This window comes from Stenotrophomonas pictorum JCM 9942, assembly GCF_001431585.1.
Classification (GTDB): Bacteria; Pseudomonadota; Gammaproteobacteria; order Xanthomonadales; family Xanthomonadaceae; genus Stenotrophomonas; species Stenotrophomonas pictorum.
Window position 1 is genome coordinate 1 of the sequence record NZ_LLXS01000044.1, and the last position, 55990, is coordinate 55990.

The 55990-nt window shown below is 67.3% G+C and carries 54 protein-coding genes (1 of these 54 cut by a window edge); 16 read left to right on the forward strand and 38 right to left on the reverse strand.

Translation table 11 applies throughout. The annotated features are described in order from the left end of the window. The 4 genes from ARC78_RS12610 to ARC78_RS12625 all read right to left on the reverse strand — a co-directional run. Positions 1-220, reverse strand: a 220-nt coding sequence (locus ARC78_RS12610) for a nucleotidyltransferase family protein (protein WP_158499988.1), incomplete at its 3' end; no start/stop codon positions are given. Next, positions 217-1230 carry an aminoglycoside phosphotransferase family protein gene (locus ARC78_RS12615; protein ID WP_054658603.1) on the reverse strand — a complete coding sequence of 338 codons (1014 nt, stop codon included), beginning with the start codon at positions 1228-1230 and terminating at the stop codon, positions 217-219. The genes ARC78_RS12615 and ARC78_RS12610, both read right to left, overlap by 4 nt. Before the next feature lie 50 nt (positions 1231-1280). Beyond that, positions 1281-1550, reverse strand: coding sequence for a GlsB/YeaQ/YmgE family stress response membrane protein (locus ARC78_RS12620; RefSeq protein WP_054658605.1), 270 nt, complete (start codon positions 1548-1550; stop codon positions 1281-1283). A 72-nt stretch (positions 1551-1622) separates the two neighbouring features. Then, the gene (locus ARC78_RS12625; RefSeq protein WP_054658607.1) at positions 1623-3116 is read right to left on the reverse strand and encodes a M20 family metallopeptidase; all 1494 of its coding nucleotides are present in this window, start codon (positions 3114-3116) and stop codon (positions 1623-1625) included. Positions 3117-3311: 195 nt separating this feature from the next. On the opposite strand from ARC78_RS12625, the gene ARC78_RS12630 reads away from it, so the two are divergent. After that, positions 3312-3644: a ComEA family DNA-binding protein gene (locus tag ARC78_RS12630; protein WP_054658609.1), complete on the forward strand. Its 333-nt coding sequence runs from the start codon at positions 3312-3314 to the stop codon at positions 3642-3644. 444 nt (positions 3645-4088) lie between these two features. Here ARC78_RS12630 and ARC78_RS12635 read toward each other — a convergent pair whose 3' ends face one another. Beyond that, on the reverse strand, positions 4089-5492 hold the full coding sequence (locus ARC78_RS12635; RefSeq protein WP_054658611.1) for a GntP family permease: 1404 nt from the start codon (positions 5490-5492) through the stop codon (positions 4089-4091). A gap of 160 nt (positions 5493-5652) precedes the next feature. Here ARC78_RS12635 and ARC78_RS12640 point away from each other — a divergent pair, with 160 nt between their 5' ends. Both ARC78_RS12640 and ARC78_RS12645 read left to right on the forward strand, forming a co-directional pair. Next, positions 5653-7893, forward strand: coding sequence for a TonB-dependent receptor (locus ARC78_RS12640; RefSeq protein ID WP_057506420.1), 2241 nt, complete (start codon positions 5653-5655; stop codon positions 7891-7893). Positions 7894-8009: 116 nt separating this feature from the next. Continuing rightward, positions 8010-11366, forward strand: a complete 3357-nt coding sequence (locus ARC78_RS12645; RefSeq protein ID WP_057506421.1) for a hybrid sensor histidine kinase/response regulator — start codon at positions 8010-8012, stop codon at positions 11364-11366. Positions 11367-11417: 51 nt separating this feature from the next. On the opposite strand, the gene ARC78_RS12650 is transcribed toward ARC78_RS12645, so the two are convergent. Next, positions 11418-11780, reverse strand: coding sequence for a carboxymuconolactone decarboxylase family protein (locus ARC78_RS12650; protein WP_054660534.1), 363 nt, complete (start codon positions 11778-11780; stop codon positions 11418-11420). A 42-nt stretch (positions 11781-11822) separates the two neighbouring features. Further along, entirely contained in the window at positions 11823-12131 is a 309-nt protein-coding gene (locus ARC78_RS12655) for an ArsR/SmtB family transcription factor (protein ID WP_054660536.1), read from the reverse strand. Between the two features lie 119 nt (positions 12132-12250). Between ARC78_RS12655 and ARC78_RS12660 the strand changes: the two genes are divergently transcribed. From ARC78_RS12660 to ARC78_RS12670, 3 genes are read left to right on the forward strand one after another with little or no spacing between them, the layout of a single operon-like run. Continuing rightward, positions 12251-13141, forward strand: coding sequence for an MBL fold metallo-hydrolase (locus tag ARC78_RS12660; protein WP_096144976.1), 891 nt, complete (start codon positions 12251-12253; stop codon positions 13139-13141). Then, the gene (locus ARC78_RS12665) at positions 13138-13551 is read left to right on the forward strand and encodes a YeeE/YedE family protein (RefSeq protein ID WP_057506423.1); all 414 of its coding nucleotides are present in this window, start codon (positions 13138-13140) and stop codon (positions 13549-13551) included. The genes ARC78_RS12660 and ARC78_RS12665 overlap by 4 nt, the downstream gene beginning before the upstream one ends. Further along, positions 13548-13970, forward strand: coding sequence for a DUF6691 family protein (locus ARC78_RS12670; protein ID WP_054660562.1), 423 nt, complete (start codon positions 13548-13550; stop codon positions 13968-13970). The genes ARC78_RS12665 and ARC78_RS12670 overlap by 4 nt, the downstream gene beginning before the upstream one ends. A gap of 13 nt (positions 13971-13983) precedes the next feature. Here ARC78_RS12670 and ARC78_RS12675 read toward each other — a convergent pair whose 3' ends face one another. Together ARC78_RS12675 and ARC78_RS12680 are read right to left on the reverse strand one after the other, a co-directional pair. Then, complete coding sequence (locus tag ARC78_RS12675; RefSeq protein ID WP_054660564.1) at positions 13984-14649, reverse strand: response regulator transcription factor; 666 nt, start codon at positions 14647-14649, stop codon at positions 13984-13986. A gap of 14 nt (positions 14650-14663) precedes the next feature. After that, positions 14664-15461 (reverse strand): 3-hydroxybutyrate dehydrogenase, encoded by a 798-nt coding sequence (locus ARC78_RS12680; protein WP_057506424.1) that lies wholly within the window; start codon positions 15459-15461, stop codon positions 14664-14666. 113 nt (positions 15462-15574) lie between these two features. On the opposite strand from ARC78_RS12680, the gene ARC78_RS12685 reads away from it, so the two are divergent. Further along, entirely contained in the window at positions 15575-17407 is a 1833-nt protein-coding gene (locus ARC78_RS12685) for a D-(-)-3-hydroxybutyrate oligomer hydrolase (RefSeq protein ID WP_241772741.1), read from the forward strand. 108 nt (positions 17408-17515) lie between these two features. After that, a complete protein-coding gene (locus tag ARC78_RS12690; protein ID WP_054660776.1) occupies positions 17516-18109 on the forward strand; it encodes a HutD/Ves family protein in 594 nt (197 codons plus the stop codon). 152 nt (positions 18110-18261) lie between these two features. Here the strand turns inward: ARC78_RS12690 and ARC78_RS12695 are convergent, their stop codons facing one another. The 20 genes from ARC78_RS12695 to ARC78_RS12790 all read right to left on the reverse strand — a co-directional run bounded on the left by ARC78_RS12695 (position 18262) and on the right by ARC78_RS12790 (position 38329). Beyond that, entirely contained in the window at positions 18262-19872 is a 1611-nt protein-coding gene (locus ARC78_RS12695; protein ID WP_057506425.1) for a sulfite reductase subunit alpha, read from the reverse strand. Then, entirely contained in the window at positions 19869-20843 is a 975-nt protein-coding gene (locus ARC78_RS12700; RefSeq protein WP_096144972.1) for an FAD:protein FMN transferase, read from the reverse strand. Before ARC78_RS12700 ends, ARC78_RS12695 begins: the two co-directional genes overlap by 4 nt. Before the next feature lie 44 nt (positions 20844-20887). Then, positions 20888-21694 carry a DUF4198 domain-containing protein gene (locus ARC78_RS12705; protein WP_054658269.1) on the reverse strand — a complete coding sequence of 269 codons (807 nt, stop codon included), beginning with the start codon at positions 21692-21694 and terminating at the stop codon, positions 20888-20890. Between the two features lie 25 nt (positions 21695-21719). Beyond that, positions 21720-22241, reverse strand: a complete 522-nt coding sequence (locus tag ARC78_RS12710; protein WP_054658271.1) for a DUF2271 domain-containing protein — start codon at positions 22239-22241, stop codon at positions 21720-21722. 42 nt (positions 22242-22283) lie between these two features. Next, positions 22284-22928, reverse strand: a complete 645-nt coding sequence (locus tag ARC78_RS12715; protein WP_425480566.1) for a PepSY-associated TM helix domain-containing protein — start codon at positions 22926-22928, stop codon at positions 22284-22286. Positions 22929-23019: 91 nt separating this feature from the next. Beyond that, the gene (locus ARC78_RS12720) at positions 23020-24099 is read right to left on the reverse strand and encodes an acyltransferase family protein (RefSeq protein ID WP_157722794.1); all 1080 of its coding nucleotides are present in this window, start codon (positions 24097-24099) and stop codon (positions 23020-23022) included. Positions 24100-24223: 124 nt separating this feature from the next. Further along, a complete protein-coding gene (locus ARC78_RS12725) occupies positions 24224-26635 on the reverse strand; it encodes a TonB-dependent receptor domain-containing protein (protein WP_057506427.1) in 2412 nt (803 codons plus the stop codon). A 118-nt stretch (positions 26636-26753) separates the two neighbouring features. After that, entirely contained in the window at positions 26754-27083 is a 330-nt protein-coding gene (locus ARC78_RS12730) for a hypothetical protein (RefSeq protein WP_145974340.1), read from the reverse strand. Positions 27084-27268: 185 nt separating this feature from the next. Beyond that, a complete protein-coding gene (locus ARC78_RS12735; RefSeq protein WP_083468426.1) occupies positions 27269-27991 on the reverse strand; it encodes a tetratricopeptide repeat protein in 723 nt (240 codons plus the stop codon). Next, on the reverse strand, positions 27976-28668 hold the full coding sequence (locus ARC78_RS12740) for a Fe2+-dependent dioxygenase (RefSeq protein WP_054658277.1): 693 nt from the start codon (positions 28666-28668) through the stop codon (positions 27976-27978). Before ARC78_RS12740 ends, ARC78_RS12735 begins: the two co-directional genes overlap by 16 nt. A gap of 51 nt (positions 28669-28719) precedes the next feature. After that, a complete protein-coding gene (locus ARC78_RS12745) occupies positions 28720-30996 on the reverse strand; it encodes a TonB-dependent receptor (RefSeq protein WP_054658278.1) in 2277 nt (758 codons plus the stop codon). 130 nt (positions 30997-31126) lie between these two features. After that, on the reverse strand, positions 31127-31480 hold the full coding sequence (locus ARC78_RS12750; RefSeq protein WP_057506428.1) for a hypothetical protein: 354 nt from the start codon (positions 31478-31480) through the stop codon (positions 31127-31129). Positions 31481-31706: 226 nt separating this feature from the next. Next, on the reverse strand, positions 31707-32039 hold the full coding sequence (locus ARC78_RS12755) for a non-heme iron oxygenase ferredoxin subunit (RefSeq protein ID WP_054658020.1): 333 nt from the start codon (positions 32037-32039) through the stop codon (positions 31707-31709). Continuing rightward, positions 32036-32572: a GNAT family N-acetyltransferase gene (locus ARC78_RS12760; RefSeq protein ID WP_054658018.1), complete on the reverse strand. Its 537-nt coding sequence runs from the start codon at positions 32570-32572 to the stop codon at positions 32036-32038. The genes ARC78_RS12755 and ARC78_RS12760 overlap by 4 nt, the downstream gene beginning before the upstream one ends. A 93-nt stretch (positions 32573-32665) precedes the next feature. Beyond that, positions 32666-33922 carry a cysteine desulfurase gene (locus tag ARC78_RS12765; RefSeq protein WP_054658016.1) on the reverse strand — a complete coding sequence of 419 codons (1257 nt, stop codon included), beginning with the start codon at positions 33920-33922 and terminating at the stop codon, positions 32666-32668. Continuing rightward, positions 33919-35181 (reverse strand): Fe-S cluster assembly protein SufD, encoded by a 1263-nt coding sequence (gene sufD / locus ARC78_RS12770; RefSeq protein WP_054658014.1) that lies wholly within the window; start codon positions 35179-35181, stop codon positions 33919-33921. The genes ARC78_RS12765 and sufD overlap by 4 nt, the downstream gene beginning before the upstream one ends. After that, on the reverse strand, positions 35181-35945 hold the full coding sequence (sufC, locus tag ARC78_RS12775; protein ID WP_054658012.1) for a Fe-S cluster assembly ATPase SufC: 765 nt from the start codon (positions 35943-35945) through the stop codon (positions 35181-35183). The genes sufD and sufC overlap by 1 nt, the downstream gene beginning before the upstream one ends. A 35-nt stretch (positions 35946-35980) precedes the next feature. After that, on the reverse strand, positions 35981-36391 hold the full coding sequence (locus ARC78_RS12780) for a lysozyme inhibitor LprI family protein (protein ID WP_054658010.1): 411 nt from the start codon (positions 36389-36391) through the stop codon (positions 35981-35983). Next, entirely contained in the window at positions 36388-37863 is a 1476-nt protein-coding gene (gene sufB, locus ARC78_RS12785; protein ID WP_054658008.1) for a Fe-S cluster assembly protein SufB, read from the reverse strand. The genes ARC78_RS12780 and sufB overlap by 4 nt, the downstream gene beginning before the upstream one ends. 19 nt (positions 37864-37882) lie before the next feature. Continuing rightward, complete coding sequence (locus ARC78_RS12790) at positions 37883-38329, reverse strand: SUF system Fe-S cluster assembly regulator (protein WP_054658006.1); 447 nt, start codon at positions 38327-38329, stop codon at positions 37883-37885. 178 nt (positions 38330-38507) lie between these two features. Here ARC78_RS12790 and ARC78_RS12795 point away from each other — a divergent pair, with 178 nt between their 5' ends. Further along, positions 38508-38975, forward strand: a complete 468-nt coding sequence (locus tag ARC78_RS12795; protein ID WP_057506462.1) for an SET domain-containing protein — start codon at positions 38508-38510, stop codon at positions 38973-38975. 67 nt (positions 38976-39042) lie between these two features. On the opposite strand, the gene ARC78_RS12800 is transcribed toward ARC78_RS12795, so the two are convergent. The 4 genes from ARC78_RS12800 to fusA all read right to left on the reverse strand — a co-directional run bounded on the left by ARC78_RS12800 (position 39043) and on the right by fusA (position 42910). Next, positions 39043-39630, reverse strand: coding sequence for a YceB family lipoprotein (locus tag ARC78_RS12800; RefSeq protein WP_054658004.1), 588 nt, complete (start codon positions 39628-39630; stop codon positions 39043-39045). A gap of 157 nt (positions 39631-39787) precedes the next feature. After that, positions 39788-40093, reverse strand: a complete 306-nt coding sequence (locus ARC78_RS12805; protein ID WP_054658002.1) for a DUF3861 family protein — start codon at positions 40091-40093, stop codon at positions 39788-39790. 193 nt (positions 40094-40286) lie between these two features. Then, positions 40287-40685 carry an HU family DNA-binding protein gene (locus ARC78_RS12810; RefSeq protein ID WP_054658022.1) on the reverse strand — a complete coding sequence of 133 codons (399 nt, stop codon included), beginning with the start codon at positions 40683-40685 and terminating at the stop codon, positions 40287-40289. A 185-nt stretch (positions 40686-40870) separates the two neighbouring features. Next, complete coding sequence (gene fusA, locus ARC78_RS12815; protein WP_054658000.1) at positions 40871-42910, reverse strand: elongation factor G; 2040 nt, start codon at positions 42908-42910, stop codon at positions 40871-40873. A gap of 198 nt (positions 42911-43108) precedes the next feature. Between fusA and ARC78_RS12820 the strand changes: the two genes are divergently transcribed. The 3 genes from ARC78_RS12820 (at position 43109) to ARC78_RS12830 (ending at position 46124) form a co-directional block, all read left to right on the forward strand. Continuing rightward, a complete protein-coding gene (locus ARC78_RS12820; RefSeq protein ID WP_057506429.1) occupies positions 43109-43543 on the forward strand; it encodes an OsmC family protein in 435 nt (144 codons plus the stop codon). 104 nt (positions 43544-43647) lie between these two features. Beyond that, positions 43648-44346 carry a glycine zipper 2TM domain-containing protein gene (locus tag ARC78_RS12825; protein WP_057506463.1) on the forward strand — a complete coding sequence of 233 codons (699 nt, stop codon included), beginning with the start codon at positions 43648-43650 and terminating at the stop codon, positions 44344-44346. A 92-nt stretch (positions 44347-44438) separates the two neighbouring features. Further along, positions 44439-46124, forward strand: coding sequence for an amidohydrolase (locus ARC78_RS12830; RefSeq protein ID WP_057506430.1), 1686 nt, complete (start codon positions 44439-44441; stop codon positions 46122-46124). A 186-nt stretch (positions 46125-46310) separates the two neighbouring features. On the opposite strand, the gene ARC78_RS12835 is transcribed toward ARC78_RS12830, so the two are convergent. From ARC78_RS12835 to ARC78_RS12845, 3 genes are all read right to left on the reverse strand, one after another. After that, entirely contained in the window at positions 46311-46835 is a 525-nt protein-coding gene (locus ARC78_RS12835; protein WP_054660888.1) for a GNAT family N-acetyltransferase, read from the reverse strand. 234 nt (positions 46836-47069) lie between these two features. After that, on the reverse strand, positions 47070-47945 hold the full coding sequence (locus ARC78_RS12840; RefSeq protein ID WP_057506431.1) for a PhzF family phenazine biosynthesis protein: 876 nt from the start codon (positions 47943-47945) through the stop codon (positions 47070-47072). Between the two features lie 78 nt (positions 47946-48023). Continuing rightward, the gene (locus ARC78_RS12845; protein WP_057506432.1) at positions 48024-48884 is read right to left on the reverse strand and encodes a PhzF family phenazine biosynthesis protein; all 861 of its coding nucleotides are present in this window, start codon (positions 48882-48884) and stop codon (positions 48024-48026) included. Between the two features lie 209 nt (positions 48885-49093). Between ARC78_RS12845 and ARC78_RS12850 the strand changes: the two genes are divergently transcribed. The 4 genes from ARC78_RS12850 (at position 49094) to ARC78_RS12865 (ending at position 55383) form a co-directional block, all read left to right on the forward strand. Then, the gene (locus tag ARC78_RS12850) at positions 49094-51697 is read left to right on the forward strand and encodes a bifunctional aspartate kinase/diaminopimelate decarboxylase (RefSeq protein ID WP_057506433.1); all 2604 of its coding nucleotides are present in this window, start codon (positions 49094-49096) and stop codon (positions 51695-51697) included. A gap of 76 nt (positions 51698-51773) precedes the next feature. Continuing rightward, positions 51774-53126 carry a UDP-N-acetyl-alpha-D-muramoyl-L-alanyl-L-glutamate epimerase gene (murL, locus tag ARC78_RS12855; RefSeq protein WP_057506434.1) on the forward strand — a complete coding sequence of 451 codons (1353 nt, stop codon included), beginning with the start codon at positions 51774-51776 and terminating at the stop codon, positions 53124-53126. Then, on the forward strand, positions 53107-54516 hold the full coding sequence (murD, locus tag ARC78_RS12860) for a UDP-N-acetylmuramoyl-L-alanine--D-glutamate ligase (protein ID WP_054660079.1): 1410 nt from the start codon (positions 53107-53109) through the stop codon (positions 54514-54516). The genes murL and murD overlap by 20 nt, the downstream gene beginning before the upstream one ends. Positions 54517-54585: 69 nt before the next feature. Beyond that, complete coding sequence (locus ARC78_RS12865; RefSeq protein WP_054660077.1) at positions 54586-55383, forward strand: dienelactone hydrolase family protein; 798 nt, start codon at positions 54586-54588, stop codon at positions 55381-55383. Positions 55384-55541: 158 nt separating this feature from the next. Here ARC78_RS12865 and ARC78_RS12870 read toward each other — a convergent pair whose 3' ends face one another. Both ARC78_RS12870 and ARC78_RS12875 read right to left on the reverse strand, forming a co-directional pair. Beyond that, positions 55542-55790 carry a hypothetical protein gene (locus ARC78_RS12870; RefSeq protein ID WP_057506435.1) on the reverse strand — a complete coding sequence of 83 codons (249 nt, stop codon included), beginning with the start codon at positions 55788-55790 and terminating at the stop codon, positions 55542-55544. A gap of 3 nt (positions 55791-55793) precedes the next feature. Beyond that, on the reverse strand, positions 55794-55990 hold the 3' portion of the coding sequence (locus tag ARC78_RS12875; protein ID WP_057506436.1) for a polyprenyl synthetase family protein. 802 nt of this gene lie beyond the right edge of the window; 197 of the gene's 999 nt are visible here — the last part of the coding sequence; its start codon lies off the right edge, out of view — the gene reads right to left on this strand; its stop codon occupies positions 55794-55796.

Here is a 55990-nt window from a genome sequence, read left to right on the forward strand (position 1 = left end):
GCCGCAGATTCCAACGGCTGCCATCGCCGAGTTGCTGTGGAAACTGCGCGGCCAGCCAACTGGTGTTGATCACCACCTCATGGATTCCGAGCGCGGCCAGGCGTTGCAGATGCCATTCGATCAGCCGCTTGCCGGCTACGGCCAGCAGCGGTTTGGGCGTGTGGTCGGTGAGCGGGCGCATGCGCTCGCCCAGCCCTGCCGCAAAAATCAGGGATTTCATGGGATTTCCCGGGCCGCCAATGCAGGTTTGATCAGCGACTCCAGCAGCGCGGCCAGTGGCGCCAGCTGCGGATGACGCGGCAGCACTTCTTCCAGATAGGCGATGAAGCGCGGCACGTCGGCGAGGTACTTGGATTTGCCGTCGCGGTAATGCAGCCGCGCGAAGATGCCCAGGATCTTCAGATGGCGCTGCACGCCCATCCAGTCGGCATCGCGCAGGAACACCGGCAGCGGTGGCACCGGGATGCCGGCGGCCTGCGCGCGCTGGTGGTAGTGCGTCAGCCAGCCGTCCACGCGCTGCAGCGGCCAGCTGAGGAAGGCGTCCTTGAACAGGCTGATCGCGTCATAGGCCACCGGTCCGCGTACCGTGTCCTGGAAATCCAGCACCGCCGGGCCGTCTGCCACCGGCATCAGGTTGCGCGGCATGAAGTCGCGGTGCACCAGCACGCGGGCCTGTGCGTGGGCGTTGTCCATCAGCCGGCGCTGCACCAGCTCCAGCTGTTCGGACTGGTCGCAGTCCAGGGTGATGCCGAGGTGGCGGCCGAGGAACCATTCCTCGAACAGCCCCGCGTCGCGTTGCAGCAGGGCCTCGCCGAACTCGCCCATCCCCGCCGGTGCGGGGATCCGCTGGATCGCCAGCAGCTGGCTGATCGCCGCATCGAAATGCGCATCGGCGTTGTCCGCGTCCAGGACCAGCGCCAGGGTCGGACCGCCGAGGTCTTCCAGCAGCAGGAAACCGTTGTCCACGTCACGCTGCAGCACCTGCGGCACACGCACACCATGGTGTTGGAACAGGTCATGGATGCGCAGCCACGGACGCACATCCTCCTTGTCCGGCGGCGAGTCCATCACGATGCGGCTGGCGCCGGTGCCCTGGCTGCGCCAGTAGCTGCGGAAGCCGGCATCGACGGAGGCGCGATGCACGGTGGCGGTGGCATCGCCCAGCGCATGACGCGCCCAGTCCAGACGTTGCTGCGCGCGGAGATCTTCGGAGGAGATATCAGGGGTCATCAGGCAGAGGGTTGCCTGCCCGGTGGGACAGGCGCAAAAGGAGTCAGGACTCAGCGCTTGCCGCTGACCAGGCGCAACAGCGCAAGGATGGCGACGGCGCCGAGGATGGCGCCGAGGAAACCGGCCGGTTGCCCGGCGGTGTACCAGCCCATCTCGCGACCGAACCAGCCGGCGAACACCGCCCCGGCGATGCCGAGCACGAGGGTCAGCAGGCAGCCCATGCGGTTGTTGCCGGGCATGAAAAAGCGCCCGAGCAGGCCGACAACGAAGCCGATCAGGATGATGTACAGCCAGCTGTCGCTGCCAAACAGTCCGCTCATGTGCCCGCCTGCCATAAAGAAAGACGCAGCCTAGCAAGGCAAGGCTGCGTCCGTCATCAAGCGCTCAGGCGCTCAGCAGCAGCCGTGGCCGCCGTGGCGGGTGCCGCTGTCGGCAGCCACCGGCGAACCGCTGGTCTCGCCACGCAGGCTGGCGGCGTGGTGGTCGAACAGCACCTTGGACACGCAGGAGGTGACGCGCTTGCCCATCGGGATGTGCAGGAACTCGTTCGGACCGTGGGCATTGGAATGCGGGCCCAGCACGCCGGTGATCATGAACTGCGCACCCGGGAACTTTTCGCCCAGCATGCCCATGAACGGGATCGAGCCACCTTCGCCCATGTACATGGCCGGCTTGCCGAAGAACGCCTGGCTGGCATCGTCGATCGACTTCTCCAGCCACGGCGCCATCGCCGGCGCGTTCCAGCCGGTGGAGGCCTTTTCCAGCTCCAGGCTGACGTGGGCACCGTTCGGCGGGTCACGCAGCAGGGCTTCCTTCAGCAGTTCGCCGCAGGCCTTGCCATTGGCGGTGGGCGGCAGGCGCAGCGACAGTTTCACCGAGGTTTCCGGACGCAGCACGTTGCCCGCCGATTCCAGCGGCGGCATGCCACCGATGCCGGTGACCGACAGCGCCGGGCGCCAGGTGCGGTTGAGCACCAGTTCGGTCAGCTCATCGCTCATCGGCTTGAGGCCGTCGACCAGCGGGAACTTGTCGAAGATGGCGGTATCGACCACGTCGGCGGCGCGCTTGGCCTGTTCCAGGCGCTCGGCCGGGATCTCGGTGTGCAGGCCGTCGAGCAGGATGCGGCCGGTGTTCTCGTCCTCGATGCGCGACAGCAGCTGGCGCAGCAGGCGGAAGCTGGACGGCACCACACCGGAGGCATCGCCGGAGTGCACGCCCTCGTTGAGCACCTTGACCGTGAAGTTGCCGCCAGTCAGGCCGCGCAGCGAGGTGGTGCACCACAGCTGGTCGTAGTTGGCGCAGCCCGAATCCAGGCACACCACCAGCGACGGCTGGCCGATACGCTCGGCCAGGTGGTCGACGTAAGCCGGCAGATCGTAGGAACCGGATTCCTCGCAGGCCTCGATCAGGATCACGCAGCGGGCGTGCGGCAGACCCTGTTCCTGCAGCGCGAGAATGGCGGCCAGCGAGCCGAAGATCGCGTAGCCGTCGTCGGCACCGCCGCGGCCGTACAGCTTGTCACCGCGCAGCACCGGCTTCCACGGACCGAGGTCGTCGTCCCAGCCGGTCATTTCCGGCTGCTTGTCCAGGTGACCGTAGAGCAGCACGGTGTCGTCGCCGGTTTCCGGGCCGGTTGCCGGGATTTCCAGGAAGATCAATGGAGTACGGCCTTCCAGGCGGACCACTTCGACCAGCAGACCGGGGATGTTCTGTGCCTTGGCCCAGCGCTCCATCAGGTCCACCGCCTGGTCCATGTAGCCATTGGCGACCCAATTGGCGTCGAACATCGGCGACTTGTTGGGGATGCGGATGTAATCGACCAGTTGCGGGACGATATCGGTGTCCCACTTGTCGCTGAGAAATTGGCCGATCTTGGCGCTGTCCATCTGGAACTCCGGTAGCAATGTCAGGTGCAACCATTCTACGCCGACGGCTTGTAGGGTTTTTCCTACACGCGATCGGGTAGTTCGCTGGCTGTGTCACAGCGGTGTGACGGATACGCTGTGTTCACGTGGCGCGGGACACTGGTCTGGCCGGCGGGGATGCCGGCAACTCCAATCCAAACCACAAGGAATGCAGCGATGAAGCTTTTTACCGTGACGCTCAAGTCATTGGTTCTGGCGTTGTTGTTGACCGCATCGGCGTATGCCACGGACAAGGTCGACATCAATACCGCCTCTGCGGCGGAGCTGGACCGGGTATTGGTGAATGTCGGCCCAGCGAAGGCGCAGGCAATCGTCGATCACCGACAGGCAAACGGACCCTTCAAAAGCGTCGAGGAACTGGCGCTGGTCAAGGGGATCGGATTGAAGACGGTCGAACGGAATCGGGACCAGATCGAAGTGGGGGCCGGAGCTGCCCCCGCCAAGAAGGCTGCCACGACGGCGGCTGCCAGACCGATAGAGCGGCGCTGAGCGGAACGGAATCGCATGAGACCACAGAGGGACAGGTGGTCCAGGGAGCCCGATCGAGCCGGATGCTCACAGGCAGGATGCCGGGGGAAGGCAGGATGCCAACATGGATGTAGAGATCGCCTGGTGATGCACAGTGACGTGCAGCCGGGCGATTTTTTTTGGGGCTTATGCAGGCGGCGGAGCGTGGATCTGCCAGGCGGCCGATAGGGGGCAGCGGTGCCCGGGGATGGGAGCCCCTGCGTCCGGACCGGTGCATCTGGCCAGCATGGGGAGGCGGCGCGCTGGCGCAGCGATTGCCCGGGTGATACCAATGCGCAGGCCGGCACGTGGCCGGCGTGTCTGCACGATTCCCGACGCGCGATGGCAGAGCCGTCCCCATGGCGACGGTCTGTGGCTGACCCGGATGGTGCACGCCCTGGGAGCCAGGGCGAGCTCAGCGCCGGATCAGACCAGCCCGGTGGCGTAGTAGACGCCGATGATCGCAAACACCGCCAGGGTCTTGATGACGGTGATGGCGAAGATGTCCTTGTAGGACTGGCGATGGGTCAGGCCGGTCACCGCCAGCACGGTGATCACCGCGCCATTGTGCGGCAGGGTATCCATGCCGCCGGAGGCCATCGCCGCCACGCGGTGCAGCACCTCCATCGGAATGCCGGCGGCCTGTGCGTTGGCGATGAAGCTGTCGGCCATCGCCGCCAGCGCGATGGACATGCCGCCGGAGGCCGAGCCGGTGATACCGGCCATCGCCGTCACCGACACCGCTTCGTTGACCAGCGGATTGGGGATCGAGCCCAGCGCGTTGGCCACGACCAGAAAGCCGGGCAGGGCGGCAATCACCGCGCCAAAACCATATTCCGAGGCAGTGTTCATCGAGGCCAGCATGGCGCCGCCGATGGCCGACTTGGTGCCCTCGGCAAACGCGCTGACCACCGGCTTCCAGGCGAAGGCGATCACGCTGAGGATGCCCACCAGCAGCGCGCCCTGTACCGCCCAGATGGCGGCCATCTTCGACACTTCCTGGACCACCGGTGCCGGATTGCCGATCACCGCCGGGATGAAGGACTGGCTTTCACCGTAGAAACCGGGAATCCAGCGGGTGAACAGGTAGTTGGAAACGCCGACCAGCAACAGCGGCAGCAGCGCCACCGCCGGATGGGCCAGCGCTTCGCCGCGGAAGGGCTCCGGTTCGTTGAGCAGCGGCGCGCTGCCGGCATAGCCTTCGCCGGCGGCCATTGCGGCGCGGCGGCGCCATTCCAGATAGCCCATGCCCAGCGCCAGGATGATCACCGTCCCAATCACGCCCAGCGTCGGTGCGGCCCAGCTGGTGGTGCCGAAGAAGCTGCTGGGAATGATGTTCTGGATCTGCGGCGTGCCCGGCAGCGCGTCCATGGTAAAGGTGAAGGCGCCCAGCGCGATGGTGCCGGGAATCAGCCGCTTGGGGATATTGCTCTGGCGGAACAGCTCGGCGGCGAACGGGTAGACCGCAAACACCACCACGAACAGCGACACGCCGCCGTAGGTGAGCAGACCGCAGACCAGCACGATGGAGAGCATCGCCCGCTGTGCGCCGACCAGCTTGATGGTCGCACTGACGATGGATTTGGAAAAACCCGAGATCTCGATCAGCTTGCCGAACACCGCGCCGAGCAGGAACACCGGGAAGTACAGCTTCAGGAACCCGACCATCTTGTCCATGAACAGCCCGGTGAACATCGGCTGGACCAGCGACGGATCGGTCAGCAGCACCGCGCCCAGCGCCGCCACCGGCGCGAACAGGATCACGCTGTAGCCACGGTAGGCCACGAACATCAGGAAGCACAGGGCCGCCAATACGATCAGAAACGACATCCACGGCTCCCGGCCAATCACGTTGCCGGCGAGTATCCGCAGCCCGGACCGGGCGGCCCACTGTACGAAGGGACGATACGCGGCCGCCTAACGTCCCGTTAACGTGCGCAGCATGGCGGCATCCGCATGCCGCTACGTCATACCCGGGAGGAGGGAGACAATGAAGCGCAAGTATCTGAGCATGGCCATCGGTGGCATCCTGCTGGCGCCGGCCGCATTCGTGCAGGCACAGGAACAGAAGGCCGTACCAGCCGGCACCCAGGCCACGCAGCTGGACGAGGTGACCGTCACCGCACGCCGCCGCAGCGAGTCCATCCAGGACGTGCCGGTGGCGGTGAGCGCCTTCGGCGAGGAGCAGATCAAGGATCTGCAGGCCTCGACCGTGGAAGGGCTGCAGGGCGCCGTTCCGAACATGAACATCGCCCAGGGCCGTGGTTCGGCCAACAGTGTCAACGTCTTCATCCGCGGCATCGGCCAGCCCGACGCGCTGCAGACCTTCGATCCGGGCGTGGGCATGTACGTCGATGACGTCTACTACTCGCGCATCAACGGTGCACTGTTCTCGCTGTTCGACATCCAGCAGCTGGAAGTGCTGCGCGGCCCGCAGGGCACCCTGTACGGCAAGAACTCCACCGGTGGCGCGATCAAGCTGACCACCAAGAATCCGTTCGACAACGAAGGCGGCGCGGTGGAAGTCACCGCCGGTGACTATGGCCGTCTGGAAGGCCGCTTCTATGTGTCGGGCAAGTTGAGTGACACCGTGGCTGCCAGCATCGCCGGGGCCAAGATCACCAACGACGGCTACGTGAAGGATGCCGTTACCGGCAAGCACTACAACGATGACGACACCGAGGCGCTGCGCCTGAAGCTGGCATTCAAGCCGACCGACAATTTCAGTGCGGTGCTGTCGCTGGATACCACCCGGCAGGATGCGGCCTTGACGCTGGGCCGGCCGATGGCGCCGCTGCTGCAGACCAGTCTGGCCCCGGCCGGCGTGATCGTGCTGCAGCCGGGCGAAACCGGTGAATGGAACCGTCGTGCGCAGACCTCGTTCACCGATGGCCAGGGACAGTACCTGAAGCACTCCGGTGCGTCGCTGGCGATGGACTGGGACATCAATGAACAGTGGATGCTCAAGAGCATCAGTTCCTACCGCAAGCTCAAGACCCAGTCGTACATCGACATCGACGCCTCCGAATACGAACTGGGCGACGTGCTGGTGGCGCTGGACCAGGACCAGCGCAGCCAGGAGTTCCAGCTGCATTACGACAACGGTTCCAACGTGCATGCCACCTTCGGTGCGTACTACATGAAGGAGAACGTGCCGTCGTACCAGGAAGCCTACGCCGATGACCTGTTCTCCTTCCTGGGCGCCAAGGTGCCGTTCCTGCGCACGATCCGGGACGACCTGAGCACCACCTCGACCGCCGCGTTCGCCCATCTGAACTGGGAGTTCGTACCGACCTGGACCGTGGCCGCCGGCGTGCGCTGGACCAAGGACAAAAAGGATTACGAACGCTCCACCAGCACCTTCTGGGGTGCCCCGTTCGCCAGCCTCAATGGAACGGTGGCGTTCGATGCCAGGGCCTCGTGGACGGCGGTAACGCCGTCGGTCAGCCTGCAGAAGGAATTCAGCGACGACCTGATGGGCTATGTGTCGGCCAACCGCGGCTTCAAGTCGGGCGGCTTCAATGGCCGCGCCAATACCGTCTATGACACCCAGAACGCCAAGTTCGATCCGGAATACGTGTGGACCTACGAGCTGGGCCTGAAGGGCAGCTCAGCCGACCGCCGTTTCCGCGGCAGCGCGGCGGCGTTCTATAGCAACTACAGCGACTTCCAGGCCCGTGTGTCGCAGGACGTGGGTACCTTCCCGGTGCTCAACGCGGCCAAGCTCAACATCAAGGGCATCGAGCTGGAAGGCAGTGCGCTGCTGGGCGAGGCCACCACGCTGAGCGCGCAGCTGGGCTGGATGGACGCCAAGTACGACAAGTTCGAGGACTTCCGCCTGGATCCGTCCTACCCGGGTTTCGATCCGAACGTGAGCCACGACCACGTGCCGTTCTCGCCGGACTGGACCGCCCGCGTCGCCCTGCAGCATGTGTTCTCGCTGGGTGACAACGGCAACCTGACCTTCGGCGGGGATGTCTCCTACCGGGGTGACACCTGGCTGTCGGTGGACAACCGTGCAGTGCTCAGCCAGGACGCCTATACGCTGGTCGGCGCCTACGGCGTGTGGGATTCGCCGCAGATGGCCTGGCAGATCCGCGCCGGTGTGCGCAACCTGACCGACAAGCAGTACAAGACCGAAGGCCAGGAGTTCGCCAGCGTCGGCAACATCCAGACCGCCTACTACGGTCTGCCGCGCAACTGGTACATGTCGGTGCGTTACAACTTCTGATCGGCTGATCGGAAGCAACCTCGGGCGGCGGCATGTCTGACGGCATGCCGCCGCTCTCGTATTCTGTGTCCGCCTCCGCCGATGGGGGCGATCAACGGCAAGGGGATGCGGCAGGCATGTTGAGTCTGGTCACGGTGGCGCTGGCGGGGCTGGCCTGGCTGGCGCTGATGTTCGGCACGGCGCTGTACGGCGAGCGGCGTCCGGCCGCGTTCGCACGGCATTGGCGGCATGTGTATGCGCTGTCGCTGGCGGTGCACTGCACCTCGTGGACCTTCTACGGCACGGTGACCCAGGCCAAGCGCTATGGCTGGCCGCTGCCGCCGACCTTCGTCGGCGCGATCCTGTTCTATGCGCTGGCCATGGGGGTGATGGTGCGGCTGGTGCGGCTGGCGCGCGAGACCAACGCCACCTCGCTGGCCGACCTGATCGCCGCACGGCTGGGACGCGATGCATGGCTGGCGGCCACGGTCACGCTGGTGACGGTGCTGGGCCTGATTCCCTATATCGCGCTGCAGCTCAAAGCGGTGGCGATGAGCTTCAGCATGATCACCTTCCGCTCCGCCGATGCCGGCCAGGGCGGGGCGCTGTGTCACGACAGCGCGCTGTATGTGGCGCTGGCGATGGCGCTGTTCGCGATGCTGTTTGGTGCGCGCCGGGCCAGTGTTTCCGAACACAACCGCGGGCTGGTGCTGGCGATGGCGGTGGAGTCGCTGTTCAAGCTCACCGCGATGCTGGCGCTGGGCGCGTTTGTCTGGTTCGGGCTGGGGGATCTGCCGGCGGCCGCCGTGGCGCCATCCCCTTCGCCGGCCCCGGCCCCGGCCGGCGGTTTCGTCCCGCTGGTGCTGCTGGGCGGACTGGCGATGTTCCTGCTGCCGCACCAGTTCCATGTCGGGGTGGTGGAGTGCCGGGATCCGGCCGATGTGCGCACCGCGCGCTGGCTGTTTCCGCTGTACCTGCTGCTGATCGCGTTGCCGATCCTGCCGCTGGCCCGCGCCGGCACCGCGCTGCTGGGCGATACGGTGCCCAGCGACATGTACACCCTGGCGCTGCCATTCGCCGCCGGCCATGAGGGTATCGCGCTGTTCGCATTCCTCGGTGGCCTGAGCGCAGCCACCGGCATGGTGGTGGTGAGCACGCTGACGCTGAGCCTGATGATCGGCAACCACTGGTTCGCGCCGGGGCTGCTGCGCGGGGTGTGGGCGCGCGCCGGCGGCGGCGACCACCGCGGCGAGCTGCTGTGGCTGCGGCGCACCGGCATCTGCGTGATCATGCTGCTGGCCTGGGCTTACAGCCGGTTGATCGGCGGTGGCAACGTGCTGGCCGATATCGGTGCGGTGTCGTTCTCGGCGCTGGCCACCCTGCTGCCAGTGCTGGGGTTTGCGATCTGGCGGCCGCAGACGCCGCCGCGCGCGGCCATTGCCGGGGTGCTGGCCGGTTTCGTCACCTGGGCGTGGGTGCTGCTGGTGCCGTCGCTGCTGGAAGGCGGCGGACATGCGCCGTCGTGGTTGGCGCACGGGCCCTTCGGCTGGCACTGGCTGGCGCCGGAAGCGCTGTTCGGCCTCACCGGCTGGAGCCCGCTGGGCCGCGCGGTGGGGGCCAGTTTCTTTGTGGGGACGGCGGTGACGCTGCTGGCGATGGTGTGGCGGCGCGACACCCCGCATCGCGCCAGCCGCAATCTGGATGCCGATACTCTGCGTGATGCCGGTCGCCGGTTCCTGCCGCACGAGCGGGTGGAACTGCTGCTGGCCGAGGCGCCGCGCAACGGCGCGGTACCGGCGTCGATCGAGGCGCAGATCGAGCGCGAGCTGTCGGCGGTGCTGGGTGCGGCGTCGGCGCGGCTGCTGCTGGATGCAGCGCGCAAGGAAAGCGGACAGCTGGCCACGGTGGCGGCGATCGTCAGCGAAGCGTCACTGGATCTGCGTTTCAACCAGCAGGTGTTGCAGGCGGCGCTGCAGAACATGAGCCAGGGCATCAGCGTGATCGACCGCGAGCAGCGGCTGGTGGCATGGAACCGGCGCTATGCGCGCATGTTCAGCTTTCCGGAGGAGCTGCTGCAGGTCGGGCGGCCGATCGGCGATCTCACCGCGTGGGCACTGGAGCGGATGCCGGCGCGCGGGCAGGGCGAAAAAGCCGCCGAGCGGCGTCTGGCCTTCATGCGTGCCGGCACCGCACACCTGACCGAGCGGGTATTTCCCGATGGCAGCATCGTCGAGATCCGCGGCAACCCGATGCCGGGGGGCGGCTTCGTGGCCACCTTCACCGATGTCACCGCATTCCGCCGCAACGAGCGCGAACTCAAACGCAGCAACGAGACGCTGGAGCAGCGCGTTGGTGAGCGCACCGCGCTGCTGGAATCGGCCAAGCGCGAGGCCGAGCGCGCCAACGATGCCAAAAGCCGCTTCCTGGCCGCGGTCGGCCACGATCTTCTGCAGCCGCTGCATGCTGCGCACCTGTTTACCGACACGCTGGCGCAACAGGTGGAAGCGCCGCAGCAGAAGCAGGCGGTGGTGCAGATCCGCGGCGCGCTGGATTCCACCACCGATCTGTTGACCGGCCTGTTCGACATGTCGCGCCTGGAGGCCGGGGGGCTGGTACCCCAGCCGCGCGCGCTGCCGCTGGCCGAAGTGCTCGATCCGCTGGCCTCGGAATTCCGCGCGCTGGCCAACGCGCGCGGGCTGCGCTTCGGTTACGTCTCCACCGGCGCCTGGGTGCACAGCGATCCGCAGCTGCTGCGGCGGGTGCTGCAGAACTTCCTGGCCAACGCGGTGCGGTATACCGCCCGTGGGGGCGTGCTGCTGGGCGTACGTCGCCACGGGCAGACGCTGCGGGTGGAGGTGCATGACACCGGGCCGGGCATTGCCGATTCCGAACGCGCGGCGATCTTCGAGGAATTCCGCCGTGGCGAGGATGCCGCCGGACAGGGGCTGGGACTGGGACTGGCGATCGCCGACCGCATTGCCGGCCTGCTTGATGCGCCGCTGTCGCTGCGCAGCCGGGTCGGCCATGGCACCGTGTTCGGAGTGACGCTGCCGGCCGTGTCACGGCCGGTGCCGATGCCATCGCCGCCGTTGCCGCGCCCGGCGCCCGGCAGCGGACTGCCGGTGCTAGTGGTGGACAACGATCCGATGGCGTTGCAGGCGCTGGCGACACTGCTGCGCGGCTGGGGCTACACGGTGGCCGAGGCGGCCGGTGAGGCGCAGGCGGTGGCGGCGATGGAGCGCGAGGCGGCGAGCTTGTGGCTGTTCGACTACAACCTGGATGACGGCGATACCGGCACCGCGCTGCAGGCGCGGCTGGGCGAGCGCTTCGGACCGCGGCCAACGCTGATTCTCAGCGCCGATGACAGTCTGGCCACGCGCCGCGAGGTGATGGAGCTGGGTCTGACCCTGCTGCACAAGCCGGTGCGGCCACTGGCATTGAAGTCGATCATGGACCGCCTGCTGGCCTCGCACCGGCTGGCGGTGGTCACCTGACAGGTGGCATCGCAGCAGCCCGACCGCCAGGCCGGGCCGCTTGCGTCGGGTTCAGGCGGCGCCGGTCGCGTTACTGAACTCTTCATAGGCGGCCAAGGCGTTGGCCGCATACATCAGCGACGGGCCGCCGCCCATGTAGACCGCCACGCCCAGCATCTCGCGGAACTCTTCCGGTGTGGCGCCCAGGCGTACCAGCGCCTTGGCATGGAAGCCCAGGCAGCCGTCGCAGCGGTTGGCCACGCCGATGGCCATGGCGATCAGCTCCTTGGTCTTCTCATCCAGCGCACCGGGCGCCATCGCGGCCTTGGCCATGGCGTTGAAGCCTTGCATCACTTCGCTGTTGTGGGTGCGCAGCGCGGTGAGATTGCGCGAGATGTCGCGGGTCAGCTCGGTGTAGGACGGGGTGGCGGACATGGTGGTTTCCTTGGGTTGGGCGGGGGATGAGTAGGGCAGGGCTCAGCGGTGCGGCCTGTCCGCGCTGGCGTGTGCGCCGCAGTAGGCCGCGTGAAGCGCCTGCATCACGCCCAGTGCCGGGCTCTCGGCCAGCGAATAGAAGATGGTCTGTGCGTCGCGACGGGTCAGCACCAGCGCCTGTTCGCGCAGCACTGCCAGGTGCTGGGACAGCGCTGACATCGACAGATTCCCCAGCGCCTGCAGTTCGCCCACCGAGGCTTCGCCTTCCACCAGCCGGCACAGCACCCTGAGCCGGGCTGGATGGGCCAGCGATTTGAGCAGACGTGCCGCCTGTTCGGCATGCACGCCCATCTGTTCGTAGTCCTGGTTGCTCGGCGGTGCTGCGGCAGGGATCGACACCGGGGCTTGCTCTTATTTTTAGGATGATCTAATTTAGTATTTACTAAACAAAAAGGCAAATGGTGGCTTCGATGTCCCAGACAGTCATGGCTTCCCCCCAGGTCGAACCGTTCTTCGACAAGGACAGCGGCACCTTCACCTACGTGGTGCACGAGGGCGCGGGCGGTGCGGCGGCGATCATCGATCCGGTGCTGGACTACGATCCGGCCGGTGCACGTATCGCCACCCGCTCGGCCGAGGCGGTGCTGGCCTTCGTCCGCGCCCAGCGCCTGCGCGTCGAGTGGATCCTGGAAACCCACGCCCATGCCGATCATCTCAGCGCCGCGGGCTTCCTCGCCGACGAACTGCAGGCGCCGGTGGCGATCGGGCGGGGCATCATCCAGGTGCAGCAGCGCTTCAAGGAACTGTTCGGGCTGGGCGAGGAGTTCGTCGCCGACGGCCGCCAGTTCGACCGGCTGTTCGCCGACGGTGACCGTTTCAGTATCGGTGACCTGCAGGCGCGGGTGATCGCCACCCCCGGGCACACCGATGACAGCCTGACCTATGTGATCGGCGATGCCGCGTTCATCGGTGACACCGTGTTCGCGCCGGAAACCGGCACGGCACGCACCGACTTCCCCGGCGGTGACGCGCACCGGCTGTACGCCTCGATCCAGACGATCCTGGCGCTGCCGGCGAACACGCGCATCTTCCTGTGCCACGACTATCCGGGTGACCGCCGGGCGCCCGAACCGCAGACCAGCGCCGCGCACCAGCTTGAGCACAACGTGCATCTGAAAGATGGTGTGCAGGAGGCCGATTTCGTGCGCATGCGCCAGCAACGTGACGCCACGCTGGCGCCGCCGCGGCTGATCCTGCAGGCGCTGCAGGTGAACATCCGCGGGGGGCGCCTGCCCGAGCCCGACGCCAACGGCATCCGCTATTTCCGCCTGCCGCTGAACCAGCTGGGAGCACAAGCATGAGCGCCTGGCTGACGCCGCTGGCCGGCGGCATCCTGATCGGCCTGGCGGCGACCCTGCTGCTGTGGCTCAACGGCCGTATCGCCGGCATCAGTGGCATCGTCGGTGGCGTGCTGCTGCCGCGCGCCGGCGAAACCGCCTGGCGGGTGCTGTTCCTGCTCGGGCTGATCGGTGCCGGTGCGGCGTGGCTGCTGCTGGTACCCGGGGCCTATACGCCACGGCAGGGCTTTCCGGTGTGGATGCTGGTCGTTGCCGGCCTGCTGGTCGGTTTTGGCACCCGCATGGGCAACGGCTGCACCAGCGGCCATGGCGTGTGCGGACTGGGGCGGCTGTCACCGCGTTCCTTCGCGGCGGTGCTGACCTTCATGGCCACCGCGATCGTCACCACTTTTGTTGTGAGGCATCTGGCATGAATTCCTCCCGCACCCTGTTCGCCGCGTTGCTGTCCGGCGCGCTGTTCGGTCTGGGCCTGGCGGTATCGGGCATGACCGATCCGCTGCGCATCCTGGGCTTTCTGGATATCGCCGGGGATTTCGATCCGGCGCTGCTGTTCGTGCTCGGCGGGGCGGTGACCACCACGCTGGTGCTGTTCCGCTTCGTGCTCAAGCGGCCGGCGCCGGTGTTTGCCGGCAGCTTCCAGCTGTCTTCGCTGCGCACCCTGGACCGTCCGCTGCTGCTGGGCGCGGCCCTGTTCGGCATCGGCTGGGGCTTGGCCGGCTATTGCCCGGGCCCGGCGCTGGTCGGCCTGGGCGTGGCCTCACCGGAGGCGTTGTGGTTCGTGCCGGCGATGCTGGTCGGCATGTTGCTGCACCGGCTGCTGCGCGGCAGCTGAGGGAGGAGGCCGCTCAGGCCTCGATCTGGCGCGCCGGATCGCTCAGTTCCAGCTCGCGCAGCACCACGCTGGCCTGGGTGCGGTTGCGCACGCCCAGGCGCTCGAAGATCGCCGACAGATGCGCCTTGACCGTGCGTTCCTGCACCTCCAGGCGGTCGGCGATCTGCTTGTTGAGCAGGCCCTGCGCAACCAGCACCAGCACCCGGAACTGCTGCGGCGACAGGCTGGCCAAGCGCGCTGCCAGTTCGCTGTCGTGGCTGGAGGATTGCGCGCGCGACACCGCCGCGCGCAGCGAGGCCGGCAGCCACTGCTCGCAGGCCATCACGCAGCGGATGGCTTCGCGCAGTTCGTTCAGGCCCGAACTCTTGGGCAGGTAGCCGGCCGCGCCGTGATCGAGCGCGCGGCGCACCACGCGCGGATCGTCATTGGCCGAAACCACGATCACCGCCACTCCCGGATGCTGCGCGCGGATCGCCGCCAGCCCGGCCAGCCCGTGGTTGCCGGGCATGTGCAGGTCCAGCAGGATCAGGTCGGTTTCCGGTGCGGTATCGAGCGCGGCCAGCACCCCGTCCAGCGATTCGGCCTCGCGCACCTGCAAATCACTCATGGCTTCGCTGGCGGCCTGACGCAGTGCGGCGCGGAACAGCGGGTGGTCGTCGGCAATCAGCAGGGTCGGCATGGTCACGGTTCGGGTTACTGGGCGGTCCAGCCTCCGTCCATGGGCAGGGCGGCGGCGGTGACATTGTGGGCCTCGCGGCGGCAAAGCCAAACCACCATCGACGCGATGTCCTCGGGCAGGGACATGCGCAGGCTCGGCTGCTTCTCTTCCAGCAACGCACGCACGCCGTCCTCGCGGCTGCCACCGTTGCGGTGGGCCTGGATCTGCGGCTCGATCAGCGGCGTCTCCACCCAGCCCGGGCACACGCAGTTGACGGTGACGCCACCGCTGTCGCGGCTGCCGGCGCTGGCGTATTCCAGTGCGGCAACCTTGCTCAGGCCGACGATGCCGAATTTGCTGGCCACATACGGCGCCTTGTTCTTCGAGGCCACCAGCCCGTGCACCGAGGCGATGTTGACCACCCGGCCGTAGCCGCGTTCGGCCATGCCCGGCAGCGTCTGCTGCATGGTGTGGAAGGCGGCGCTGAGGTTGAGCGCGATGATGTCGTCCCACTTCTGCGCGGGCTGCTCGGCCAGCGGCGCGGCGTGCTGGATGCCGGCACAGTTCACCAGCACATCGATCGCGCCCCAGGCCTGCACCGCGTCAAGCAGGGTGCCGATCTCATCGGCACGACGCAGGTCGGCGGCAAAATGCCGCGCCTCGCTGCCGGTGGCAGCGACGCTGGCCAGCGCGCTGGCGATCTGCTCGGGCGTGCCCAGACCGTTGACCGCCACGCGCGCGCCGGCGGCCGCCAGCGCCTGGGCGATGGCCAGGCCGATGCCGGAGGTGCTGCCGGTCACCAGTGCGGTGCGGCCTTGCAGGAAACGGTCCATGGGGAAACTCCGGGGATAGGGGGAATGGCAGGAAACGTAGCAGCCGCGACGTGGCTCGCGCGTGGTACTTAAGTACGATGAGACGGCTGCGGCCGCTCTGCTAGGGTGCATCCATGAGCCAATCCCTGTTGCGTGCCGCCTGCGGCCTATTCGTCGGACTGAGCCTGGCCTCCTGCGCCAGCGGCCCGGTCTCCCAGCCCGTGGAGTCCTCCATGTTCAGCAACGAACTGCGCAGCGAGCATCGCGGCAGTGACGACCTGCTCACCGCCGGCCTGGGCCTGACCGGCCTGCGCAGCATGGTGCCGCCGGCCTTCGCCGATGCCACTGCACCGACGCCGGACGAGCTGCGTCGGCGCGCGCTGTGGGGCAGCTGGCGCGGTATCGCCGACCTGGCGCCCGGCGGTGGCTATGGCGAGCTGTTCGGCAGTCTTGAAAGCGTGCCCGGTCGCGAGTACTCGGCCTATGCGCGGCTGCCCGATGCGCGCCAGCCGCACCGCGTGCTGGCGCAGGTGCCGGACAATTTCAATCTGAGCAAGCGCTGTGTGCTGGTCGCTCCGGCCTCCGGTTCGCGCGGCATCTATGGCGCGGTGTCGGTGGCGGCGGCGTGGGGTCTGCCCAAGGGCTGTGCGGTGGTCTACACCGACAAGGGTGCCGGCAGCGATTACTACGACCTGGACGCGCAGATCGGTGTCCGCGCCAACGGCACGGTCGGTGCGCTGGGCGAGGCGGCCGATCTGGCGTTCGTGCCGGATGCCCCGGTCAACGCCTCGGGCGTGGCGTTCAAGCACGCCCATTCCAAGGACAACCCGGAGGCCGATTGGGGGCGCCATGTGAAGCAGGCGGCCGAGTACGCGCTGCTGGCGCTGGAACAGGCGTATCCGCAGGCCGCGCCGTTCACCTTCGACAACACCCGCATCATCGCCGTGGGGATTTCCAACGGCGGTGGCGCGGTGCTGCGCGCGGCGGAAATGGAGGGCGACTGGCTGGACGCGGTGGTAGCCGGCGAGCCGAGTGTCTATTCCGATGGCCCGGGTTCGCGCGCGCTGTACGACTACACCACCGAGGCGGCGCTGCTGATGCCGTGCGCGCAGCTGCATATGGACGATCTGCCGCAGCCGCCACTGACTGCCGCCTTGCAAGCCGGGGCCGCGCTGCGCTGCGCCACGCTGGCGGCCGAAGGTGTCATCGGCGGGGCCACGCCGGCGGCGCAGGCCAGAGCGGCCTATGAACTGATGCGCAGCAAGGGCTGGACCGATGAGGCGTTGCGCGCTGGCGCGCTGTCCACCGGCTTCGACCTGTGGCGCGCGGTCGCCGCGACCTATGCCTCGGCCTACGGCCGCTACGGCGTGGGCGAACACCCGTGCGGTTTCAGCTTTGCCGCGCAGAATCCGGATTTCTCCCCGCGCGTGGCCAGCGCCGCCGAGCGTGCGGCGTGGATCGCCGATGGCAGCGGCATTCCGCCCGGTGCCGGGGTCGGGCTGCTCGACAGCAAGGTGCAGCTGCCTGACCTGACCTACGCCGGCCTGAAGTGCCTGCGTGGGCTGTGGGACGGGCAGGGCGAGGCGGCCGGCCGCGTGCAGGCCGGTATCGCGGCGACCCGTGCCGGGCTGCCGCGTCAGGGCCTGCCGGTGATGGTGGTGCATGGCACCGACGACGGCCTGATCCCGCCGGCTTTCAGCAGCGCGCCCTATGTGGCCTCGGCCAAGGCCGCCGGGCGTGAGGTCAACTACTGGCAGGTCAAACACGTGCAGCACTTTGACGGCTTCCTCGGCCTGCCCGACTACGGTTCGCGCTACCTGCCGCTGCTGCCGTACGTCTATGCGGCGCTGGATCGCGTGCAGGCGCGGCTGGAGCACGGCAGCGCGCTGCCGGCCGATGCGGTGATCGCCACCACGCCCCGCGCAGGCAAGCCGTTGGCTGCCGAGAATCTCGCGATGCCGAAGTAACCGCCGTCGTTGTAGGAGCGATGCAAGTCGCGACCGGGCTTTATCGACAAAAGCTGTCGCGACTTGTGTCGCTCCTACAGCAGTGCCGGATGCTGGCATCATGCCGCGATGGAAATTCTGACTGCTCCCTCCCGCGTCATCCCCACCGTCGACTACCGGCGCGAACGCTGGCGCAACGGCCTGGGCTGGACCCGCGAGATCCTGCGTCTGCCCGGACAGGGCGACGACTGGCAGCTGCGGCTGTCGATCGCCGAGATCGAGCAGGATGCGGCCTTTTCCGCCTTCCCCGGTGTCGAGCGCGAGCTGGTGCTGCTGCAGGGCGAAGGTCTGCGGCTGCGCTTTGCCGATGGCCGCTGTGAAACGCTGTTGCCGCCGTATCAACGTCTGCGGTTTGCCGGCGAAGCTGAAATCAGCGGCGAGCTGGTCGACGGCACCACCAGCGACTTCAACCTGATGTGGCGCCGCGACGCGCTGCAGGCCGAGCTGCTGCACCGGCCGCTGGTCGGCAGCATGCTGTTCTTCACCGAGCCGCAGGTGGCCTGGGCGGTCCATCTGCTGGCCGGACAAGCCGAGTTCGAAGGCAACACCCTGCCGCCCCTGGCCGCCGGCGACACCGCCTGGCTCGCCGCCGGTGTACGCACACGGTTCGCCTTGAATGGCGGCGGCGAGCTGTTGGCGATCCGGGTGTCACCGGCGGCATGAAGGCGGCGCCTTCCCAATGCGGGAGGCTTTCCTCGCGGTACTGGATCATCCGCTGAAGGGTGAAACCCTGACGTGGCGCAACCAGCCGCTGGCGCTGGCGCGGATCCTCCGGCAACGGCTGCACCACATCTGAGCGCGCTGGCCGGGTTGGCTCAGTACACGTCGCGGCGATAGCGGCCGGCGATGCGCAGGGCTTCATGTGCGTCGCTGCCGAGGGCATCGGCGATCACCGCATCCACCGCCGGCGCCATGCCCTGCAGGCTGCCGCAGACCAGGATCGTCGCGCCCTGGTCGACCCAGTCGCGCAGCGCATCGGCATGGGCGGCCAGCGCATCCTGCACGTAATGGAAGCGGCCGCCATCGCGACTGAAAACCGTATCCAGCCGTTCGATCCAGCCCTCGCGCTGCCATTGCCGCAGCTCGTCGCCGAAGTGGAAATCGTGGGCGGCATTGCGCTCGCCCAACAGCAGCCAGTTGCGGCGCGCACCGGCCTCGACGCGGGCGCGCAGGTGCGCGCGCAGGCCGGCGATACCGGTGCCGTTGCCGACCAGGATCAGCGGCGCCTCCGCTGCCGGCGGATGGAAGTTGGCGTTGCCGCGCAGACGCAGGTCGATGACATCACCGGGCGTGGTGTAGTCGCACAGCCAGCCGCTGGCCAGTCCCGGTTGGCCGTCCGGTCGCCGCTGGCGCCGCAGCAGCAGCTGCAACGAGCCCTCCGAGGGCATCGAGGCGATGGAGTATTCGCGATGCGGCAACGGTTTGAGCGCCGCGGCCAGCGCCGCGAGGTCGCCGGTGTCGATCTGTTCGGGCAAGTGGCACGCGGCGAGGACCTCCTGCAGCGGGCGGCCATCGGCCAGCGTGGCGGTGACCGGCAGGCCGTGCGCATGCATCCATTGCGCGACGGTGCCGGCACTGTGGCGCGGACCGATTTCGGCGATATCACCGGCCTGCCATGCCGGCAGTTCCCCGGCGACGGGTTGCAGCTTCAGGTGGAAGACGGTGCCGCCGACACTGCCCGGATTGAGCGCCTGCCGCTGCTGCAAACGCCATTGCTGGTACTGCGGCGGAGCCCAGTCCGGCAGGTGGGCGACATCGCCGCCGAGCTGGCCGAGCAGCTGCTGCCAGTGGCGCAGCGCGTCCGCATCGGCGTTGTCCACGTCCACGGTATCGAACAGCGCCCGCGCGCCCTGTTCGCACAGCCAGTTGTCGAGCTGGTGGCCGAAGGCGCAGTAATGGTCATAGGTGCGGTCGCCCAGCGCCAGCACCGCGTACTGCAGCTGCGGTAGTGGCGTGGCGTTCTGCATCACCCGGCTGAGAAAGGCCAGGGCATGGTCGGGCGGATCGCCTTCGCCGGTGGTGCTGGCGACGAACAGCGCGGTGCGGATGCGGGCGAGCAGGGCGGCATCGACCTGGTCGAGCGCGCGCACGCGGACGGTGTGGCCGGCGGCGCGCAGGCTGTCTGCACTGCGTTCGGCCAGCTGCCGCGCAAAACCGGTCTGGCTGGCCCAGACCACCAGCAGCGGCGGCTCGCCGTCACCGCTGGCAACGTCCTTGCGCGAGCGCACGCGCCACCACAGCGCCGCGCAGGCGATGGCATAGATGGCGGCGGCAGCCAGCGCGGTGAACCACTGTGCGGGCAGGGGCGCGGCTAGCCACCAGCTCTCGCCCAGATGCAGACGCAGCAGCAACACGGCGATCAGCACCAGCACCAGGCCAACGGCGAGGTTGCCAATCAGTGGGCGGTTCACGCGTGGAGCACTCATTGCGTGTCTGCGTCCAGGTGCTGCTGGAACGCCGCCGTCATGGTTTCTTCCAGACCGTGCGGGCCGCGTGTGAGGAAGCGTGCGGCCAGGCCATGATCGGTGGCGAATGCCAGCCCCTGTGTTGCGCCCATCACCGTCAGTGCAGTGGCCCAGGCATCGGCGCGCATCGCTTCGCGCTCGATCACCGTCACCGCCGCGGCGGCGCGGGTTACCGGCGCGTGCGTGCGTGGATCAAGGGTGTGGCTGTAGGAAATGCCGTCCTGTTCATAGTGATGCCAGCGATCACCGGAGGTGGCGATGGCCAGATCATCCAAGGCCAGCACCCGCGGTGGATAGTCGGCGCCGGCGTCTTCTTCCGGAGCCGATTCGACCAGCACCCGCCACGGCTGGCCGTCGGGCTTGCGACCGTAGCCGTGCAGCTCGCCGCCCACTTCGACCAGCGCCGCTTCGACGCCGTTGCGGCGCAGCCAGCGGCTGACCAGATCCACGCCATAGCCCTTGGCGATGGCCGACAGGTCCAGTTGCAGCGCGCCGGGCTGCAGCGCGGCCTGCGCCGGTGCATCCAGTTGCAGCTTGTGCCAGCCGCAGCGGCCGGCGACCTCGGCCCGTTGCGCGGCATCGGGAACACGCTGCGCGCCGGCCTGGGCACCGAAGCCCCACAGTGCGACCAGCGGGCCGATGCTCGGATCGAACGCGCCATCGCTGCGTTCGGCGATATCATGCGCGGCGACCAGCACCTGCCAGAAGTCTTCCGGCAGCCGCTGCCAGCTGCCGGCGGCGGCGCGGTTGTAGCGGCTGATGTCCGACTCGGTTTCCCAGGTGCTCATCTGCGCCACGACCCGGTCCAGCTCTGCCTGGATGCCGGCATGCAGCGGATGCAGGTCGCGGCGGCGCGGGGCGACCAGCTTCACGCTCCAGCGGGTACCCATGGTGTGGCCGCCGAGGGCGGCGATGTCGGATTGGCTAGACATGGAGAGAGCGGCCCGGCGCGCCGTGGCGACCGGGCCTGGAGTCCTTACTGCGGCAGCACTTCCAGCGTGGCCACGTAGCTCAGGCGGCGCACGTTGGCCTGCGGCACCGAGGTCTTGTTGTCTTCGCTGCCGGTTTCCAGCCAGTACATGCCCGCTTCCGGCCAGGTGACGGCGAACTCGCCGCTGGCATCGGTGGTGACCTTGATCTCTTCCTGCGCGTTGCGGTAACGGGTGCCGCCGCGGGTGATCTCCACTTCCAGGCCGGCGGCCGGCTTGCCATCCACCAGCAGGCGGAAGGTGGCTTCCTCTCCGCTGAACAGATCGTTCGGGTGGCCGAGGGCGACCATCTCCATGCCCTTGCCGGTCGGCGTGAGCGCGGTGGCGTTCGGGGCACCGTTGGTGACGAAGGTTTCGACCCGGCCGGCGGTCTCGGAGACCTTCAGGTCCTTGGCGTTCTTCGGCACTTCGGCGCCGAACTTCTCCGGGGTGCCGCGCCAGCGCTTGGGCTTGCCGTCTTCCTGCCAGTTGGCCATCAGCCCGGCGTTGACGTTGGCCAGACGGTAGGTGCCGGGCTGGGTCAGCTCTACGTCGAACACGCTGCGGTATTTGCCGGTGGCCACATTCTGCGGCTGCACGCTGCTGCCGTCGGGCGCGGTAATCAGCAGATTGTCGATGCGCAGCGGCACGTGGTTGAAATAGAACAGGTCGTTGGACACGGCCGCGTCCACCGTGATCCACGGGTTGGCACCGGCGATCACGGTCTGCGACGGCTGCAGCCAGGCCTTGTGGGCGGCGGCGGAGAAGGGCAGCGCTGCGGCGATGGTGGCGGCAAGCAGGAGGGAACGCTTCATCGGTTGGCTCCGGTAGTAGGGCGAATCAGGGTTTGACGGCGAGGGTGACCGTGCCCAGCTCGGAAGTGCCCTGGGCACGGCCGTTCTGCACACTGCGGGCTGGCCAGCTGAAGGGAATCTTGACCAGCTCGCGGCCACCCACCTCGCGTACGGCTTCCACCACCAGCGTGTACTGGCCGGCGGGCAGGTCGCGAAGTTGCGGCTGGCGGTCGCTGAAGCTGAGCTGGTGTTTGCCGACCGGGCGGGTCGGGCCGGTCACGCCATCCACCGGCACCTGCAGGGTGCGGCCGCTCTTGCGCCACCACTGGCGCAGGTCCGGCAGCCACTTGGTGCCATGGCCCTCGGCGGTGTCCTTGAGCTGGTACCAGACCGACAGGTTGGCGGCGACCTTCTGGTCCGCGCCTTCGATCCACACCGCCACATACGGGCGGTGGTATTCGGCCACGTTGAGCTTAGGCACTTCGACGTTGACGTCGAGGCTGGCGGCGTAGGCGGCCGGAGCGGTGGCGATCAGGCCACTCAGGGCGATGGTCAGGGTGACGCGCATGGTGCGACTCCGGGGAGGGATGCGTTCTAGGGGAGAGCGGGATCAATGGATCAGGAGCAGGGCGATCAGCAGCGGGATCAGCAGGCCCAGCCCGACCAGCGGCCAGGTCATGCGCCGCTGCCGCGCATGCAGATGCAGCAGGAACAGGCCGGTGATGCAGAACACCAGGCAGGCCACCGCGAACAGATCCAGAAACCAGCCCCAGCCCGGGCCGGCGTTGCGGCCCTTGTGCAGGTCATTGAAATAGGAAATCCAGCCGCGGCGGGTCTTCTCGAACTCCACCGCGCCGGTTTCGCGGTCGATGCTCAGCCAGGCATCGCTGCCGGGGCCGGGCATGGACAGGTAGATCTCTTCGGCCGACCACTCGGCCTCGCGCTTGCCCAGGGAGACATCCAGCTCGCGCGACAGCCAGTCGGCGACCTTGCCCGGCAACGGCGCATTGCCTTCCTCGCGCGCGCCCAACGCTTCGAGCAGCGGCGCGGACAGTTCGAGCTTGTGGTTGTGCACCTGCGGGGTGGCCTCGATCTTCGAGGCGTGGTTCAAGGTGATGCCGGTGAGGGAGAACAGCAGCATGCCGATCAGGCACACCGCCGAGCTGATCCAGTGCCATTGATGCAAGGTGCGCAACCAGAAGCCACGGTTGGCCTGTTGCTGCACGGCGTTGGCGGAGGCGCGTTGGGGAGACAAGTGGCGGGTGGGAGTGATCAGGAAGCCGTGATTACATCATGAATGAGAATGATTCGCAATTTGTATTTTCCGCTGTCCCGGTGCGTACCGCTTATTCCTGTGCGGCCTGCAGCGTGCGTGCCGAAGGCTTGCGTGTGCGGGTCCAGCGGTGCAGCGGCAGCTCCAGCCATCTCCACGACAGCCAGCCGGCGATGACGCAGACCACCACCGTCAGCGCGATGAACAGCGCATGCTGCCACGGCGCATGGTTCAAACCGCTGGCCTGCCACAGGCGGCCGGTTGCCGAGATCACGAACACGTGGCCCAGGTACAGCGAATAGGAGCTGTCGCCAACTGCCAGCAGTAAGGCCGGCAGCCGTGGCTGGCGTGCATGCTCCCAGCGCACCGCACCGAGCACCAGCAACGCGGCCGGAACGCCGAACAGCAGTGCCCGGCGCAGTACCGGCGGATGTTCGGGATAAGCCGCGGCCAGGTGCAGCATCGCCGCGACCAGCAGCACAGCACCGCCCAACAGCAGCGGCAGCGCGAAGCCGACCGGCAGACGGCGCCAGTACAGCCCGATCAATCCACCGGCGATGAACTCCAGACTCAACGGGCTGGACGCGACGGCGGCCCAGGGCGCGATGCCGGCGCCCAACATGCCGTGGGCCAGCAGGGTCGCCGCCGCCCAGCCCAGCAACAGCCACGGCAATTGCCGTTCTCGCGCGAACGCGATCGCCACCGCCATCAGCAGGTAGAAGAATGCCTCGTGGATCAGTGTCCAGCCCACGGTCAGCAGCGGCAGCTGCGCCTGCGGCCACAGCAGATAGGAGGCGAGGATGCTCTGGTCCTGGTAGGCACTGTTGGCCATGCCCGGCATCAGCAGCATCAGGGCCACGACCAGCGTGGTGTAGAACCAGTACAGCGGCAGCACGCGCCAGCCACGGCGGGCGAGGAAGTCGCCGGCATTGCGGGGCAAGCCATAGCTGCCGGCGGCGATGCTGGTCATCACGAAGCCGGACAGCACGAAGAACAGATCCACACCGCTGTCGGCGTAGGCGAACATCGCGCCGAGCAGGTTGCCGTCCTGGCCATACTTGCCCTCGACGATGCGCAGGTGGAACAGCACCACCATCAGTGCGGCGATACCGCGCAGCGCCTGGATGGAGAAGAACGTGGCCGGTCTGGTCATGCGCGGGATCTGCAGTGGGCGGTTGGTGGTTGTGGAACTGCGGCCGCGCATGGTGCGGGGAAGCGGACGCAAAAAGCAAAAGCCCGCCTCAAGGGCGGGCTTTTGTTCGGTTGCATCGGCAGTGTCAGAAGCGGGCGTTGAGCGAGATCCAGAAGCTGCGACGCTGTTCCTTCACCGCGTAGTCGTCCACGCAGCTGTACTCGGTATCGGAGGCCAGCACGCAGGACTGGGAGACGAAGTCCTTGTCGAACAGGTTGTTGATGCGGCCGTTGACGGTCAGCCAGTCGTTCGCCTTCCAGCTGGCACCGAGATGGAACGTGGTGTAGTCGGCGTAGTAGCGCACGGTCGAGCGGCTGACACCGCCGACGCTGGAGACCAGGGTGTCGCGGTAGCGGTCGTAGCGGCCTTCGCCGATCAGGCTCAGGCTGATGCGATCACTGGCCTGCCAGGTGAGGTTGGCGTTGGCCATGTGCTTGGCCGGGTTACCCGAGATCGGCTGGCCCTTGGCGCTGCCGCTGGTCTGCTCGCTTTGGGTGAAGGTGTAGTTACCGCGCAGCTGCAGCGTGTCCAGCAGGTCGATCTGACCGGCCAGTTCGACGCCGCGGGTCTCGGCCTTGTCGATATTCACGCTCTGGGTGAAAGCGCTGTAGCCCAGCGCCGCCCAACCCGGGCCGACATCCACGCAATAGCTGCCGTCGGCCGGTGCCACCTCGCAGTTGGCGAAGGTTCCGCCACTGGCGATCTTGTCGTCGAACTTGTTGAAGAACGCGGTGGCGTTGAAGTTCCAGCGCTGTCCTTCGTAATAGGCGGCGACTTCGTAGTTGGTGCTGGTTTCGGGCTTGAGGTGCGGTGAGCCGACCTGCGGGATCACGCCCTGGCCGCCGAAACCGACCACGCCGGGGAACAGCTGGTCCGGGCGCGGGGTTTTGTAGCCGGTGCTGATGCCGCCTTTGACGGTCCACGCATCGTTGGCTTCCCACACCAGGTAGGCGCGCGGGCTGACGTGGCTGCCGAAGATGTTGTGGTCGTCGTAACGCACACCCAGCGTGGCGGTCAGGGTGCCGGTCAGCGCCCAGTTGTCCTCGGCGAACACCGACCACATCCGGTGTTTCTGCTTGACGTTGTCCTTGTAGCCGCCGCCATCCATGCCGAACACGCCATCGGTCATGTCGGTGTCGTTGTACTGGCCGCCGATGGCGAGCTGGTGGTTGCCCACTGACATGTCCAGCTTGGTGTCCAGCACATAGCCGTCCAGCTCCATCGTGCGCAGCGGCCGCGGCAGGAAAGCTGACAACCGCGCCAGCTCGTCGGCATTGAGCACACTCAGGTTGCCGGAGGTCATGTTGCAGTGGGCGGCCTGGCCGCGACGCGCGCAGACATCGTTCCACAACCCCTGCAGTTGCGCGCGCTCATCCAGCGTCAGCGGCAGCGAGCGGCCAAGGTTGCTGGTGGTGTGGCGGGTCAGGCTGCTCTGCCAGGTGCCGAACTCGTAGCGGCCCTGGTGGGTCAGCGCCAGCTGGTCACGCTCGTAGCGCTGCCAGGCGGTATAGCCCACACGCGGCTGCACCACGCGGCTGCTGAGGGTGCCGCTGCCGCTGGGGTTGGGGATGGTCGCCGTGCCGCTGCGCCACAGGCTTTCAAGGCTGTCCAGCGTACCGGTCTGGCCCTTGCGGTTGTCGTACTTCTGGCGCGAGACGTCGTAGTCCAGCCAGAACGCGTTGTGCTCGAACGCGCTCAGGTCCAGGCGGATGCCGGTGTTCCAGTTGGTGTTGGCCACCGCCTTGCCACCGCCGCCAAAGCCGAGACTGCGCTCCCACATCGAGCCATCCGGCAGTGGCAGCGGGTCCCACTCGGGCATCGACTCGTCGGCATCGTAGTAGCTGCCGCGGATCGCCACGCCCAAGGTGTCCTTGACCAGCGGCCCGGTCAGATACAGGTCGGTGGTGCGTACGTCGCCGAACTCTTTTTCCTGCTGGACGGTGAAGCCCTGGGTGATCGAGCCCTGCCACTGGTCCTGGTTGCGGCGGGTGATGATGTTGATCACCCCGCCCATCGCATCGGAGCCGTACAGGGTCGACATCGGGCCTCGCACCACTTCGATGCGCTCGATCGCATCCAGCGGCGGCAGGTAGGAGAACTGGCCGCCACCGAAGTTGTTCGGGTACAGGCTGCCGACGTTGCTCTGGCGGCGGCCGTCGATCAGCACCAGTGTGTACTCCGATGGCATGCCGCGCATGGAAATGGTGGCACGGCCGTTCTTGTCGGTGGTTTCCATGCCCACGTCGATGCCCTCGACGTCACGCAGCGCATCGATCAGGCTGGTGTAGGGGCGCTGGGCGAGCTCCTCGCGCGAGATCAGGCTGATGCTGGCCGGTGCTTCGGGAATCTTCTGCTCGAAGCCGGTAGCGGTGACGACCACCTTGTCCAGCGTGGTGGGCGCGCCGCTGGCGTGCGCGGTGGCGCTGAGGGCGGCGAGCACGGCGAGGCCGAGCAGGTGGCGGGAAACGGACACGGAACGGCGATGGCGCAGAGCCATGGAGGGACCTCGGATTTCGGAAAGCGGGGCGCACTGCGCAGTCGCAGGCAGGTAGTGCATGCGCCGGGTGCTGCGGGGAAGGAGGGTGAGACGGCGGCGTCGATCCGTAGAGGACCGGTCAGACCTGCGGAGGCGCCTGACCGCGCTGTTGCCGGCGCCCCGGTGCCGGGCGGGCGACGTCCATGATTGAGGCAGGGATCAACGAGCGCGCCGCAACGGCGGCGTTCAAGCACGCCAGCACCTGGCCGGTGGACCCGCTCAGCGCAGCCGGCATCGCATGCGGTTTGACCACGCGGCGCAACTTGGCCGGTCGGGTTTCCTGCAGCTGGTCCTCGTCACCCGCCGGTGGTGCGCCGGTGATGGACGTAACGCTGTCAGCGTCGCTGGCAAGCGACCGGCGCGGGGTGTCCTGCAGCAGCAAGGCCACCAACGCCAACAGAAGCAGCATGCCCAATGCCGCCATCGACACGCGCAAGGTTGCGTGTGTGGTGGTCAGGGGCGGCTGGCTTTGCGGATGCTGCACGGGAATCCCTTGATTGCATGGCCGGCGCGGGGCGCTGGCGTTTGCGGTGCGGCATTGTAGATGGGATTCGTTCACTTGTGCAAATGAGAATTGATATCGATTGGTGTCGCTTAAATGGACGCCACCAGGGCCCGGATCTGCGGATGCGGGGATACCGCCAGCTGCGGCCGGATCTGTGCGAGAAACGACGGGCTTCCCTGCGCCAGCGCCTTGCGCAGCCAATCTGCGGCCTCGTCGATATGGCCGGCGGCAAGCAGCAGCGAGGCATGACTGGCCTGACCGCGGAAGTCGCCCGCTTCGGCCGAACGGCGGTACCAGTCCGGTGCGGCGACCGGATCCGCGATCACACCGGTGCCTTCTTCGAGGCAGCGGCCGACCAGGTTCATCGATTTGGCGTGGCCGCTTTCGGCCGCACGCCGGTACAGCGTGTAGGCGGCGGCTTCGTCTTTGCCGATTCCACGGCCGGTGGCCAGCAGGTTGGCCAGGTTGTACATGCCCCAGTCCAGCCCGCTGTCCGCAGCCCGTCGATACCAGACCGCGGCCAGTTCGAGATTCACCGGCGTGCCCTGGCCCAACTCGTGGCAGCGCCCGAGCATGTTCATCGCCAGCGGCAGGCCACCGTTGGCGGAACGTTCGAACCAGGCCATGCCGGCGCCGGTATCGACCGGGCGGGCGCGGCCTTCCATGCAGGCCTGGCCGAGTACGAACTGGGCCAGTACCTCGCCATCCTGCGCGCGCCGCTCCAGTTCGGCCATGACCGCCGCCGGGTTGCCGGGCAGCTGCAGCAGCAGTGTCTGCAGGTTCTGTCCGGCTGCGCTCACGCCTCGGCCCATTGCCGCAGCAGGTTGTGATACACGCCGGTCAGGCTGACCAGCGAGGGGTGCTGCGGATGGTCGTGGGTCAGCCGGCGGATCGACAGATCCAGCTCCCACAGCAGGCGGCGGTGGCCGTCGTCACGGACCATGCTCTGGGTCCAGAAGAACGAGGCGATGCGTGTGCCGCGGGTCACCGGGGTGACCTGGTGCAGGCTGGTGCCCGGGTACAGCACCATATGCCCGGCCGGCAGCTTCACCCGCTGGTTGCCGTAGGTGTCCTCGATGACCAGCTCGCCGCCTTCGTACTCGTCCGGATCGGACAGGAACAAGGTGGCCGACAGATCGGTACGCACCGGCTGCGGATCCCCCGCGCGGCTGATGTGGTCGTAGCGGACCGCGTTGTCGACGTGGAAGCCGAAGGTCTGGCCTTCGCGGTAGCAGTTGAACAGCGGCGGATAGATGCGGCGTGGCAACGCGGCGGCAAAGAACGTGTCGTTGCGGCCCAGGGCATCGAGGATCAGCGAGCCCAGCGCCCGTGCGGCCGGGTCCGATTCGGGCAGCTGCAGGTTCTGCTTGGCCTGCGCCGACTGGTAGCCGGCGGTGGCCTTGCCATCGGCCCAGCCCGCTTCGTGCAGGCGCTGGCGCGCCTGGGCGACCTGGTCGCGGGTGAGTACGTCGGGGATGTGCAGCAGCATCGGATTGCCTTGTGGACGAAGCCCCCGGCAGGCGGCCGGGGGCGAGGGGAATCAGAACTTCACATTCAGGGCCAGCGTCGCGGCGCGGCCCGGGGCGATGGCCGCGTAGTGCGAGGCATACGCCTTGGTGAAATAGGTCTTATCGGTTAGGTTCTGCACGTTCAACTGCAGGCTGATGTTGTCCTGGATGGCGTAGCTGGCCATCGCATCCCAGCGGGTGTAGCTCGGGATCCACTTGGTATTGGCCACATCACCGTACTGCTTGTCCGAGTAGCTGGCGCCGGCGCCCAGGGTCAGGCCGAAGGGCAGCGTGTAGCTGGTCCACAGGGTGGCGCTGTGCCTGGCGGTGTTCGGGAACACGTTGCCGTTGTTCGGCGAGGGCACGTAGATGCCGCTGGGGCAGGTGCGGCCGGCTACGGCGCAGACGTAGCCACCATCCTTCAACTCCGAATCCAGCCAGGTGTAGCCGCCGTACAGGCTCCAGTTGTCGCTGAGCTGTCCGGTGAAGCCCAGCTCGAAACCGTCGATGACCTTCTTGCCCGCGTTCTGCGTGGTGCCGTTGTCGATGAGGACGCGGGCATTGTTCAACTCGGTATGGAAGATCGCGGCGGTCAGGTTCAAGCGGTTACCGAACAGGTCCCACTTCGTGCCCAGCTCGACGTTCCGGGTCTCCTGCGGATCCAGGTCCTCATTGGCGAGAGAGATGCCATCGGCACCGTCGCCACCGTCCATGCCCGGCGGCGTGGATGAGGTGCCGTAGGACAGGTAGAGGCTGCCGTTGGCCACCGGCTTAAACACGACGCCGGCCTGGTAGTTGATGAAGTCGCTGTCATTGCGGAATACCGTTGCCGCCGCACCCGGCACCGGTGTGACCTGCTTGGTGGAGTAGTCGTCGTAGCGCAGGCCCAGATTGACCGACCACTGCGGGTTCAATTCGATGGTGTCGAACAGGTAGGCGGAGCGGGTCCTGGTGCTCTGGCGGACGTCGGCCGCCTTGTCGCTGCGGTAGACGGTCTGGTTGGCCGACCATGGATCGTTCGGATTGGGATTGTTGAAGTCCGTGCAGTTGTAACCGGTGGCCGCGCCGGTGCTCGGGCAACTGGTGCCATTGGTCAGCGGGTTGTTGGTGCCCGGTGACATCAGATAGCTGCCGCGGCTGATCTTCTCGTCGCTGTACTCGACGCCGGCGCTGTAGCTGTGCTGCAACGCGCCGGTCTCGAAGCGGCCGGTCAGGCTCAGCTGGTCGACGAAGCTTTTCACATCGACCGCGCGGCTGTTGGTGCGGCGCCACAGCGTGCCGTACAGATTGGGGTTGCCCTTGCTGTCGTCCGGCTGCGTCCACAGGTAGTCGTTGCTGGTGTTGCCCAGACGCGCGATGTTGCGCAGCTTGTGGCCGCCGAGGTCGTAGCTGGCATCCAGCGTGCTGATGTCGGCACGGGTGTGCTGGAAGTCGCGGTCCTTCAGGCCGTAGTAGTTGTTGCGGTCCGGCACCAGCGGGCTGCCGTCGCCATTGAGCGCGACATTGGGGCCGCTGGTGAACGGATTGCTGTACGGGAAGCCGCCGGCATCGGGCAGGTCGTCGGTTTCCATATGGTAGTGGCTGGCGATCACCTGCGCCGGGCCGTTCAGGCCGAACGCGATCGACGGCGCGATGCCCCAGCGGCTGACATTGGCCGCATCACGGCCGGCGATGTCCGACTCGTGCTTCATCAGGTTCAGGCGCGCCGCCACGCCGTCGCCGAGCACATAGTTCGCATCCACGGTACCGCGGGCGTAGCGGTCGGTACCCACGCCCATGCTGGCGCTGGTTTCGTTCTTCAGCTTCGGGGTCTTGCTGACCAGGTTGAGGCTGCCGCCACCGGAATCACGGCCGCCGTAGGCCGAGCTCGGGCCTTTGACCACTTCGACCTGTTCCAGGTCGAAGATCTCTCGGGTCTGCGAACCGACGTCGCGCAGACCATCGACAAAGATGTTGCTCTGCGAATCGAAGCCGCGGATGAAAGGCCGGTCACCGGTCGGGTTGCCGCCTTCACCGGCGCCGAAGGTGATGCCCGGAACCATGCGCAGCGCATCCTGCAGGCTGGTCGCGCCGGTTTCGGCGATCAGCTTGTCCGAAACGATGGACACCGATTTGGGGGTATCCAGCAGCTCGGCGGTGAACTTGGGCGAGGACGGGTTGAACCAGCTGCCGCGGACATGCACCCCATCCAGATCGGTGGCTTTGCGCTGGTCTGCATCGGCGGCGCCCTCGGGTGCGGCGTGGGCAACCAGTGGGCTGCCGATGGCAAACAGCAGGGCGGAGGTCAACGGGGTACGCATGGAGTTCATGGAAGGGCTCTGGAAAGGAAAAAACGGCAGACAGCCTGGCGGAGCAACGGCAGGGTCGAGGCGGTTCAGATCGGAAAGCGCGACAGCAACGGGGCGCACCCGGCCAGGATGGCGGGCAGCAGCAGACGGCTCAGGCCCGCGGCGGGGCGTTGCCGGGATTGAGCAGGCGCAGAGGCGGATCCAGCGGATAGGCCTGGAGGCGACGCTGCGCGTGCCGGACGCCGGTTTCGGTTGCGGCCGCATGGAACACCTCTTTGAGGCGGCGCTGGAATGCGGTTGGATCAGCAGGCGGGGTGGGCCGCGGGCGCTGGCCCGGGGCACGCAAAGCTTCCAGTCCGGCCTCGCCCGGCGCCATGGCGGCGACCGGCAGTTTGTCCGGCAACTGCCCGCCGGGCAGTTGCAGCGAGGCGATGACATCGCCCGTTGCCGGGCCGGATACCTCGGGGACGACGGAAGGCGGCAGCGGCGCAGCCGCCAGTGCCATTACCAGCAGCGCTCCGGCCCATACCAGCCGGCGCCGCATGAAGACGGCGCCGAAAACAACAGCCATGTGGCTAAGGCGAAGCACGGAGTGGGGGCGGGCGCGGAATCATCGCGAACTGCGACAGATGCGCATCTTATTGAGAATTGTTTGCGTTTGCAATCCGTTTGACCGCGCGCCCGGTCTTGCGCCACCCAAGACAACGATCGGCGAAAAGCGTGCCCGCGCGTCAGTCGCGGTCGTCGCGCGACCAGATGCCGCCGTGTTCGCGCTTGACCGGGAATTTCGGCACCGGGGTGTAGGCCGGGGCGCACAGCGCGCGACCGTCGCGGATGTCGAACCGGGCGCCATGCAGCACACACTCGATGCTGCCCTCGGTCGTATCGATGCAGCCCGAAGACAGTTCGAATTCTTCATGGGTGCACTGGTCTTCCAGCGCGAACAGCTCGCCATCCAGGTTGAACACGACAATGGGTGCGCCGGTGACTTCGTCGAAGGCGGTCTTCATTTCGCCCGGCAGCAGCTCTTCGCTGGCGCAGATGAAGGTCCAGGTCTGGCTCATGCCGCAGCTCCCAGGGGCTTTTCCAAGATTTCGAATTGCAGGTCGTCCCGCTTGGGGATGCCGAAACGTTCATCGCCGTAAGGGAACGGCTTCTTGATGCCGGTGCGCGCGTAACCCCGGCGTTCGTAGAAGGCGATCAGCTCGTCACGGCAGTCGATCACCGTCATCTGCATGGTCGGCAGATGCCATTGTCCGGCCACAAAGTGTTCGGCGTGCTGCATGAGCTGTTTGCCCACGCCGCCGCCCTGTGCCTGCGGGCTGACGGCGAACATGCCGAAGTAGCCATGCCCCTCCTCGTCGGCGATATGACAGCAGGCCTGCAGTACACCGTCACGCTCGGCCAGCAGGATCACGCTGCGCGGGCGTTGGATGTCGGCGGCGATACCGGCCGCGTCCACCCGCTGGCCGTCCAGCAGATCGGCTTCGGTGGTCCAGCCTGCACGCGAGGCATCGCCGCGATAGGCCGAGGTGACCAGTTCGATCAGGTCAGGAATATCGGCCGCAGTGGCCGTGCGGAAAGTGAGTGCGTTCATGCCCCCATTCTAACGGCCGAGCTGCGCGAGCGGGTTGCGCAGGCGGGTTGCGCGGAGCTGTATCGCGCGGGCTTTACCTGCGCAGCGGCGGTTTCAGCCCAGCAGGGTGCGGACCTTCTTCAGCGCGGCCATGAATGCCTCGATTTCCTCGTGCGTGTTGTAGAACGCAAGCGACGCGCGGCACGTGGCGGCGACACCAAAGTACTGCAGCAGCGGATGCGCACAGTGCTGGCCCGAACGCACTGCCACGCCCTGCAGGTCGAGCAGTGTGGCCAGATCGTGCGCATGCGCGCCTTCGATCTGGAAGGACACCACGGCGGCCTTGCGTGGCGCGGTACCGAAGATGCGCACGCCTTCGATCCGTTGCAGCTCTTCGGTGAAATGGGCCAGCAACTCCTGCTCGCGCGCATCGATATGCGCGCGACCCAGGGTCTCCAGGTAATCCACGGCGACACCCAGGCCGACGAAGCCGGCGATGTTCGGCGTGCCGGCCTCGAACTTCTGCGGGCCGTCGTTGAACACGGTGCCCTCGAAGCTGACTTCCTTGATCATCTCACCGCCACCCAGGAATGGCGGCATTTCCTGCAGCAGCTCGCGGCGCGCCCACAGCGCACCGGTTCCGGTCGGGCCGCACATCTTGTGGCCGGTGATCGCGTAGAAGTCGCAACCGATGGCCGCCACATCCACCGGCATGTGCGGTGCGGCCTGCGAGCCGTCCACCACGGTGACGATGCCGCGCTTGCGGGCTTCTCGGCAGATCTCACGGACCGGGTTGATTGTGCCCAGCACGTTGGAGACATGCGTTACCGCCAGCAGCTTCACTTCCGGGGTCATCGCCGTATGCAACGCATCCAGGTCGAGGCTGCCGTCGGGACTGATCTCGGCCACGCGGATGCTGGCGCCGGTGCGTTGTGCGATCAGCTGCCACGGCACGATGTTGGCGTGGTGCTCCATGCGCGAGACCAGGATCACGTCGCCCGTCTTCAACCGTGGCAATGCCCACGAATAGGCGACCAGGTTGATCGCGAAGGTGGTGCCACTGCACAGCACCAGCTCGTCGATACGGACATTGAGGAAGCGCGCCAGTTTGCTGCGCGCGCCTTCATAGGCTTCGGTCGCCTCGCTGCCCAGCGCATGCACGGCACGGCTGACGTTGGCGTTGTAGCGGCGGTAGAACTCGTCCACCGCGCCGATCACCGACAGCGGCTTCTGCGCGGTGTTGGCGTTGTCGAAATACACCAGCGGCTTGCCATTGACCTCGCGCATCAACAGCGGAAAGTCACTGCGCACACGTTCCCAGTCGGGAGCGCTGGCCGGTGGGTGGATCGGACGCGGGGAAGAGAGGTTCATGCCATGCCAGCCTGTTGCAATGCCTGGTCCAGATGGCGGGCCAGCTTTTCGGTGAGAGCGCCTTCCACCGCAGCCAGCGGCTCGTGGCAGAACGCGGCGCTGAGCATGGCGCGCGCCTGTTCGGCCGGCACGCCGCGCGAGCGCAGGTAGAACAGCGCGTTGGCATCGAGTTGACCCACGGTGGCGCCGTGCGCGGCCTTGACCTCGTCGGCATCGATCACCAGCGTCGGCTGGGTATCTATTTCGGCATCGGCCGAGAGCAGCAGGTTCTTGTTGGAGAGGTTGGCGTCGGTGCCATCGGCGCCCTCGCGGATGTTGATGCCACCGTGGAACACCACGCGGCTGCGGTTGGCGGCCACGCCACGCCAGACCAGCTCGGCGCGGGTGTCCTTGGCGATGTGCTCGATACCCAGGCGGGTATCGATGTGGCGACGACCGGTGCCCAGCAGCACGCCGTTGGCGGTCAACCTGGCGTTGTTACCCTCCAGCCGAACGTTGAGCTCATGCCGGCTCAGCGCGGCGCCCAGCTCCAGATCGATGCGGCGGTACTGCGCATCGCGGGCCAACACGGCGTCGGTACGCAACAGCGATGTCGCGCGCGCGCTGTCGGCCTGTACGCGGGCATGCGAGAGCACCGCATCCTGGGCGATGTGGACATGCACCAAGGTGTTGTCCAGGTGCGCGCTGTCACCGCTCTGCAGGTGGTGCTCGACCAGACCGAACACGGCACCCCGGCGCAGTTCGATCAGATGGCGGTGGTGCCAGGCGTGATCGTTGCCATCTGCCGCGCTGACGAAAACCAGGTGCAGCGGTGTCTTGCTGGTGATGCCGTCGGCCACCTGTACCAGTACGCCTTCATCGGCCAGTGCGGCATTGAGCTGGGCGAACACTTCATCGGCGCGCTCGAAGCGGCGGCCGAGGAAGCGCAGGGCTTCGGGCTCTTCGTCCTGCACCGCGGACAAAGTACGCACCTGCACGCCGGCATCCAATGCCGACAGATCGCTCAGCGCAGCGCTGTGGCGGCCATTGACGAACACCAGCCGCGGTGCCGGGATATCGGCCAGCAGCGCGGCATCGATGGACGGCGCCTGCAGCGGTGCGGCGCTGAACGTGCGACGCTCGAGCTGGCGCAGCGAAGTGTACTTCCAGGCTTCGTTGCGGGCAGCGGGCAGACCGGTCTGCAGGGCAGCGTCGAGCACCTCGCGGCGCGCGTCGCTGCCACAGAAGCCGGCGGCCATTGAATCCAGCAGGACGCTCATTACTTGGCCGCCTCGCGGACCACGCGGTCCTTCAGGAAATCATAGCCGTGCGCTTCAAGCTCCAGCGCCAGTTCCGGACCGCCGCTCTTGACGATGCGGCCCTCGCTCAGCACGTGCACGAAGTCCGGCTTGATGTAGTCCAGCAGGCGCTGGTAGTGGGTGATCACCACGAACGAGCGCTCCGGGCTGCGCAGCGCATTGACGCCGTCGGCCACGCTCTTCAGGGCATCGATGTCCAGGCCCGAATCGGTTTCATCCAGGATCGCCAGCTTCGGCTCGAGCACGGCCAGCTGGAAGATCTCGTTGCGTTTTTTCTCGCCGCCGGAGAAGCCTTCGTTGACACCGCGGTGCAGCAGTTCGTCCTTCAGATGCAGCACGGCCAGCTTCTGCCGGACCAGCTTGAGGAACTGCATCGAATCCAGCTCTTCCTCGCCCCGGGCCTTGCGCTGGGCATTGAGTGCGGCGCGCAGGAAGTAGGTGTTGTTGACGCCGGGGATTTCCACCGGGTACTGGAAGGCCAGGAACAGGCCGGCGGCGGCGCGCGCTTCCGGTTCCAGCTCCAGCAGGTCGGCGCCTTCGAACTGCACGTCGCCTTCGGTCACTTCATAGCCGTCGCGGCCGGACAGCACGTTGCCCAGTGTGGACTTGCCGGCGCCGTTGGGGCCCATGATGGCGTGCACCTCACCGGGTTTCACTTCCAGCGACAGACCCTTGAGGATTTCCTTGCCGGCGATGCGGGCGTGCAGGTTTTCGATCTTCAGCATGAGGGGGTGTTCTTCAGTATGTAGGTGCGGGGCGATCAGAGCTCGCCTTCGGCGCGATCGAGGAAGGTGGCGCGCAGCCACCGGGTGCGCTGGCGGGTGAGCTCGGCCTTGTTTGCGGCGTGCAGCATCGGGTACATCGAGCCGTACAGGACGCGTGGGTTCTCGTTCTTGCCCACCGGGTAACGCGCTTCGATATCGGCGTCACGCAGCGCAATCCACAGGCGCTGGGCAGCGCGCAGTTTTTCGACGGCGACCGGTTGACCCTTCAGTTCCTGCATCACCTGCCGGTACACGGCGTTGAGCTCGGCATCGGCGGCGTCGGCTTCGGCGGCCACGCACTCGTTGAGGTCCAGCTGGGTGTCGGCGTCGTCGCAAGCACCGTCCAGCGCCATGGCGGAAGCGGTGAACGGCAGCAGGGCCAGTAAAAGCAGCGTCAGGCGGCTCATCCGACCGATCCTTCCAGCGAGACTTCCAGCAATTTCTTGGCTTCCACGGCGAACTCCATGGGCAACTCCCGGAATACCTGTTTGCAGAAACCGTCCACGATCATCGACACCGCGTTTTCCTGGTCGATGCCACGCGCCCGGCAATAGAACAGCTGGTCGTCGGAGATCTTGGAGGTGGTGGCCTCGTGCTCGACGGTGGCGCTGGGGTTCTTCACCTCGATGTAGGGGAAGGTGTGGGCGCCACACTTCTTGCCGATCAGCAGCGAGTCGCACTGGGTGTAGTTGCGCGCGCCTTCGGCACCGGCGGCGACCTTGACCAGGCCACGGTAGGTGTTCTGGCCACGGCCGGCGCTGATGCCCTTGGAGATGATCTTGCTCTTGGTGCGCTTGCCGACGTGGATCATCTTGGTGCCGGTATCGGCCTGCTGGCGGTGGTGGGTCAGCGCCACCGAGTGGAATTCACCCACCGAGTCGTCGCCCAGCAGCACGCAGGACGGGTACTTCCAGGTGATGGCCGAGCCGGTTTCCACCTGGGTCCAGGTCACCTTGGAGCGCGCGCCACGGCATTCGGCACGCTTGGTGACGAAGTTGTAGATGCCGCCGACGCCGTTCTCGTCGCCCGGGTACCAGTTCTGTACGGTCGAATACTTGATCTCGGCATCTTCCAGCGCCACCAGCTCGACCACCGCGGCGTGCAGCTGGTTCTCATCGCGCATCGGCGCCGTGCAGCCTTCCAGGTAGGACACGTAGGCGCGGTCCTCGCAGATGATCAGGGTGCGCTCGAACTGGCCGGTGTTGCTGGCGTTGATGCGGAAATAGGTGCTCAGCTCCATCGGGCTGCGCACGCCTTCCGGAACGAACACGAAGCTGCCGTCGGAGAACACCGCCGAGTTGAGCGCGGCAAAGTAGTTGTCGCCGACCGGCACTACCGTGCCCAGGTATTTTTTCACCAGCTCCGGGTAGTCACGGATGGCTTCGGAGATCGAGCAGAAGATCACGCCCTTCTCGGCCAGCTCCTTGCGGAAGGTGGTGCCCACCGAGACCGAGTCGAACACCGCATCCACCGCCACGCCGGCCAGTTTGGCGCGTTCGTGCAGCGGCACGCCAAGCTTGTCGTAGGTGTCCAGCAGTTCCTTGGGCACCTCGTCCAGCGACTTGTACTTCGGGCCCTTGGGCGCGGAGTAGTAGCTCAGCGCCTGCAGGTCGATCGGGCCGATCTGCAGCTTGGCCCAATCCGGCTGCTGCATGGTCAGGAAGTGGCGGTAGGCTTCCAGGCGCCACTGGGTCATCCACTCCGGCTCTTCCTTCTTGGCCGACAGGGCACGGATCACGTCCTCGTTCAGACCCGGCAGGAACGAATCGGATTCGATGTCGGTGACGAAGCCGGCCTCGTACTTGCGGCCGAGCTGCTCGTGGATTTCACGGTTGGGAGTGTCGGCAGTGCCGATGGTTTCAATGGTTTCGGTGGCCATGAGGGCTGCCTACGGTTGTTCAGGAGACGACGTCGACGGCGATGCGGCGACGGTCGGCAAGCGGTAAGGGATGCAGCATCTGCGCCAGGGTGACGCCGCGCAGCGCGTCGGCGACCACGTCGTTGATCAGTCGCCAGTTCGAGCGCACGCCGCACTGTTCGGCGATGCCGCACTGGCTCTGGTGCTGGCTGCACTCGGTGATGGCCAGCGGGCCTTCCATCGCCTCGACGATCTCGATCAGCGTGATCTGATCTGCAGGTCGGGTCAGCCGGTAGCCGCCGCGCACGCCGCGCAGGCCTTCCACCAGCCCGGCCTGGGCCAGCGGTTTGAGCAGCTTGCTGACGGTTGGCGATTCCAGCCCGGCCGCATCGGCCAGCTCGGTCGCGCTCAGCACTTCGGCCGGCTGTGCGGCGAGCACAGTCAGCACGACGGTGGCGTAATCGGTGAGCTTGGTGACGCGGAGCATCGTGGCGGGAGATCCAGCGGGGAAAATGCAATGTGGACCAAAATTGTACGCTTTGCGGGCGCTGCCTCCAAGTTTTGCCGTTCAGCTACGGCGCGAGGCTGTGGCGGCGGCGGTGCTTGGGTAGAAGCGCCCGCATGGGCGAGAATCCCGGTTCCCATCGATGATTCCGGCCGCCTACATGCCCAAGAAGATCCAAGCGCGCAAATCCTCCATTCACGGCAATGGCGTTTTCGCCGTGGCCGAACTCAAGAAGGGCGAGCGGGTGATCGAGTACAAGGGCAAGCGCCGGACCCATGAGGAAGTCGATGCCGATGACACCGGCGACGTGGAAAGCGGCCATACCTTCCTGTTCACGCTCAACGAGGTCTATGTCATCGATGCCAACCACGGTGGCAACGATGCGCGCTGGATCAACCACAGCTGCGAGCCGAACTGCGAGGCGGTTATCCAGGAAACCGGCAGCGATGACCCGGCCGACGAGAAAGTGTTCATCGAGGCGATCCGCAACATCAAGCCGGGTGAGGAGCTGACCTACAACTACGGCATCACCCTGTCCGAACGCCATACCCCGCGTCTGAAGAAGATCTGGGAATGCCGCTGCGGCTCGAAGAAGTGCACCGGGACGATGCTGCAGCCCAAGCGCTGATCCGCGTTTCCAGCCGTTAAAGAAAAGGCCGCATCGCGGCCTTTTTCTGTTCCAGCACTGGTCGGCCTCAGTTGCCCAGCAGCCCGGATGGCACCAGGCTGCCCAGATTCTGGTTGAAGTCCACCGCGATGCGACCGTTCTGGATGCCGACCGATTTGACCTGCAGCGCGCCCATCACCTTGGCGATGGCCGGGTCGATCTTGTAGATCGGCTCGCGGCGCGCGTAGTCGGCCAGCCAGCTGTTGAGCAGGCTGCGGGTACTGGCATCCAGTTCGGCGCCGGCCATGGCCGGGCGGAAATCGTCCACCGTCGGCTGCTCCAGGTGGAAGCCCTGGGTCTGTGCGTTGTAGCGCAGCCCGCTGCTGATGCGGACATTGCCTACCGGCATGCGCGCGCTGCCGGCGGCGGCCATGCCCAGGTCGAACTGCAGGTCCAGACGGTTGCCGGCCGGCAGCGTCAGCCGTGGCTGGCTGACATCCAGGGCCAGCAGGCCGCCCAGCGCTTTCTGGGTGCGCGGGAAGCTGCCGTCCAGATACTGCTGCACGTCACTGGCACCAACGGTGAGCTGGTGTCCCTTCACCTGCGGCGCGGCGTGGGCGGTGGCCGCCATGACGAGGCAGGCGATGGCGGGAAAAAGCAGGGCGCGATAGCGCATGGGGAGCTCGCAACAGGATGTCCGGACCGCCACGATAACCGCTGCAGGTGAACTCGCAATTAGCGGACGATGCGCGATCCGGTCCGGCATCGGTCGTGATGCCGCCCATGAACACCTTCAACACATGGCCACATCCGAGCCGGACGTAGGTCCGGCGTTACCGCGTCGCGTGCAGTTGCGCCAGTTTGGCCAGCAGTGCGTCCAGCTCCGGATGCAGCGCCGACAGCACGTTGTCACCCTGACGGGCGATGCCAGCCAGATTCTCCAACAGGCCGGTAGCCACCACCACGCTGGCTACTTCATTGCACGACAGCTGGCGCTGGCTTTGTGCCGCCTCCAGCTGATGCATCCAGTTCTGTGGACTGCGCTGTTCGAATTCGATGGTGCATCGTCCACTGCACTGCAGGCCATCGGATTCGATCGGCGTGACGGTGATGCGGTAGCGGTGCATGCGACTGGACATGGCGGGAATCAGGGCGGACAGGGAGGAGCCCCACCATAGGCCGCTGGCGGTACAGGGGCGAGGGCCGGGGTCACGACGCTGTGTTCCAACTGGACGGGCCGGAAGTTCATGAATGTCATCAGGCCCGTGGCAACGGAAAAAAAAACGGGACGGCAATGCCGTCCCGTCCGTTTCGCCACAAGGGGCGCGCTGATCAGAGCGCGGCGTCCTTGAGCTTCTTGAGCGGACGCACCTTCAGCTTGGTGGTGGCCGGCTTGGCGGCGAACCACTGCTCTTCCTTGGTGAACGGGTTGATGCCCTTGCGCTTGGGCTTGGCCGGCACGCTGACGGTGCTGATCTTCAGCAGGCCCGGCAGGGTGAAGCTGCCTGCGCCCTTCTTGTTGACCGATGCGGCGACCGCGCCTTCCAGCGCAGCGAACACGGCACGGACGTCCTTGGCGGCGAGGCTGGTGGTCTCGGCGATGTGGGCAACCAGACCGGACTTGGTCAGGGCTTCCTTGATCGGCTTCGGTGCAACCGGCTTGGCTGCGGCCTTGGTGGCGACTTTCTTCACTGCCTTTTTCGGGGCAGCTTTCTTAGCGGTCTTTGCCATGATTTCCTGTTCCGTGAACGGTTGGTTGTTGGTCATGCCGACCCCGTCGGCAAGCGAAATGTAGGGCATGAATCCGGTGCCGCCAATAGGCAAACCCGCAAAAAGCCATAAAAAACGCGGCAATCCGCAGTTGCCGCGTTGCGATTTGCCGATTTCCACCGGTGCTGCGCTGCCCTCGCGCCGGCTCAGTCCTCGTCGGGATGCGGCTGGTGGCTGGCCATCAGCCGCTGCTGGACGGGTGCCGGCACCGGTTCGTAGTGGCTGAAATCCAGCGAATAGCGGCCACGACCGGCAGTCACGGACTTGAGCTCGGCCGCATAGCCTTCCAGCTCGGACAGCGGCACCTGCGCATGGATGACGATCTCCCCGGCGCTGGAATCGGTGCCATTGATACGTGCGCGCTTGGCCGCCAGGCTGCCGGTGATATCGCCGGCCTGCGCTTCGGGCGCCACCACTTCCAGCGAAACCACCGGTTCAAGCACCTGCGGTGCGGCCTTGCCGATCGCATCGAGGAAGGCCTTGCGCGCGGCGGTGACGAAGGCGATCTCCTTGCTGTCGACCGGGTGGTGGCGGCCGTCATGCACGGTGACGCGCAGGTCCTGCAGCGGGAAGCCAGCCACTGCACCGCTCTCCAGCACCTGGCGCACGCCTTTCTCCACCGCCGGCATGAACTGCCCGGGAATGGTGCCGCCTTTGACCTCGTCGACGAACTCGAAGCCGCTGCCGCGCGGCAACGGCGCGATGCGCAGCGACACCTCGCCGAACTGGCCGGCGCCGCCGGTCTGCTTCTTGTGACGGTGATGACCTTCGGCAGGCGCACCGATGGTCTCGCGATAGGCGATGCGCGGCGGCCGGGTGGTCACTTCCACGCCATGCCGGTCGCGCAGACGCTCCAGCACGATCCGCAGATGCAGATCGGAGAGCCCGCGCACCACCGTCTCATGGGTTTCCCCGGCCTGTTCGATCTGCAGCGCCGGATCCTCCTGTGCCAGCCGTTCCAGCGCCACGGTGAGCTTCTGCTCCTGGCCGCGACTGGCAGGCGCGATTGCCAGGCCGAACATCGCTTTGGGAAAGCTGATGGGGCGCAGTTGCGGCAGCGGCTGGTCATGCAGGTCGTGTAGCAGCGCGCCGTAATGCAGCTCATCGACCTTGGCGACGGCGGCAATTTCGCCGGCCACCACTGCGTCTATGGGCAGATGCTCCTTGCCAAGTACGCGGAACAGGTGGGCGATCTTGACCGGTTTGCGGCCATCGTCCACCCACAGGCTCATCTCGCGATGGATAGTGCCCTGGTAAAGGCGGAACACGCCCAGCTTGCCGACAAACGGATCGTTGATGATGCGGAACACGCTGGCCACCACCGGAGCCGTCGGGTCGGCCTGCACCTGCGGCATCTCACCGCCGTCGGCGCTGACGAACAGCGGTGGATTGCCTTCGCCCGGGTCGGGGAACAGCCTGCCGGCGATGTCCAGCAGGGCCTGCAATCCGGTGCCTTCGCGCGCGGAAACGAAGCACACCGGCACCAGGTGGCCCTCGCGCAGGCACTGTTCGAAGGCGTTGTGCAGCTCGTCGCCGGACAGCCCGGCTTCGCCCAGGTCCAGATAGTGCTCCATCACCGTTTCATTGATCTCCACCACCTGGTCGAGGATGCGCTGATGCCATGCGGCGACCGGCCCGGCATCGCTGTCGCCGTCCTGCTGGAGGAAACAGTCCAGCACGCTGCGACCGCCATCGGCGGGCAGATTCAGCGGCAATACCTGCGGGCCGAATTCCTCGCGCAGCGCATGCAGAAGCTGCGCGCAATCCACGCCGTCCTGGTCGATCTTGTTGACCACGATGACCCGGCACAGGTCGCGCTCCTGGGCCCGGTGCATCAGCCGGCGGGTACCGAACTCGATGCCGCGGGTGGCATCCACGACGATCGCGGCGGTCTCCACCACGGCCAGCGCGGAGAGTGTGGCGCCGCGGAACTCGGGATACCCGGGCGTGTCGATCAGGTTCAGGCGCAGCTCCGGCAGGTCGATGCTGGCCAGTGCGCTGTCGATCGAGTGGCCGCGCTGCTTCTCGATGGGGTCATGGTCGGACACCGTGGTGCCACGTTCGATGCTGCCCGCCGTCTTCACGGTGCCGCCGGCATGCAGCAGGGCTTCGAACAGGGTGGTTTTGCCGGCGCCGGGATGGCCTGCCAGGGCCACATTGCGGATCTGTTGTGTGCGGTAGGACATGGGCCGTTCCTCCAAAAGACTGGATCGAAGGGCGTCATGGCTGTCCGTGCGCAGCGACCCGGGAGCGGTGTGCTCGCAGGGCGGTCATGGCGGGAAGGGCAATGTAGCGCGGTCGTGGTGAGCCGCACGTTGCGACGCACAAGCCCGTAACGGACCGTGCCCTATGGTGGGGGCCCAATCAAACGCAGGAGTGTTGCAATGGGTATTTCGCGTCATGCCACCGCGCACTGGGAGGGTGATCTCAAGAGCGGCAAAGGTCAGCTGAGCACGCCGCAGAGCGGATTGATGGACCACACCCGGTATGCCTTCAACAGCCGCTTTGGCGATGAAAAAGGCACCAATCCGGAAGAGCTGATTGCCGCCGCGCATGCCGGCTGCTTCACCATGGCGCTGTCGGCCAAGCTCGGTGAAGCCGGCTTTCCGCCGACCTCGCTGGATACCCGCGCCGATGTCGATCTGTCGATGGAAGGCGGACCGCAGCTGTCGCAGATCCGCCTGAAAGTGAAAGCCGTGGTGCCCGGGATCGATGAGGCGCGGTTCCGCGCCCTGGCCGAGGATGCCAAGCAGAACTGTCCGGTTTCAAAGGCCTTGAGTGCGGTGCCGATCAGTCTGGAAACCGAGTTTTCCGCCTGACGGGAGGACTGGCCCGGTCCGCTTGCACGGCTGTCCGGGCCGGTTCAGGATCGGCTCACCCGATGCAGCCGAGCATCGCCGATCCCAACCCGAGTGGTCCTGCCATGTTCCGATCGCTGTCTTTCGCCGGTGTCCTGATCCTGGGGAGCGTGGCTGCTTTCGATGCTGCCGCCCAGCGCTACGACGATGGCCAGTACCGGCCCGATCCGGCCTATGACGACGGCCAGTACCGTACGGGCCGCTATCGCGATGGGAATGAACCCGCCTATGACTACGCGCGCGTGGTGCGCGTGGATCCGATCATCGTCGGTGGTGGGCAGGGGCGCGGCGAGCGCTGCTACGAGCGCAACGACGGTGGCTATGTCGGCGGCGGCAATGGCTATCGCAACGAGGGTTATCGCGATGACGGCTACCGCAACAACGGTTCCTACGATCGCGGCTACGACAACGGACAGTACCGGCAGGGCGGCGACACCGGCCGCCAGCTGGCCACGGTGATCGGCGGTCTGGCCGGCGCGGTGCTCGGCAGCCGGGTCGGTGGCGGCGACGGGCGCTATCTGGGGACCGCGGTGGGCACCATCGCCGGCGGCGCAGCCGGGCGCGCGATCTATGAGGCCAGCAGCCGTCCGGACTACCGGCGTGGCGATGTGCGCGTGTGCGAACCGGTGGGCTACGGCAGCGAGAACGAGCGCGTGGATGGCTACGACGTCACCTATGAATATGGCGGCCGCGAATATCACACCCGTCGCGACTACCACCCGGGCGAGCGCCTCCGCGTGCGCGTGGACGTCAGCGCCGACTGAGGCAGGGGTCTTCGGGATTTCCACACCGCAGGCGGTTTGTCAGCGTGACGGGATGCCTGCATAGTCGCCGCATCCTGTCCAGGAGTTGCCTGATGCGTCGTCTTGCCTGCGTTGCCCTGCTGCTTCCGTGTCTGCATGTCCTTTCCGCCAGTGCCGAGGTCAAGCTGCTGGTGGCCGAAACCATCCGCACCGGTGACCCCGCGCAGCCGGTGGTCGGGGCGATGGCCTGGGAAAGCGATACCGGTCGCGTGCTCGATGTCGGCAGTGCCGATGCCTTGCTGCAGCTGTATCCGCAGGCCCCGCGCATCGATCTGGGCGAGGCCACGGTGGTGCCCGGTCTGATCGACGCGCACGCGCACCTGGTCTATCTGGGCAACACCCTGTCGCAGGCCGACCTGTCCGGGGCGAAGAGCCGTGCGGAAGTGGTCGAACGGCTCAAGGCATTCGAGAAGACGCTGGCACCGGGCGAATGGCTGTTGGGCCGAGGCTGGGACCAGAACCGCTGGGACAACACCGATTTTCCGACTGTGGCCGATCTGGATGCGGCGTTCCCGCAGCGGCCGGTCTATCTGGACCGGGTCGACGGCCACGCCGGCTGGGTCAACAGCGCCGCGCTGCGCATCGCCGAAGAGGGCGGTAAATCGCTGGCCGGGGACTGGCAGCCGGCCGGCGGGCGCATCGTCCGGGATGCGGCCGGCAAGCCGACGGGCGTGCTGGTGGATGGCGCCGCCGCGCTGGTGAGCGCGCATATCCCGGCGCTGGACGAGGCCGCGCGCGAGAAACGGCTGCATGCGGCCCTGCAGGAAGCCGTCCGCAATGGTCTGACCGGCGTGCATGACATGGGCGTGTCGCGCGAGGATCTGGCGTTGATGAAGCGTCTGGCCGATCAGGGCAGATTGCCACTGCGTATCGATGCCTACGCCGATGGCAACCAGGCGGCGCTGGATGATCTGTGCCGCAGCGGGCTGTATCAGCATGCCGGCGGACGCCTGCAGATGCGTGGCGTGAAATTGTTCATGGATGGCGCGCTGGGCAGCCGCGGCGCCGCGCTGCTGGCCGATTACAGCGATGATCCGCACAACCACGGCCTGCTGATGACCTCGCCAGCCGATTTCGAGCTGGCGGTGCGCAAGGCCGACGGCTGCAAGGTGCAGGTGGCCACCCATGCCATCGGTGATCGCGGCAACCGGATCGTGCTCGATACCTATGAGAAAGTGCTGGGTGCGCGCAAGGGGGATGACCACCGCTGGCGCGTCGAACATGCGCAGGTGGTGGCGCTGGAGGACATCGCCCGCTTCGCGCCGCTGGGGGTTGTCGCCTCGATGCAGCCCACCCACGCCACCTCGGATATGGGCTGGGCCGAGCAGCGCGTGGGCCCGGAGCGGATCAAGGGCGCCTACGCCTGGCAGCGTTACCTGCACAGCGGGGCCCGGCTGGCGCTGGGCTCGGATTTCCCGGTCGAACAGGTCGATCCGCGCCTGGGCCTGTATGCGGCGGTGACGCGGCAGGACCGCGACGGCCAGCCGCCCGGTGGCTGGCAGCCGGAGCAGCGCCTGAGTGCGGCCGAGGCGCTCCGGGGGTTCACCCGCGACGCGGCCTGGGCCGGCCATGACGAGGCCGAGGTCGGAACGCTGAAGCGTGGCCTGCGTGCGGACTTCGTGGTGCTCGACCGCGACCCGCTCACGGTGGCGGCCGGCGAGCTTGATGAGCTGAAAGTGCTTTCCACCTGGGTCGATGGCGAGCCGGTATACATGAGTGGCCAGGCGCAGGCCGACTAGCGGCTGGCAGCGGCGCAGCAAGGACGATGCGTATCCCCTTGCGCGGAGCGCGGGCGGTTTGGCTTTCCGCGCTGGACCTGCTGGTGGCGTATGCCCCGTTTGCCGGGTTGGGCTGTCGGCTGGTCCGGTGGAGGTTGCGCGTCTGAGCGGGCATCGCCGGCACGGGCGGCTGCCGGTACCGGTGGGTCAGTCCGCTGACGCGCCGGCTTCGCTTTCCATGTGTTTGCACATCACCGCGTTGTCCAGGCCGATGCCGGCAACGCGCACGGTCTGCCGCTGTTTAACGCGGAAGCCGTGCCGTTTGAAGAAACGCTCGGCGCTGAGGCTGACATGGGCGTGCAATTCAACGATGCCCCGCCGTCGCGCCTGCTGCTGCAGATGCTGCAGCAGCGCGCTGCCGACGCCACGGTGTGCGTGATCGGCGGCCACAAAAAAATGATCGATCAGCCCGGATGGCTGCAGGTCGGCATAACCGGCCACCACGCCATCGTGCAGTGCCACGAACGGCTGGAGGCGTTGGATACGCAGGTTCCATCTCGCAACATCCCCGGCGCCCGCCAGCCATGCCTCGCGCTGCGCCTGGCTGTAGTGACCGTCAGTCGAACCGTCTATCGCGGAGACGAACACCTGGCGAAGCAGGGCTTCGTCTCCGGACCTGAAGTCGCGGATACGTATCGCCGTCGCTGGCGGTCGCGACGCTGGTTCAGTCATGCCTGGTACCTCTGCGCAGGGGCTGCCGGAAGCACGGCACGTTGCCGGCCCGGCTGACGATGTGGGAATCGCGCATGCCGAACGAGCGGTCATCACTGGCCACGGTAGCGGTCACCGCCGTCGCGAGCGCTTGCGCCAGAGGGCTGTGGATGCCGTGAGCCGCCTGAACCGGCCCATGTTCCGTGGGGGCGAGCGCGGTTGAGCGAATGCCCGCCCGCTCCGCAGCAGGGGCGCTTACCAGTCGATGGTTCCACGGATCACCGTCTGCACCTGGCCGCCGGACCAGACCTCGCCGTCCTCGTCGATGTGCAGTTCCAGCAGCGCGTCGTGGCCGACCTCGCGGCCCTGGCTGGCGGTGTAGCGTTTGCCGCTGCCGGGCAGCGCGTTGCGTTCGTCCAGCCACGCGGCCAGCACCGCGTTGGCCGCGCCGGAGGCGGCGTCCTCGAAACGGCGGCCGTTGCCGACGAAGGCGCGCACCACCAGCTGGTAGTCCTCGCCGTGGCTGCGGGCGTAGGCGAATACACCCATCGCGCCAGTGCTTTCGGCCAGCGTGGCGATCGCGTCCCAGTCCGGGGTGAGGCCGCGCAGGCTGGCTTCATCGGCCACCTCCACCAGCCACCAGCGGCGGCCGCCGTCCATCAGCACCGGCGGCAGTTGGCCCAGCGGCCAGCCGCTGATCGCCGGTTGCAGGCGCGGATCGTCGGCGCCGACCACTTCGGCCACCGCCGCACGCGGGGTGCGGATGGCGATGGTGCGCACGCCCCCGTGCTCGCTGATGCGCAGCGGCAGCGGGCCGTTGATGCCGTCCTGGACGAGCTGGCCATCCACCGGCGCGGCGATGCCGGCTTCGAGCACCGCATGTGCGCTGCCGACGCTGGGATGGCCGGCGAACGGCACCTCCTTCTGCGGCGCGAACATGCGGATACCGTAGCTGCTGCCGGGCCGGGTCGGGGCGAAGATGAAGGTGGTCTCGGGCAGGCGGGTCCAGCGGGCGATGGCCTGCATGGCGGCCTCGTCCAAGCCGTCGGCGTCGAGCACCACGGCCAGCGGATTGCCGGTGCCGGGGCGGGGGGCGAAGACGTCCAGTTGCAGGAAGCGGCGGGTGGTCATGGCAGGTTGTCCGTAATCAGTGGGGTGGGCTGGCAATCAGGGGGCAGAGGGGTCGCGGGTGCCGCGGAGCAAGGTGGCTCACCACTCGATCTGCCCGCTGATCACCTGCTGCACCTCGCCGCCGATCCAGATATTGGAATCCCCATCGACCTCCACCCGCACCTCGCCGGCGCGGCCCAGCTCGCGGCCCTGGCTGGCCAGGTACTGCTGGAACGGTTTGATCCGGCCGTGGGCCAGCAGGTGGGCGGCGACCAGCGCATTGGCGCTGCCGGTGACCGGGTCTTCGTTGATGCCCACGCCGGGGGCGAAGGCGCGCACCACATATTGATAGCCCACGTCCGGGCGGTCGGCGGCGGCGAACGCGGCCAGCTTGCCGCGTCCAGGCAGAGCGGCGATGGCGGCCAGCTCCGGCGCGTAGCGGCGCAGCGCGGCTTCGCTGCCGGCTTCCAGCAGCCACCAGTCCGGGCCGTTGTTCCACAGTTCCGGGTCATGGCCGGGCTTGGACAGCGTGGCCAGGCCTGCGGGCAGTGCCGGGACTTCGATGTCGCGGCGTTCGGCCTGCGGGCTGCGCACATGGATCTGGCGGAACCAGCGCCCGCCCTGCACCCGCACCGGCAGCAGCCCGGCGGCGCACTGCTGGACCAGCTGGCCGGCGTCATCCGGTGTGGCCAGGCCCAGCTCGACCGCCGCCCAGGCCGCGCCGACACTGGGATGGCCGGCGAACGGCAGTTCGCCCTTCGGGGTGAAGATGCGGATGCGGTAGCTGGCGCCCTGGTCCGGCGGCAGGAAGAAGATGGTCTCGGACAGGTTCAGCCAGGCGGCGATGGCCTGCATGGCGGCATCGTCCAGGCCCTCGCTGTCGACGATGACGCCCAGCGGGTTGCCGGCGCCCGGGCGGGCGGCGAAGACGTCCAGTTGCAGGTAGCGGCGTGCGGTCATGGCGGCTCGGAAGCAAAGGGGCCGGGCAGCTTAACAATCCGGGCCACGGGCGGGGATGACCGGGGTCGTTGCAGGTGCTACTTTCTGCGCCCCTGGAGGGGGATGGTATCGACCGTAATCAGCAATCCGGCCCCGCCGGCCTTGGCATAGAATCGGGAGTTCTGCCCGCGTTGCCGGGTCTTTCTCCCCCAAGTGAACCCCCCAAGCCAATGTCTGCTTCCCCTCGCGCTGATCGCTGGATCGTTCTGAAGTTCGGTGGCACCTCGGTGTCCCGTCGTCATCGTTGGAACACGATCGGGGAACTGGCAAAAAAACGGGCCGAGGAAACCAGCGGCCGGGTGCTGGTGGTGGTCTCGGCGCTGTCCGGCGTGACCAATGAACTGACCGCCATCGCCGATGGCGCGGCCGACAGCCGCCAGCGCGTGGCCGCGCTGGTCACCCGCCACAACGACTTCCTCGCCGAGCTGGAGCTGGGCCCCGAGGTGCTGGCCGGACGGCTGGCCGCACTGGCCGCGCTGCTGGACGACCCGCGTGCCGCAACCCGGCCGCTGGACTGGCAGGCCGACGTGCTGGGCCAGGGCGAGCTGCTCTCTTCCAGCATCGGCGCGGCCTACCTGCGCAGCAACGGACTGGATTTCGGCTGGATGGACGCCCGCGACTGGCTGCATGCGCAGCCGCCGGTGCCGAACCAGACCGCCTGGTCGCAACGGCTGTCGGTGAACTGCCAGTGGCAGGGCGATGCCGGCTTCAAGGCCCGCTTCGACGCCCAGCCCACACGCATGCTGCTGACCCAGGGCTTCATCTCGCGCCATGCCGACGGCGGTACCGCCATCCTCGGCCGCGGTGGCTCGGATACCTCCGCCGCCTATTTCGGCGCGCTGCTCGGTGCCAGCCGCGTGGAGATCTGGACCGATGTGCCGGGCATGTTCAGCGCCAACCCGAAGGACGTGCCCGACGCCCGCCTGCTGACCCGGCTGGACTATTACGAGGCGCAGGAAATCGCCACCACCGGCGCCAAAGTGCTGCATCCGCGCTCGATCAAACCGTGCCGCGATGCCGGCGTGCCGATGGCGATCCTCGATACCGAGCGCCCGCACATGCCGGGTACCAGCATTGACGGTGCCGCCGCGCCGGTGCCGGGAGTGAAGGCGATCAGCCGCCGCAACGGCATCGTGCTGGTGTCGATGGAAGGTATCGGCATGTGGCAGCAGGTCGGCTTCCTGGCCGAAGTGTTCGCGCTGTTTGCCAAGCACGGGCTGTCGGTGGACCTGATCGGTTCGGCCGAGACCAACGTCACCGTGTCGCTGGATCCGTCCGAGAACCTGGTCAATACCGACGTGCTGGCTGCGCTGTCGGCCGACCTGTCGCAGATCTGCAAGGTCAAGGTGATCGTGCCGTGCGCGGCCATCACCCTGGTCGGCCGTGGCATGCGTTCGCTGCTGTACAAGCTCTCGGACGTGTGGGCCACGTTCGGCAAGGAGCGCGTGCACATGATCTCGCAGTCCTCCAACGACCTGAACCTGACCTTCGTCATCGACGAGGCCGATGCCGACGGCCTGCTGCCGATCCTGCACGCCGAGCTGATCGACAGCGGCGCGATGCCGGTCTACGAGGAGCAGGTGTTCGGCCCGCGCTGGCGCGAAATCATCGGCACGTTGCGGCCGCGGCCCACGCCGTGGTGGCAGGCACCGGGCAAGCGGCAGCAGCTGCTGGGGCTGGCCGCGCAGGGCACTCCGGCCTATGTCTACGACCTGGACAAGGTGCGCGAGCGCGCCGCCCAGCTCAAGGCCATTGCCGCGGTCGATCGCCGCTTCTATGCGATCAAGGCCAATCCGCATCCGCAGATCCTGCGCACGCTCGCCGCCGAAGGCTTCGGTCTGGAATGCGTGTCGCTGGGCGAGTTCGAGCATGTGTTCGCCTCGGTACCGGACATCGCGCCGGCGCGGGTGCTGTTCACGCCGAGCTTCGCACCGATCCACGAGTACCAGGCGGCGCTGGCGCGTGGTGTCACTGTCACCGTGGACAACGTCGAGCTGCTGCGGCGCTGGCCGGAGGTGTTCCGTGGCCGCACGCTGTGGCTGCGTATCGATCTGGGCCACGGCGACGGCCATCACCAGAAGGTCAACACCGGCGGCAAGGAGGCCAAGTTCGGCCTCTCGGCGCAGCGGGTGGATGAATTCATGGCGTTGGCCGGCAGCCTGGATATCCGCATCAGCGGCCTGCACGCGCACCTGGGCAGCGGCATCGAGACCGGCGGCCACTGGAAGCAGATGGTCGACGAGATGGCCGGGTTCGCCCGCCGTATCGGCAGCGTGGAGATCCTCGATATCGGCGGCGGTCTGCCGATCCCGTACAGCGCCGATGACGAGCCGTTCGATCTGGACGCCTGGGCCACCGGGCTGGAAGAGATCAGGGCGGTGCACCCGCAGTTCCAGCTGGCGATCGAGCCGGGCCGCTTCCTCGTCGCCGAGGCCGGCGTGCTGCTGGCCCACGCCACCCAGGTGGTGGAGAAGGACGGCGTGCGCCGCGTCGGCCTGGATGCCGGCATGAACGCCCTGTTGCGGCCGGCGCTGTACGACGCCTGGCACGACATCGCGAACCTCGCGCGCCTGGAAGAGGCGCGCGACGTCGATTTCAGCGTGGTCGGTCCGATCTGCGAATCCAGCGACGTGTTCGCGCAGCGGGTGAAGCTGCCCTCGACCACCGCGCCGGGGGATGTGATGCTGATCGCCGATGCCGGCGCCTATGGTTTCAGCATGGCCAGCACCTACAACCTGCGCGCACTGCCGCGCGAGGCGGTCCTCGATGCGTGACAATCGCCTCCTGCCGCGAAAACTTTGTCGTCCGCCGCGCGCTGGTGCGCGGCGGTTCGTTTGATTCGGATACGCCATGACAGCTTTTGACAAAAACCAGGTTTCCCGCTTCCGCTTCGTCCGCTGCGATTTCGCCGCGGATACCGGCGTGGCAAGACTGGTCTACGCCTTCGACGACGGCCCGGAGATGACCGAGACTGTCACCGTGCCGGGCGCGCCGTTCCAGCTGGAGGGCGAGCGTGCGGCGGCGGTGCAACGCGCGCTGCAGCTGCTGCACCTGATCGCCGGTGTCAGCTACTACAAGGCGGCAGTGCCGGCGCAGGTGAGCATCGACAGCTACGCGATCGATGCGGCCACCGCGGCACTGGTGGAAACGGTATATCTGAACGGTCTGGGCGAGTTCGCCTACCGCAATGGCCTGAACCTGCGCGGCCGCTTCACGCTGCCGGTGCAAGGCCAGGCGGCGTCGGCGCCGGTGCTGGGCCTGCGCGAGCACGCGCTGGTGGCCATTGGCGGCGGCAAGGATTCGCTGGTCAGCATCGAGGCGCTGCGCCATGCCGGCGTGGCCGAGACGGTGACCTGGATCGGCGGCTCGCAGCTGATCCGCGCCTGTGCCGACCGCACCGGTCTGCCGACGCTCAATATCGGCCGCACGCTGGCCCCGGAGCTGTTCGAGCTCAACCGCCAGGGGGCCTGGAACGGCCATATCCCGGTGACCGCGGTGAACTCGGCGATCATGGTGCTGGCCGCGCTGGTGCAGGGCGTGGACCAGGTGGTGTTCTCCAACGAACGCTCGGCCAGCTACGGCAGCCAGATCGCCGGTACCGGCGAGGTCAACCATCAGTGGTCCAAGGGCTGGGCGTTCGAGCAGGCGTTCGGCGAGCATGTGCAGCAGCACGTGGCGGCCGACCTGCACTACTACTCGCTGCTGCGGCCGCTGTCGGAGCTGGCAGTGGCCCGCCAGTTCGCCAGGACCGACTACTACGACGCGCATTTCTCCAGCTGCAACCGCAACTTCCACATCCTCGGCGAGCGCCCGGTGAACCGCTGGTGCGGCGTCTGTCCGAAGTGTCACTTCGTGTTCCTGGCGCTGGCCCCGTTCATGCCCAAGACCCGGCTGGTGCGCATCTTTGGCCGCAACCTGCTCGATGACAGCGAACAGGCCGGCGGCTACGACGCGCTGCTGGAATTCGGCGACCACAAGCCGTTCGAGTGCGTGGGCGAGGGCAAGGAGTCGCGTGCGGCGATGGCCACGCTGGCCGCGCGTGCGGACTGGAAGGAGGACGTGCTGGTCAAGCGTTTCGCCAGCCTGATCCAGCCGACCCTGGCGGCGGACGAGCTGCAGATCGAACCGTTGCTGGTCATCGACGGCGAACACCGCATCCCGGCAGCCCTGTGGGAGCGTCTGCGTGCGAATTTCGCAGCTTGAAGGCAAGCGGGTTGCGTTGTGGGGCTGGGGGCGTGAGGGCCGTGCGGCATTTGCCGTATTGCGCGAACGCCTGCCGCAACTGCCACTGACGCTGTTCTGTCCGCCGGCCGAGGCCGCGGCCGCGCGTGCCGAAACCGCGGGCGCGCTGCAGGTGGAAACCGACGTCACCGGCGCGGCGCTGGCGCGCTTCGAGGTGGTCATCAAGTCACCGGGGATCAGCCCGTACAAGCCCGAGGCGCTGCAGGCGCAGGCACTGGGCACGCAGTTCATCGGCGGTACCGCGCTGTGGTTCAGCGAGCATGCCGGCCCTGATGGCACCTTGCCCGACACGGTGTGCGTGACCGGTACCAAGGGCAAGAGCACCACCACCTCGCTGCTGGCGCACCTGCTGCGCGCGGCCGGGCATCGCACCGGCCTGGCCGGCAATATCGGCCTGCCCCTGCTCGAAGCGTTGGATCCGCAACCGGCACCGGAATACTGGGCGGTGGAACTGTCCAGCTACCAGACCGGGGAAGTAGCGCGCAGTGGCGCGCGGCCGGATGTCGCGATCGTGCTCAACATCTTTCCCGAGCACCTGGACTGGCACGGCAGCGAGCAGCGCTATATCGACGACAAGCTGGCACTGGTGACCGGCGGTCATCCGCGGGTGGCCGTGCTCAATGCCGCCGACGCGCATCTGCGCGCGCTGCAATTGCCGCACAGCAAGATCGTCTGGTTCAACCAGCCCGAAGGCTGGCACATGGTCGGCGAGGTGGTGCATCGCGGCGCGCAGCCGGTGTTCGATACGGCGGATACGCCGCTGCCGGGCCGGCACAACCGCGGCAACCTGTGCGCGGTACTGGCCGCCATCGAAGCGCTGGGACTGGATGCCGTGGCCCTGGCGCCGGCAGTGCGGAGCTTCCGGCCGCTGCCCAACCGCCTGCAGCTGCTGGGCGAGCGCGATGGGCTGCGCTGGGTCAACGATTCGATCAGCACCACCCCGCATGCCTCGCTGGCGGCGCTGGACTGCTTTGCCGGGCAGCGCATCGCGCTGCTGGTCGGCGGCCACGATCGCGGCCTGGACTGGAGCGATTTCCTCGCGCACATGGCCCATGACGTGCCGCCGGTGGAGATCGTGACGATGGGCGGCAACGGCCCGCGCATCAACGACCTGCTGCGACCGCTGGCCGAGGCTGGCCGGTTCGGACTGCATGCGGCCGCCGATCTGCCGCAGGCGGTGGAACTGGCGCGTGCGGCACTGGGCGCGCAGGGCGGGGTGGTGCTGCTGTCACCGGGCGCGCCGAGCTTTGGCGCTTACAGCGACTACGTGGCGCGTGGCCGCCACTTCGCCGCGCTGGCCGGCTTTGATCCGGACAGCATCAGCGCCATTCCCGGGCTAGGCATCGGCTGAATCCCGGCAATCACCCGGGCTGGGGCCCGTCGGACTTAAACTCGCCGCACCCCTGAGCGGAGAAGTCCGATGCGAGCAGAACGGAAGTGGCCGGTGGCAGTGGCGGGCCTGTGGCTGGCGGTGGCATTGCCGGCCGCGGCGAAAATGCAGCAGCGCACGGTGGAATGGCAGCACGATGGCGCGTCGTACAGCGGCGTGCTGGTCTATGACGACGACGGTGACGCCCGCCGACCCGGTGTGGTGATGGTGCCCAACTGGCGTGGCGTGAACGCATCCGCCGTCGCCAAGGCCGGGCAGATTGCCGGCGACGACTATGTGGTGCTGGTGGCCGATGTCTACGGCAAGGACATACGACCCAAGGACAACACCGAAGCCGCTGCGGCCTCCAAACCCTTGCGCGATGACCGGGCCCTGCTGCGTGCCCGGGCCGGTGCGGCATTGCAGGCATTGGAGGCGCAGGCCGGCAAGGCGCCGCTGGACGCCGGCCGTATCGCCGCGGTCGGTTTCTGTTTCGGTGGCACCACGGTGCTGGAGATGGCGCGTGCCGGCCTGCCCTTGACCGGGGTGGTGAGTCTGCATGGCGGCCTGTCCACCCCGAGTCCGGCGCCGGCAGGCAGCGGCAAGGTGCCGATCCTGGTCCTTAACGGGGCCGCCGATCAGGGGGTAACGGGCGAGGACATCGCCGCGTTCGGCAAGGAGATGGACAGCGCCGGTGCGGATTGGCAGTTCGTCAATTTCAGCGGAGCGGTGCACTGCTTTGCCGAGTCCGATGCCGACAGTCCGCCGGGCTGCCTGTACGACCCGCGCGCAGCCAAGCGGGCCTGGAAGATGATGGACAATTTCCTGGAAGAACGCCTGGGCGACTGACCGCGCGCGGAGGGCGGAACCGCACCAGCCGCAAGACCGGCCTCTGTCCGGTCGCTGCGGCAGGGTGGTGCGCGTGGGTACGGTGCCGTGGTTGGCCGTGGGTGGTGCCCGCCCGTGGTGGTTTCGGCACCCGTGGCCCAAGCCACGCCGCGCTGCGCCTACCGCGACCGGGCTTTTGCCGCCGCGATCGCGCCGCTGATCGCCGCCCGCGCCTGCGGACTGTTGCGCCAGCAGCTGCTGCCCAGCATCGCGGCGGCCTGGCTGACGATATCGCCGGGCTGGGCCTGTGCCAGCTGGGGCAGGGAGGTGAATCCCAATTGTTCCAGCCGGGCCACCACGGTGGCGCCGACGCCGTATACCGCCAACAGCACCTGGCGTTCCTCATCGCTGAAACCGGCGGTGCTCACGGCTCAGTGGCCGCGTTCGACCGCATAGCGGGCCAGGCCACGCAGGGCGGCCACGGCCGGATTCTCGGCCAGGCCTTCGAGTGCGGCTTCGGCCGCTTCGGCGTACTGGCGGGCGCGCTGGCGACTGTAGTCCAGGCCACCGGTGGCCTGGATGGCGGCCAGAACTTCGGGCATCGCGCTGGCCTCGCCGTTCTGCACGA

Bases quoted from the DNA above. Each gene is read 5' to 3' on its own strand.
- ARC78_RS12820 (WP_057506429.1), top strand. From the start codon at position 43,109: ATGGGTATTTCGCGTCATGCCACCGCGCACTGGGAGGGTGATCTCAAG.
- ARC78_RS12675 (WP_054660564.1), bottom strand. From the start codon at position 14,649: ATGCCGACCCTGCTGATTGCCGACGACCACCCGCTGTTCCGCGCCGCA.
- ARC78_RS12630 (WP_054658609.1), top strand. From the start codon at position 3,312: ATGAAGCTTTTTACCGTGACGCTCAAGTCATTGGTTCTGGCGTTGTTG.
- ARC78_RS12650 (WP_054660534.1), bottom strand. From the start codon at position 11,780: ATGTCCGCCACCCCGTCCTACACCGAGCTGACCCGCGACATCTCGCGC.
- ARC78_RS12795 (WP_057506462.1), top strand. From the start codon at position 38,508: ATGCCCAAGAAGATCCAAGCGCGCAAATCCTCCATTCACGGCAATGGC.
- ARC78_RS12665 (WP_057506423.1), top strand. From the start codon at position 13,138: ATGAGCGCCTGGCTGACGCCGCTGGCCGGCGGCATCCTGATCGGCCTG.
- ARC78_RS12685 (WP_241772741.1), top strand. From the start codon at position 15,575: ATGAGCCAATCCCTGTTGCGTGCCGCCTGCGGCCTATTCGTCGGACTG.
- ARC78_RS12695 (WP_057506425.1), bottom strand. From the start codon at position 19,872: ATGAGTGCTCCACGCGTGAACCGCCCACTGATTGGCAACCTCGCCGTT.
- ARC78_RS12850 (WP_057506433.1), top strand. From the start codon at position 49,094: ATGTCTGCTTCCCCTCGCGCTGATCGCTGGATCGTTCTGAAGTTCGGT.
- ARC78_RS12635 (WP_054658611.1), bottom strand. From the start codon at position 5,492: ATGTCGTTTCTGATCGTATTGGCGGCCCTGTGCTTCCTGATGTTCGTG.
- ARC78_RS12720 (WP_157722794.1), bottom strand. From the start codon at position 24,099: ATGACCAGACCGGCCACGTTCTTCTCCATCCAGGCGCTGCGCGGTATC.
- ARC78_RS12625 (WP_054658607.1), bottom strand. From the start codon at position 3,116: ATGGACAGCGCCAAGATCGGCCAATTTCTCAGCGACAAGTGGGACACC.
- ARC78_RS12640 (WP_057506420.1), top strand. From the start codon at position 5,653: ATGAAGCGCAAGTATCTGAGCATGGCCATCGGTGGCATCCTGCTGGCG.
- ARC78_RS12750 (WP_057506428.1), bottom strand. From the start codon at position 31,480: ATGGCACTGGCGGCTGCGCCGCTGCCGCCTTCCGTCGTCCCCGAGGTA.
- ARC78_RS12655 (WP_054660536.1), bottom strand. From the start codon at position 12,131: ATGGGCGTGCATGCCGAACAGGCGGCACGTCTGCTCAAATCGCTGGCC.
- ARC78_RS12780 (WP_054658010.1), bottom strand. From the start codon at position 36,391: ATGAGCCGCCTGACGCTGCTTTTACTGGCCCTGCTGCCGTTCACCGCT.
- ARC78_RS12725 (WP_057506427.1), bottom strand. From the start codon at position 26,635: ATGGCTCTGCGCCATCGCCGTTCCGTGTCCGTTTCCCGCCACCTGCTC.
- ARC78_RS12710 (WP_054658271.1), bottom strand. From the start codon at position 22,241: ATGCGCGTCACCCTGACCATCGCCCTGAGTGGCCTGATCGCCACCGCT.
- ARC78_RS12805 (WP_054658002.1), bottom strand. From the start codon at position 40,093: ATGTCCAGTCGCATGCACCGCTACCGCATCACCGTCACGCCGATCGAA.
- ARC78_RS12830 (WP_057506430.1), top strand. From the start codon at position 44,439: ATGCGTCGTCTTGCCTGCGTTGCCCTGCTGCTTCCGTGTCTGCATGTC.
- ARC78_RS12790 (WP_054658006.1), bottom strand. From the start codon at position 38,329: ATGCTCCGCGTCACCAAGCTCACCGATTACGCCACCGTCGTGCTGACT.
- ARC78_RS12845 (WP_057506432.1), bottom strand. From the start codon at position 48,884: ATGACCGCACGCCGCTACCTGCAACTGGACGTCTTCGCCGCCCGCCCG.
- ARC78_RS12740 (WP_054658277.1), bottom strand. From the start codon at position 28,668: ATGCTGCTGCACATCCCCGACGTACTCACCCGCGACCAGGTCGCCCAG.
- ARC78_RS12840 (WP_057506431.1), bottom strand. From the start codon at position 47,945: ATGACCACCCGCCGCTTCCTGCAACTGGACGTCTTCGCCCCCCGCCCC.
- ARC78_RS12735 (WP_083468426.1), bottom strand. From the start codon at position 27,991: ATGGGCCGAGGCGTGAGCGCAGCCGGACAGAACCTGCAGACACTGCTG.
- ARC78_RS12615 (WP_054658603.1), bottom strand. From the start codon at position 1,230: ATGACCCCTGATATCTCCTCCGAAGATCTCCGCGCGCAGCAACGTCTG.
- ARC78_RS12810 (WP_054658022.1), bottom strand. From the start codon at position 40,685: ATGGCAAAGACCGCTAAGAAAGCTGCCCCGAAAAAGGCAGTGAAGAAA.
- sufD (WP_054658014.1), bottom strand. From the start codon at position 35,181: ATGAGCGTCCTGCTGGATTCAATGGCCGCCGGCTTCTGTGGCAGCGAC.
- ARC78_RS12700 (WP_096144972.1), bottom strand. From the start codon at position 20,843: ATGTCTAGCCAATCCGACATCGCCGCCCTCGGCGGCCACACCATGGGT.
- fusA (WP_054658000.1), bottom strand. From the start codon at position 42,910: ATGTCCTACCGCACACAACAGATCCGCAATGTGGCCCTGGCAGGCCAT.
- ARC78_RS12680 (WP_057506424.1), bottom strand. From the start codon at position 15,461: ATGGACCGTTTCCTGCAAGGCCGCACCGCACTGGTGACCGGCAGCACC.
- ARC78_RS12670 (WP_054660562.1), top strand. From the start codon at position 13,548: ATGAATTCCTCCCGCACCCTGTTCGCCGCGTTGCTGTCCGGCGCGCTG.
- ARC78_RS12705 (WP_054658269.1), bottom strand. From the start codon at position 21,694: ATGAAGCGTTCCCTCCTGCTTGCCGCCACCATCGCCGCAGCGCTGCCC.
- ARC78_RS12800 (WP_054658004.1), bottom strand. From the start codon at position 39,630: ATGCGCTATCGCGCCCTGCTTTTTCCCGCCATCGCCTGCCTCGTCATG.
- ARC78_RS12690 (WP_054660776.1), top strand. From the start codon at position 17,516: ATGGAAATTCTGACTGCTCCCTCCCGCGTCATCCCCACCGTCGACTAC.
- ARC78_RS12755 (WP_054658020.1), bottom strand. From the start codon at position 32,039: ATGAGCCAGACCTGGACCTTCATCTGCGCCAGCGAAGAGCTGCTGCCG.
- ARC78_RS12645 (WP_057506421.1), top strand. From the start codon at position 8,010: ATGTTGAGTCTGGTCACGGTGGCGCTGGCGGGGCTGGCCTGGCTGGCG.
- ARC78_RS12865 (WP_054660077.1), top strand. From the start codon at position 54,586: ATGCGAGCAGAACGGAAGTGGCCGGTGGCAGTGGCGGGCCTGTGGCTG.
- ARC78_RS12730 (WP_145974340.1), bottom strand. From the start codon at position 27,083: ATGCTGCTTCTGTTGGCGTTGGTGGCCTTGCTGCTGCAGGACACCCCG.
- ARC78_RS12765 (WP_054658016.1), bottom strand. From the start codon at position 33,922: ATGAACCTCTCTTCCCCGCGTCCGATCCACCCACCGGCCAGCGCTCCC.
- sufB (WP_054658008.1), bottom strand. From the start codon at position 37,863: ATGGCCACCGAAACCATTGAAACCATCGGCACTGCCGACACTCCCAAC.
- ARC78_RS12620 (WP_054658605.1), bottom strand. From the start codon at position 1,550: ATGAGCGGACTGTTTGGCAGCGACAGCTGGCTGTACATCATCCTGATC.
- murL (WP_057506434.1), top strand. From the start codon at position 51,774: ATGACAGCTTTTGACAAAAACCAGGTTTCCCGCTTCCGCTTCGTCCGC.
- ARC78_RS12835 (WP_054660888.1), bottom strand. From the start codon at position 46,835: ATGACTGAACCAGCGTCGCGACCGCCAGCGACGGCGATACGTATCCGC.
- ARC78_RS12745 (WP_054658278.1), bottom strand. From the start codon at position 30,996: ATGAACTCCATGCGTACCCCGTTGACCTCCGCCCTGCTGTTTGCCATC.
- sufC (WP_054658012.1), bottom strand. From the start codon at position 35,945: ATGCTGAAGATCGAAAACCTGCACGCCCGCATCGCCGGCAAGGAAATC.
- ARC78_RS12760 (WP_054658018.1), bottom strand. From the start codon at position 32,572: ATGAACGCACTCACTTTCCGCACGGCCACTGCGGCCGATATTCCTGAC.
- ARC78_RS12660 (WP_096144976.1), top strand. From the start codon at position 12,251: ATGTCCCAGACAGTCATGGCTTCCCCCCAGGTCGAACCGTTCTTCGAC.
- ARC78_RS12825 (WP_057506463.1), top strand. From the start codon at position 43,648: ATGTTCCGATCGCTGTCTTTCGCCGGTGTCCTGATCCTGGGGAGCGTG.